Genomic DNA, 54,818 nt, shown 5'->3' with positions numbered 1-54,818 from the left:
AAACCAGCAGCTAAAACCGCTGCCGCTAAGCCAGCCGCCAAACCAGCAGCTAAAACCGCTGCCGCTAAGCCAGCCGCCAAGCCAGCAGCTAAAACCGCTGCCGCTAAGCCAGCAGCCAAACCAGCAGCTAAGCCCGCCGCCGCTAAGCCAGTAGCCAAACCTGCTGCCGCCAAGCCGGCCGCTGCGAAGCCTACGCCGGCCACTTCGGCAGCGACCCCGGCAGCCGCCACCGCTCCAACCGCACCGGCAAGCAGCACCCCTGCACCGGCAGCGCCAAGCACTACCCCAACCAGCGCTTCCTAAGCGCCGGTGGCCGCGACGCGCAGCTGCTGCAGCGCGTCGTGGTCAAGGTTGGCGGCATCCTCGGCCGCCAGTCTTTCCAACCATCTTTGTTGATCTGCCCGCTTGCCCGATGGCCATGTCTCGGCCAGCCCTTCAAGACGCATCAACAAGTGCCGTTCGGCTTCCAGCTCCATCGACTTGATCCGTTCCCTTAAGGCCGCCAGCGGCTGGTCGTGCTGCGCGCTCGCTCGCCATTGCACGCGCAATTGGCGCAACGGCTCGATCACCTGCGTCTGCCAAGGCCCGGCGATGTGCTTGAGTGCCTGCACTCGCTCGTCGGTCAGAATAACGCCGCGCTGTTCCAGCCAGACGCCGCACAGCATCAGGCACACATCGGCCCCTTGCGCCTGCAACCGCAGGCAGGCGGCTTCCATACCCGGACGGGCGTAAATCGAGAGAGCAAAGCTCCACAGGTCAGCGCACATAGTCACACCCAAGCCAGCGGCCAACGAAGCTGGTAGACTCCGCCGCCATTATGATCCGACTTCAAAGCCTAACATTACAGCGTGGCCCGCAACGTCTTCTCGAAGACGCCGAGCTGACCCTGCACGCCGGTCACAAAGCCGGCCTGATTGGTGCCAACGGCGCCGGCAAATCCACGCTGTTCGCCCTGTTGCTGGGTGAACTGACCCCGGACTCCGGCGACTGCCTGCTGCCGGCCGACTGGCGCATCGCTCATATGCGCCAGGAGATCGACACCCTGGACCGCATCGCGATCGACTACGTGCTCGATGGCGACCTGCGCTTGCGCCAGGTGCAACACGACCTGGCCGAAGCCGAGAAGGCCCAGGATGGCGCAGCTCTGGCGCGCCTGCACTCGGAGCTCGACAGCGCCGACGGCTACACCGCCGACGCCCGCGCTCGCAAGATGCTCGCCGGCCTTGGGTTTACCAACGAACAGATGGACCGCCCGGTCGCCGACTTCTCCGGCGGCTGGCGGATGCGCCTGAACTTGGCCCAGGCGCTGATGTGCCCCTCGGACCTGTTGCTGCTCGACGAACCGACCAACCACTTGGACCTCGATGCGATCCTGTGGCTGGAAGACTTCCTCAAGAGCTATCAGGGCACTTTGCTGCTGATCTCTCACGACCGGGATTTCCTCGACGCCGTGGTCGATAACATCGCCCATGTCGAGCAGAAAAAAATCACCCTCTACCGCGGCGGCTACACCGCGTTCGAGCGTGCGCGTGCCGAACGCCTGGCCCAGCAACAACAAGCTTACGAGAAGCAGCAGGCGCAACGTGCGCACATGGAAAGTTACATTGCCCGGTTCAAGGCTCAGGCCACCAAGGCCCGCCAAGCACAGAGCCGGATCAAGGCGCTGGAGCGCATGGAAGAATTGTCGGCAGCTCACGTCGATTCGCCGTTCGACTTCGTGTTCCGCGAGTCGGTGAAGATTTCGAGCCCACTGCTGGATCTTTCGGATGCGCGCCTGGGTTATGGCGACAAAACCATCCTGGAGAAGGTCAAGCTGCAACTCACGCCGGGGGCGCGTATCGGTTTGCTGGGGCCTAACGGCGCGGGTAAATCGACCCTGATCAAGAACCTCTCGGGTGAGCTGGAACCTCTGGCCGGTCGCTTGACCCGTGGCGAGAACACCGTGGTGGGTTACTTCGCCCAGCATCAGTTGGATTCCCTCGACGCCAAGGCCAGCCCGTTGCTGCACCTGCAACGCCTGGCGCCGACCGAGCGCGAGCAGACCCTGCGTGACTTCCTCGGTGGCTTCGACTTCCGTGGCGCGCGCATCGATGAGCCGGTGCTGAATTTTTCCGGCGGCGAGAAAGCCCGTCTGGCCTTGGCCCTGATCGCCTGGGATCGTCCGAACCTGTTGCTGCTCGACGAACCGACCAACCACCTGGATCTGGAAATGCGCCTGGCGCTGACCATGGCGTTGCAAGAGTTCAGTGGTGCGGTATTGGTGGTGTCCCACGATCGGCACTTGCTCAAGAGCACCACGGATAACTTCCTGCTGGTGGCCGATGGCAAAGTCGAAGAATTCGATGGCGACCTCGACGACTACGCCCGTTGGCTGACCGATTACCGCCTGCGCAATGCGCCGGTGAGCAACACCCCGGTGAATCCGGACAAAACCGATAAGAAGGCCCAGCGCCAGGCCGCCGCTGCATTGCGTCAGCAGCTGGCGCCGCACAAGCGCGAAGCCGACAAGCTGGAAGCTGAGCTGGGCAAGGTGCATGAGCGCTTGGCCAAGATCGAAGCCAGCCTCGGCGACAGCGCCGTGTACGAAGCCGCGCGCAAGGACGAACTGCGTGACCTGCTCGCCGAACAGGCCAAGCTCAAGGTGCGCGAAGGGCAATTGGAGGAAGCCTGGATGGAAGCCCTCGAACTGCTCGAAACCCTGCAAGCGGAGCTGGAGGCGCTGTCCTGATGGAAGCGTTGCAGTTGCCGGCACAGTGGATCGAGCCCGTGTGGATTGGCGTGCAGATCCTGTTGATCCTGCTGGCCGGTTACCTGGCGCAGCGCTTTGTGAGCAAAGTCCTTACGCGCCTGGGCGAGCGCTACCCATTCCCACCGCAGCTGCTGATGCCACTACGCGGCGGCCTGCGCTGGCTGATCATGGGGAGTGCGCTGATTTTTGTTCTGGAGCGCCTGGGTGTATCCGCCACCGTGTTGTGGACGGCACTGTCGGGCTTCGTGGCGGTCGCCGCCGTGGCGTTCTTCGCCATGTGGTCGGTATTGTCCAACCTGCTTTGCGCGGTTCTGATCTTTACCGTCGGCCCATTTCGTCTCGGCGACATTGTCGAGTTGGTGGATACCGTCGACAAACCGGGCGTCAAGGGGCGGGTGGTGGCAATCAATTTGCTCTACACCACACTGGTTGAAGTGGAGGCCGCCGGTACCGACAGCGCGATCGTGCAGGTGCCTAACAGTCTGTTTTTCCAGCGTTCGGTACGGCGTTGGCCAGGTACCCACGTGTTTCCGGGCGATCGCTAGCCTGCACGGTGATAAAAACCGATAGCCAGCCTCTGGTCGGCGGAGTTAGCTTAAGGCTCCACCGCTTATTCTCACGCGAGGTATGTCATGGCTCTCGATACATGGCTGGCCTTTTTCCTGGCCAGTTGGATCATCTCCCTTTCCCCGGGCGCCGGCGCCATTGCGTCGATGTCCAGCGGCCTGCAATACGGTTTTTTACGCGGTTACTGGAACGCCATCGGCCTGCAACTGGGCCTGGCGATGCAGATTGCCGTGGTGGCGGGTGGCCTGGGTGCCATCCTGGCTGCGTCGTCCACCGCGTTCTATGCGATCAAATGGTTTGGTGTGGCGTACCTCGTGTACCTGGCCATTAAGCAATGGCGTGCCTTGCCGCTGGACATGACCGATGACGCGGCCGTACGCCCCATCGGCAAGCCGATGGCGATGATGTTCCGTGGCTTCCTGGTCAACGCCAGCAACCCCAAGGCCTTGGTGTTCATGCTCGCGGTGTTGCCGCAATTCGTGAACCCGCAGGCGCCGTTGCTGGCTCAGTATTTGATCATCGGCGCGACGATGATCAGCGTCGATATGATCGTGATGGCGGGCTATACGGGGTTGGCGTCCAAAGTCCTACGCCTGTTGCGCACGCCCACGCAGCAAAAGCGGGTAAACCGAACGTTTGCCGGATTGTTCGTGGGGGCAGCGGGTTTCCTGGCCAGCTTGCATCGCGCAACGGCGTAAAGCTCGGTCGCTAAACGTGTGAGAGGGGGCTTGCCCCCGATAGCAGCGTGTCAGTCAGCTTAGCTGTAGCTGAGGCACCGCCATCGGGGGCAAGCCCCCTCCCACATTGGTTTTGTGTTGCCTGGGGGATTACCGCTCAGCGCAGAATCTTCGGCGCTTCATCCCTTGGCAGGTTGTTACGCGGTGCCGGCTGGCCAGGTTCCTGGTAGCCACCGCCCAACTGTTCTGCCAACTGCCTGGCCACATCCTCACCCAGCGCTTTCGACACTTCCTTCACCACCCGTGGCCGGTTCAAGCTCACGCGGATGTCACGGCTGTTGACCAGTTTGGTGTCCTGGCCTTCGCCCATGGCGGTAAACGCCGAGGTGATCTCGTAGGTACGGGTGTTGATCAGGCTGAAGTCCGCCACCAATGTCAGGCCCAGCACCGCGGAGTAACTGTTGGTGTTGTCCAGGGCGTTGATGTCCTGGGTGAAGTCGATGTCCGACAACGTGCCGAACAGCACATAATCGGCACCCTTGAAGTGGCCGGCCTTGATGCGTTTGATCACGTCGTAGACGTCACCCTTAGCATCGGCGGTGTAGGGCGTGCCCTGCACCAGCTGGAACTGCCGTGACTTGAGGATCTCGCCCTTGATATCACCGCTGAATTTACGCAGCTCGGTCTGCTCGATATAGCTGGTACGGCTTTCGTACTCGCTGTAATTGGAGGCGCCACTGGCGTGATAAGCGCTGGCCTGGAAGGTGTCGCTGGCCGAGACCTGGTGGATGTATTCCTCGACCCGTGCCTCGTAGGCCAGGTCGGTCACCGCGATCTTAGGCGCGGCCGAGGCGCCAAAGGCGCACAGCAGGCCGATCATGCCGGTCCATACACGCATTGCTTAGCGCTCCGTGGTTTTGCGGATTTCTTTTTCGTCCATCCATTCGGCCACGCCGCTTTCGACGTCGATCAGTTGCAGGCTGAACTTGTAAAACACGTCCTTGTAGTCCGCGCTGCGTTTGACAATGGAGCTGATGGAGCCTTCCAGACGGTACTGCGCGGCGATCATGTTGCCGGTCTTGCTGACCGTGGACTTCTTGTACAGGCCGCTCTGGTTTTGCAGCTTGAGCTGGTCGACCTGGCTCTGCATGTCGGTGTTGTCGCTGGCGAAGCGCGCGGTGCCAGTCTTCATCAACTGAGTCTTGATCGACGTGGTGATCTCGCGGGTATCGATGTACTCGCTGGTCTTGTTCTTCACGTCATACACCTGCACCACCGGGCGGCCTCGCAGCACGCCGGACTGGGCCAGGGAGCGGGTCATGCTTTCGGCGATCATCTGCAAGTCGGTGGAGCCGAACTCGTTGGTGACTGTTTCCACGGCCTTGGTATCGCCGTAGTTGATGTTCTTGCTGCCGAGTACTGGCGAGGTATTGGCGCAACCGCTGGCCAGAACGGCGACCACGGCGAGCATCGAGAAGCGTGCAAACATGGGGAAATCTCTCAGAAAGGATGAGCGGCTCAAGGGGTTTTCACTTCAAGACGGAAATCCGCCGCCTGGGGCAGGTTGGCGATGGCCGGCAGGAAAGTGGCCTGGTTGGCATACAGGGTGAGCACTTTCCAGGTCTCTTCGTCGCCTACCGGGAAGCCGTCGGCGCCCAGCCAGGCGAAGCGGTAATACATCGTCTGGTTGCTGCTGGTGATGTTGCTCAGTTGCACTTTGGCGGTCAGGAAGCCGTTCTCCCGCGCGACGCGGATAGCGCCGACGGCGATGCCCTTGAATTTACCCATCACGACGATTTTGCTGGCGGCGCTGCCGGGTGCCGGTGGCGGCGGGGTGGCGCAGCCGGCGAGCAGGACCAGCGCCAAAGCGCCGAGGATGAAATGACGCATAGCGTGCTCCTTAAGGTTGTTTGAGGGTGGCGATCGCCTGGGGCGTGCTGCTCGGCACCACATGGGTCGCGAGGCCGCCGGCGAACACCTGATTGCCCACCACGCGCAGGGTGATCACCTGGTAGCGCTGATCGGCCTTGACCGTCACCAGCGTGCCGCCCAATGCGTTGGGCAGGCTGACCTGGTGCTCGCCGTGCTTGAGGCGCAGGCGCGTCACTTGGGTCATGTCCGGCAAGGTGCGCCAAGTGCGGGTGTCGGCGCCTTCGGTCACGGCCGAGGCGATGCCCAGCACCAGGCCGGCCATAGGGTTGGTCTTGTTCAGGTTGTTCTGCGCCACACCACGGCTGACTGCGCGTACGGTAGTGCGCAGGATGATCCCCGGCATGTCGTCACGCAGGGCGCGGCGGGACATGGCAGTGGTGCTGTTGAGCGCGGTGAGGTTCTGTTGCTGGCCGTCCACCCCGATCTGGGCGAAGGTGGCGGTGGAGGTGTCGGCTTTGATTACCGGGAACGACAGCGGGGTAATCACCAGGTTGCCGTTGATGGGGATCGGCAACGGCAGGCGGATCGAGTCGCGGGCCGGCGCAAGGCCGCTCTGCACCACAATCAGCACGTCGGTTTCATTGGCGCCGACCTTGGACTTGTCCAGGTCCCGCAAGGCCTGTTCCAGCAGCGGAGTGTTAGGGCGCAATTCGGCTGCCTTGCGATAGCCAGGGGCGGCCAGGTCTTTTTCGCCCAGGGCTTCATAGACGAAGCCGGCAAGATAATGGCTGAGCGCGCTCTGGTAACTGTTTTTCAGGCCGACCACCTCTGGGGCGTTCAGGGCTTCCACCGGGTAACCGTTCAGGTCTTTCAACTGGGTGGTCACGCCTTCTCGCTCGGCTTCGCCCTCGCGCTTGAGGTATTCCTTATCGCGCAGCTCGGCGATCACCGCTTCGCGTTCGTGGGTTTTCTTGATCTCGGTGCGGGCGCCGTCGAAGTCGTTCACGGCCAGCAGGTTCAGGGCCATCTGGGTGGTCAGCATGACTTTTTCGTAGTCGTAGCCTTCGTAGCGCCGAACCTTGTCGTTGGCCACGAAGCTGCCGAACTGGGCGAGGTACTTCGCGCTATCGAACTTGACCGATTCTTCCCACTTGAAGACTTGCAGGTCCGCGCTGCGCCAGGCGGTCTGGCTGCCGGTGAGGTCGCCTTTGGCGCGCAGCAATTCACCTTTTTCGAAGAAATAGAGCAGGTCTTTGTCTTCGCCGGTGTTGTTCTTTTCCAGCAGGGTCAGGGCGGCATCGACGTTGCCGGTGGCCAGTTGCTGGTTAGTGGCTTGCAGCTCGGTGTCGTAGCTGCGGAACATCGAACAACCGGACAGCAAGGTTACCGCCGCGAGCGTGAGCGGGGTTAAAGCGCGAAATGCCATGCAGATTTCTTCCCTGAAAGTTGTCAGCCAATGTGGTCATTTCGCATAAAAATCCGGAATGACATTCCCTTTCGCACTAACAGGGCGCGGCATTATAGGCGCCATAACTGGCAAAACAATGGCTTTTTGCTGTGATGCGATTAACAAAAATGCCACTACTGACGGATTAAACGGTTGCGCTCAGGTGTGCTAAATCACGAACGGCTTGAGTCAAAGCCCTTAACGTTAAACAATGTGTTACTTCGTATTTCCCTTTGAGATTCATTCATGACTGCCCCCCACCGTTTTCTCGCCTGGCTGGTGTTGCCGGCGTTGATGTCGTGCAGCTTCAACCTGTTGGCCGCAACGGCCGAGGGCGCGCCCCAAGCCCTGCATTTGCTGGACTACATCGGTGCGGATTACCCGCCGACGGTCGACGCAGGCAAGGTGGTGGACCCTTCGGAATACCGTGAACAAGTTGAGTTCCTTGGGGTGTTGCAGGGTTTGGTGGCGGACTTGCCGGCCAAGCCGGAACGCGCCGAACTGGTAACGGGCGTCGAAGAACTGCGCGTGGCGGTGACCGCTCGTCAGGACGGTGCCACCGTTGCCCGCCAAGCTCGGCAGTTGGGCGCCAAGTTGGCGGTGGCTTATGAAGTGAGCCAGGCCCCGGCCATCACGCCCGACCCAACGCGCGGCGCACCCCTCTACGCCCAGCATTGCTCGGTGTGCCACGGCAATTCTGGCGCTGGCGATGGGCCGGCAGGTGTGGGCCTTACGCCGCCGCCGGCGAATCTGCGGGACGCCGCGCGGCTGGATCGCCTGAGTCTCTACGCGATCTACAACACCTTGGGCCTGGGCGTCGAAGGCACCGACATGCCGGCGTTCGCCGATCAATTGGATGACCGCCAGCGTTGGGACCTGGCCACCTACATCGCCGAATTTACCGCCGACCCGGCGGCCGCCAAGAGCGAGCAGCCGTTCAACCTCGCCGACCTGGCCCGTCGTACCCCCAATGAAGTGCTGGCCGCTGACGGCGCCGCAGCTGCCGCGGCCTTCCGCGCCCAGCGTGCGCAGCCGCCGCAGGTCAAGCGCGGCCCGGCACAGTTGCTCGACTACACCGCGAGCACCTTGGACAAGAGCCTGGCTGCGTACCGCAATGGCGATCACGAACAAGCCTATGACCTGTCGGTAGCGGCGTACCTGGAAGGCTTCGAGCTGGTGGAAAGCTCCCTGGACAACGTCGACGCCAACGTGCGCAAAGACACCGAAAAGGCCCTGATGGCCTATCGGCAGTCGTTGCAGGACGGGTTGCCGATCGAGCAGGTGCAACAACGCCTGGACGTGGCCAAAGCCAAGCTCGCCGCATCGGCCGGTTTGCTCGGTGGCGATGGCCTGAGCTGGTCATTGAGTTACATCTCCGGTTTGCTGATCCTGCTGCGTGAGGGCCTGGAAGCGATCCTGGTGCTGGCGGCGATCCTGGCGTTCCTGCGTAATACCGGCCAGCAATCGGCGGTGCGTAGCGTCAACGCCGGCTGGGGTTTGGCGCTGTTGGCCGGCCTGGCTACCTGGGCGTTGGCGGCGTATGTGATTGATGTCAGCGGTGCCCAGCGTGAATTGCTGGAAGGGTGCACGGCGTTGTTCGCCAGCGTGATGGTGCTGTGGCTGGGAGTGTGGATGCACGACCGGCGCCACGCGGCGGCCTGGCAGGACTACATCAAGAGCAGCCTGGTGGGCGGCGGTGGACGCTTCGGTTTTGCGGTGCTGGCGTTTTTCTCGGTATACCGCGAGCTGTTCGAAGTGATCCTGTTCTACGAAACCTTGTGGCTGCAAGCCGGCCCGGCTGGGCATAACGCAGTGTTGGCGGGGGGCGCCACCGCGCTGGTGCTGCTGGTGGGGCTGGCCTGGGTGATCCTGCGCGGCTCGGCGAAGCTGCCGCTGGCGCTGTTCTTCGGTATTAACGCGGCGCTGCTGTGCGCGCTGTCGGTGGTGTTCGCTGGGCATGGTGTCAAGGCATTGCAGGAGGCGGGTGTATTCGGTACACGGCCGGTGGCGTTCTTTGACTTCGACTGGCTGGGCATCCACGCCGACGCTTACTCGCTGAGTGCGCAGGTGGTGGCGATCCTGGCGATTGTGGTGCTGTACGGCCGCAGTCGTTTGGCCGAGAAGCGCCGAGTGGCGGTATAACCGTGCGCGTCTGGATCGATGCCGACGCCTGCCCGCGCGCGGCCAAGGACCTGGTGGTGAAGTTCGCCCTCAAGCGCCAGTTCGAGGTGGTGCTGGTGGCCGGGCAGAGCCAGATCAAACCGGCTTTTGCCTGCGTGAAGCTGATCGTGGTACCCAGCGGCCCGGACGCCGCCGATGACTACCTGGTTGAGCACGCGGTGCCCGGCGAGTTGGTGATCTGCAGCGACGTGCCACTGGCCGATCGCTTGGTGAAAAAGGGTGTCACCGCGCTGGACCCGCGAGGCAAGGAGTTCAGCCCGGCGAACATGAGCGAGCGGTTGGCGGTGCGCAACCTGTTCACCGACTTGCGTGAACAGGGCCAGATGGGCGGCGGACCACCGCCCCATGGGGAGAAGGATAAGCAGGCGTTTGCCAATGCGCTGGACCGAATCCTTACGCAACTGATGCGCCAGGGTTGAGGGTGGAGCGGCTTACCGCATAGTGCCGGTCAGGCGATCACTCGTCGTTCTCGTGGGTCAGCTCCAGCACGCGATCCACCAACTTATTGATGCCTGACGCCACCTCGCCGATGTTCTTGCCCAGCATATAGGCCGGCGTGCTTACCAGTTTGCGCGCTTTGTCCTCGACGATGTCTTCAACCGTGCACTCCTGGTGAGTGGCGCCCATCTTGCCCAGGGCGGCTGCGGTGTCGGCATCGTTGCCGATGGTGCAGGTTACGCCCGGGCCGTAGATCTTCGCGGCCAGGGCCGGCGAGATGCAGATCAGCCCTACGGGTTTGCTCGCCTCGGCGAAGGCCTCCGCAAACGCCAGCACCTGCGGGTTGACGCTGCATGCGGTGCCTTCGCTGGCAAAATTCGACAGGTTCTTCGCCGCGCCAAACCCGCCGGGTACGATCAGAGCATCGAAGTCGTCGACATTGGCCAGGCTGATGTCCTTCACCTCGCCACGGGCGATGCGCGCCGACTCCACCAGCACGTTGCGCGTTTCTGGCATTTCTTCGCCGGTCAGGTGATTGATGACGTGGTGTTGCTCGATATCGGGTGCGAAACATTGGACCTGAGCGCCGCGCTGATCCAGGCGCAGCAAAGTGATCACGCTTTCGTGGATCTCTGCGCCGTCGTACACGCCGCAGCCGGAAAGGATCACTGCAATCTTTTTGCTCATGGGCATTTCTCCTGGGTTCTTGGCGTTAAATGTCTACTAATTTGTAACCTGTTGCCAATGGGATCTCACAGCGCTGCACCTAATCTTGATGTAACAAAAATAGACCGGACTTGCCCATGGACTTCGTGCCTTACGCGGTACCGTTTTTCATTGCCTTGATCGTGGTGGAGCTGCTTGCCGACCGTTGGCGCGGACAGCGCAATTACCGGGTGGCGGATGCCATCAACAGCCTGAGCACCGGTGTGCTGTCTACCACCACGGGGCTGTTGACCAAGGGCGTGGGCGTGTTGACCTACGCGTTCGCTCTCAAGCATCTGGCGCTGTTCGATTTGCCGGCGCAGAGCCCTTGGACGTGGCTGTTCGCCTTTGTGTTCTATGACTTCTGCTACTACTGGCTGCATCGCATGGGGCATGAGCGCAATATTCTGTGGGCCGCGCACTCGGTGCACCATCAGAGCGAGGACTACAACCTCACCACGGCCCTGCGCCAGACCAGCACGGGGTTTCTGCTGAGCTGGATTTTCTACCTGCCCCTGGCGGTGGTCGGCGTGCCATTGGTGGTGTTTATCAGCGTGGCGTCGCTCAATTTGCTGTATCAATTCTGGGTCCATACACGGCATGTGCCCAAGCTCGGCTGGTTCGAGTGGTTCTTCGTTACTCCGTCCAATCATCGGGCCCACCATGCACAGAACGCTCTCTACATGGATCGCAACTACGGTGGGGTGTTCATTATTTGGGACCGCCTGTTCGGCAGTTTCCAAGAAGAAGACGAAAACGAACCGGTGATTTTCGGCGTGAGCACGCCCCTGGCCAGTTGGAACCCGTTGTGGGCCAATCTGCAGTTCTATGCGCAACTGTGTAGCGATGCGCGGCGAACGCAGAGCCTGTGGGACAAGCTGCGTATCTGGTTTATGCGTACCGGCTGGCGCCCGGCGGATGTGAAGGCCAAATACCCATTGGTTAAGCCCGACTTGAGCCAGTTCCGCAAATACGAAGTGCCGCTGGATGTGCGTCAGCAGGTTTACGTGGCCGTGCAATTTGCGGCGTATGTGGGGTTTGGCAGTTACTTGATGAACGTCGGCGAAGGTCTGCCCACGGCGGCGCTGGTCCTGGGTTGGGGGGCGATGGCGTTGGGGCTGTTTACCTTAGGCGTGGCCCTGGAAAATCGCCCGTGGGCGTTGAAGGCTGAGCTGCTGCGCCTGGCGCTGAATGCGCCGCTGGTATGGCTGGCGCCGTTGGTCGGGCTATGGCCGGCAAGCAGCCTGGGCTGGCTGGGCCTGGCCAGTTACAGCTTGCTCAGCGTGATCGCCCTCTACTGCTGCAGAAGCCGGCTTACTCGACTGGCGTCTTAGGTTTCTCCACCGGCACCGGCTCGGCAGCGCTCTGGGCTTGTGCGTCGGCGCATGCCTGCCGGGCGATACGCGCGTTTTTGAAGCGGCGGCGCACCCACAGGCCAAAACCCAGTACCAGCAATGCGCCCAACACCCACAGCTCGTACTTCTTGACGCTGCCGAGCATGCCTTCGAGCACGGCGCCAAAGTGGTAAGCCGCTGCGCCCAGCGCGGCGGCCCAGATCGCGGCACCGATGCCATTAAGGATCAAGTAGCGTAACGGCGGGTAGCCGGACAGCCCGATTGCCACCGGCATCACGGTGCGCAAGCCGTAGACGAAGCGAAAGCTCAGCACCCAGATGTCCGGATGCTTGCGGATATGCTCCAGGGCCTTGTCACCCATCAGTTGCCAGCGCGGCTTGCGCGCCAGCAGCTTGCGGCCATGCTTGCGTCCCATGTAGTACCAGAGCTGGTCGCCGGCGTAGCTGCCGAAGAAGGCAACGACCACCACCAGGTTGATATCCATGTAACCACGGAACGCCAGAAAGCCTGCGAGCACCAGGATGGTTTCGCCTTCGAAGAAGGTGCCGAGGAAGAGGGCAAAGTAGCCGAAGTCATGCAGAAATTGTTGAAGCATGGTCTGGGTGCTGGCGAAATGAACGCGCAGCCTACGCCTTCGCGAACATTCATGAAAGTATCGAGATGTGTCACGAAGTGAACAATTCCTACATAAACGACGAATGCGACGACAGGTCGCATCGATAAGCACAACTGTCATTCCTTCGTCATAATGGCCGCTTATAACTGCAACGCTCGCCCGTGAACCCGGGCTCAGGAGTCTGTCGTGAGCTTTACCCCTGCCAATCGCCTGTTCCCCGCTACCCGCCTGCGTCGCAATCGCCGTGATGATTTTTCTCGCCGCCTGGTGCGTGAAAACGTGCTGACGACCGATGATCTGATCCTGCCGGTGTTTGTGCTGGACGGTGAGAACCGCCGCGAAGCCGTGACGTCGATGCCTGGGGTGGAGCGTTTGACCATCGACCTGCTGCTTGAGGAGGCGGCTGGCTGGGTTGAACTGGGTATTCCGGCGCTGGCGTTGTTTCCCGTCACGCCCACTGAACTCAAGTCCCTGGATGCTGCCGAAGCCTGGAACCCGCAAGGTATTGCTCAGCGCGCCACCCGCGCATTGCGCGAACGCTTCCCGGAGTTGGGGGTGATCACCGACGTGGCGCTGGACCCGTTCACCACCCATGGTCAGGATGGCATTCTGGACGCCGACGGCTATGTTGAGAACGACATCACCGTCGATGCGCTGGTCAAGCAGGCGTTGTCCCACGCTGCGGCCGGGGCGCAGGTGGTGGCGCCATCGGACATGATGGACGGACGCATCCAGGCGATTCGCGAAGCCCTGGAGCTGGCCGGTCACGTCAATGTGCGGATCATGGCCTACTCGGCCAAGTACGCCAGCGCCTACTACGGCCCGTTCCGCGACGCGGTGGGCTCGGCGCTGAACCTGGGCAAAGCCAATAAGGCTTCGTACCAGATGGACCCGGCCAACAGCCATGAGGCCTTGCACGAAGTGGCCGCCGATCTGGCCGAAGGGGCTGACATGGTGATGGTCAAGCCCGGAATGCCGTACCTGGACATCCTTTATCGGGTCAAAGAGGAGTTCAAGGTGCCGACCTTCGTTTATCAGGTCAGCGGCGAATACGCGATGCACATGGCCGCAATACAGAATGGATGGTTGAGTGAGGGAGTGATCCTTGAATCCCTGACTGCCTTTAAACGTGCCGGAGCTGATGGCATTCTGACCTACTTTGCCGCCCGCGCCGCCCAATTGCTTAGAGCGCAACCGTAGCTCTCACAGGACACTCGATGAATACCGAAGGACTCTCCGAAGTTGCCGTAAAAGACGCCCACCCGGTGGTGGAGCAAGTCTCCGAGACACCCCCGGAACATGAGCCGCTCGCGCCCGTCGTCGCTGAAGTGCCGGTGCCAGCCCCGGCGCCGCCGGTGGTCAATCTGGATGACAGCAGCCTGTACATTCATCGCGAGCTGTCGCAACTGCAATTCAACATTCGCGTGTTGGAGCAGGCGCTGGATGAGTCTTATCCCTTGCTGGAGCGGCTGAAGTTCCTGCTGATCTTCTCCAGCAACCTGGATGAGTTCTTCGAAATCCGCGTGGCGGGCCTTAAAAAGCAAATCACTTTTGCCCGCGAACAGGCCGGCGCCGACGGCCTGCAGCCGCACCAGGCCCTGGCGCGCATCAGCGAGCTGGTCCACGGCCATGTGGATCGCCAATACGCGATCCTCAACGACATTCTCCTGCCGGAACTGGAAAAGCATCAGGTCCGCTTTATCCGTCGCCGTCACTGGACCACCAAGATCAAGACCTGGGTGCGTCGCTACTTCCGCGACGAGATCGCGCCGATCATCACCCCCATCGGCCTTGACCCGACTCACCCGTTCCCGCTGCTGGTGAACAAGAGCTTGAACTTCATCGTCGAACTGGAAGGCATCGACGCCTTCGGGCGCGACTCCGGCCTGGCGATTATCCCGGCGCCGCGCTTGTTGCCACGGATCATCAAGGTACCGGAAGAGGTGGGGGGCGCAGGCGACAACTATGTATTCCTGTCGTCGATGATCCACGCCCACGCCGACGACCTGTTCCAAGGCATGAAGGTCAAGGGCTGCTACCAGTTCCGCCTGACCCGTAACGCCGACCTGGCGCTGGATTCCGAAGACGTCGAAGACTTGGCCCGTGCCCTGCGCGGCGAGCTGTTCTCGCGGCGCTACGGCGATGCGGTGCGTCTAGAGGTGGCCGATACCTGCCCCAAACACCTGTCGGACTACCTGCTCAAGCAGTTCAACCTGGGCGAGAGCGAGCTGTATCAGGTCAATGGCCCGGTCAACCTCACGCGTCTGTTCAGCATCACCGGTCTGGACAGCCACCCGGAGCTGCAATACACGCCGTTCACCCCGCAGATCCCCAAGCTGCTGCAAAACAGCGAGAACATCTTCAGCGTCGTGAGCAAGCAGGACATTCTGCTACTGCACCCCTTCGAGTCGTTCACGCCTGTGGTGGACCTGCTGCGTCAGGCCGCCAAGGACCCCCATGTATTGGCGGTGCGCCAGACCCTGTACCGCTCCGGCGCCAACTCGGAAATCGTCGATGCGCTGGTGGACGCCGCGCGTAACGGTAAGGAAGTCACCGCGGTTATCGAACTGCGCGCGCGGTTCGACGAAGAGTCCAACCTGCAACTGGCTAGCCGTCTGCAAGCGGCCGGTGCGGTGGTGATCTACGGCGTGGTGGGCTTCAAGACCCACGCCAAGATGATGCTGATCCTACGCCGCGAGGCCGGCGAGATCGTGCGTTATGCCCACCTGGGCACCGGCAACTACCACGCCGGTAACGCCAAGCTTTACACCGACTACAGCCTGCTGACCTCCGACGACGCCTTGTGCGAAGACGTCGGTAAGTTGTTCAGCCAGTTGATCGGCATGGGCAAGACTTTGCGCATGAAGAAGCTGCTGCACGCGCCGTTCACCCTGAAGAAGGGCATGCTCGACATGATTGCCCGCGAAACCCAGTTCGCCCTCGACGGCAAGCCGGCGCACATCATTGCCAAGTTCAACTCGTTGACCGACCCGAAAATCATCCGTGCGCTGTACAAGGCCAGCCAGTCCGGTGTGCGTATCGACCTGGTGGTGCGTGGCATGTGCTGCCTGCGTCCGGGAATCGTCGGGGTTTCGCACAACATCCATGTGCGTTCGATCATTGGTCGCTTCCTGGAGCACACCCGCGTGTTCTACTTCCTCAACGGCGGCGAAGAGCAGATGTTCCTCTCCAGCGCCGACTGGATGGAACGTAACCTCGATAAGCGCGTCGAGACCTGTTTCCCGGTGGAAGGCAAGAAGCTGATCATGCGGGTCAAGAAAGAGCTGGAGAGTTATCTGACCGATAACACCCACAGCTGGAGCCTGCAGTCCGACGGGCGCTACGTGCGCAACACCCCGACCGGCAACCAGAACCCGCGCAGCGCGCAGGCAACGTTGTTGGAAAAGTTGGGTAGCCCGATCCTGGCGGTGAACTAAAAACCGACGATGTCTGAAAGGTGGGAGGGGGCTTGCCCCCGATGACGGTGGAGCAGTCACTGAATCTGTTGACTGCCACTCCCTCATCGGGGGCAAGCCCCCTCCCATATTTGTTTTCGGTGTTCTCTAGCGCAGGTTCAGACTGATCCCCACCCGCGTCAACCATTCCGCTTCCTGGGCAAAATCCGCCTGGGTCAGCTGGTTTTCTTCCAGCCAGCCTTTGGGGAACATCACTTCCAGGCTGTCGCCATCGGCCCGCAGTTTGACCTGGGGCATCTCCTGCGTGCCACGGATGTGGTGGAACAGGATCGCAAAACGCAGCAGCACACACAGGCGAATCAGTTTGATGCCGTCGTCACCAAATTCCGCGAATTTGTCCTTGGGGATATTACGGCGATGGCCGCGCACCAGCAGCGCGAGCATCTGTTGGTCTTCCCGGGAGAAACCGGCCAGGTCCGAATGCTCGATCAGGTAAGCGCCATGCTTGTGGTAGTGGTAGTGAGCGATGTCCAGGCCCACTTCATGCACCTTGGCCGCCCAGCCCAGCAGTTCGCGCCAGACGCCGTCTTCCAGGCCCCAGTCCTCGGCCACTTGGTCGAAGGCATGCAGCGCCTTGCGTTCAACGCGGGCCGCTTGCTCCAGGTCGACGTGATAACGCTCCATCAATGAGCTGAGCGTGCGCTCACGCACGTCTTCATGGTGGTGACGGCCCAGCAGGTCATACAGCACGCCTTCACGCAGGGCGCCATCGCAGTGGTCCATGCGTTGCAGTTCGAGGGCGTCAAAAATCGCTTCGAGAATCGCCAGGCCGGCGGGGAAGATCGTGCGTCGATCAGGTTTGATGCCGTCGAAGTCGATTTTTTCGGCATCCCCCAGCTTGAACAGTTTGCGCTTGAGCCACGCCAGACCTTCGGCGTTGACCTCACCGGTGCCGTGCCCGCCCGCTTTGAGGGCCAGGCCGATGGCGCGGATGGTGCCGGACGAACCGATGGCTTCATCCCAAGTCAAGCGGTGCAGGGCGTGTTCGATGCTCATGATCTCCAGCCGCGCGGCCGTATAGGCCTGGGCGTAGCGCGCCGGGGTGATCTTGCCGTCCTTGAAATAACGCTGGGTGTAGCTGACGCAGCCCATCTGCAGGCTTTCGCGCAGCAGCGGCTCGAAACGCTGGCCAATGATGAACTCGGTACTGCCGCCACCGATGTCCGCCACCAGGCGTTTGCCGGGGGTATCGGCCAGCGTATGTGACACGCCGAGGTAGATCAGGCGTGCTTCCTCACGGCCTGAGATGACTTCCACGGGGTGGCCGAGGATTTCTTCGGCGCGGCGGATGAATTCGCCACGGTTGCGCGCTTCGCGCAGGGCGTTGGTACCGACGATTCGAACGGCGCCCAGGGGCATACCGTTGATCAATTGAGCGAAACGCTTGAGGCAATCGAGCCCGCGCTGCATGGATTCTTCATTGAGCTGACGCTCGTCGTCGATTCCGGCGGCCAGTTGCACCTTTTCGCCGAGCCGCTCAAGGATGCGGATCTCACCGTTCTGGGCCTTGGCCACGACCATGTGAAAGCTGTTGGAGCCCAGGTCGATGGCGGCGATCAGGGACAGATTCTTGGCTTGGGATTGCGGCATGGTTTGGGGGTCTCGGTCGATAACCTCGCCATCGTGCCACGATCGACCGCTGACGCCAACGCGTAGTGCTTCGGGAATTGCGCCGAGGTTGCCCATAAGAATTGGCTGTAGGAAAGGTAGGTTGTCGTTCTCGACCTCTGTAGCGCCCTCGTGTGTTCTTGTAGGAAGTTATAACTTTTATCTGTGGTAGTACGAATTATGATTCTGCCTACACCTTTCATGTCGATATTTCATTCCTTTTTTTGTTGAGGCCTACTCTAGGTTCACGCTTGGCTGACAATATATTTTTATCGCTCCCACACTAACTGATGTGTTGTCTCATTTTTTAGTTAGGTACTAAGGAGACAGACTGTCACTCGGCAATAGTGCCGTGGTGTTATTTATTTATGGTTGCCGTAAGGAACAATAAATAAATGCGCCTGATAACTTTCAGTGACAGGACCCTTATGAAAAAGATTGTTGGATTGACTTTCGGTATCGCTTGCCTGGCTGCGGCCATCAACGCCCACGCTTCCAGCAGCGCCGAGCTGATCGTCAGGGGCACGATCAAACCTGCCGCCTGCAACCTCAGCATGACCGGTGGTGGCATCGTCGACTACGGCACAATCCCTTCCGGCCAATTGCTGCCAACTGCGTTCAACCCATTGCTGCCCAAGACCGCTCCTCTGAGCATCAACTGCGGCACTACCCCAGCCAAGTTCGGATTGAAGTTCGTCGACCTGCAGGGCGCCAGCAAGGTGCCTGGCATCCTCAATGCGTTGGGGGCCGGCTATACCGAAGCCCACAACTATGGCCTGGGTTCCGTTGGCGGCCGCAGAACCGGTGGTTTCGCCATCACCCTCAAAGACCTGCGTTCGTCCACCACCACGCTGTTTCCTATCGTGCGTGTCGGCACCGGCGCCTGGCAAAACTCGGATGGCAAAGTGGCCCAGGCGCCTAGTCAGTATTCCTGGCGCAACACCACGGCTGTCACCCCAGCCGCGATCAGTCAACTGACCGGCACCCTCGAAGTGCGCGCCGTTATTAATCGGGGCCAGGACCTGGACCTGTCGCGCGATACGGTTCTGGATGGGCGTGCGACGCTTGAGTTGAGCTACATCTAAGCGACTTATTTACGGCCGATCAGAACTCCCTTGTTTCCGATCGGCTGTTTTAATAGGAGCGCTTAGCTATCAAGGGTCAACTTAAAGGCGTGGGGAACACTGAATGCTTAGTCTTTCAGTAATAAATAGTGCACGTGTGTTATGTGCCAGTTTTTGTGTGTGGTTTGCCGGTGCTGTAATGGCGGATGGAATGTTGCCGGAAACAACCGTGGTTGTGTTTTATGAAGACCAGGGCGAAGCGACGATATCTATCAAAAATACTGACGCGACGCCGGCGTTGCTTCACTCGGTTATCGAAAACGTACCGGAAGATGTGGAGCCGCTTTTAATCGTGACGCCGCCCATTACGCGAGTGGAGGCGGGCGAAACCCAGTTGGTGCGCTTCATCGGCACCTTGAAGGAGCCGCTGAAAACCCAGCGATTGAAACGCGTGTCCTTCGAGGGCATCCCCCAGGCCCGTGCGCCAGGCCGTGCGACCATCGGTATCACCTTGCGGCAGAACTTGCCGCTGATCCTGCATCCGCGGGGCCTTCCTCTGCATCACAGCCCCTGGGAGCTGTTGAAGTGGAAGCACGTGGGCGAGGGCCTCAGCGTTCATAACGACAGCGCCTATGTCGTGCGTCTGGCGCCGGAGGTACTGCTGCTACCACAGAAGGCCCTGGCAACATTGCCCCGAACCTACATTTTGCCGGGGGAGGCGCTGACATTGAGCGTCGAAGGCGCTCTGGAGGGGGTGGCTGCTGTAGAGATTCAGCCCGCCACTGTCTACGGTTTCTCCGCAGACAACTACCGAGCTTCGATCAATGCCGGCGAGGGTTGATCGACTCATGATAAATCTGTCGAGTAACCGAGTTCTGGCGTCGCTCTGGCCCTGTCGGCCCACGCTGCTCATGGGGGTTGCAACGTTGTGGAGCTTGCCTGGTGTGCTGCCCGCCCTGGAGTTGGGAGAGGGGTTTGACCTGGCGGCGCTGACTGCCCACGGTATTGATCCGAAGGTCTCCGACTATTTCCGCACGGCCCCGCGTTTTCGTGAGGGTGTGCATGTGGTCGGGTTGCGGCTCAATGGCAACCCGCTCGGGTTGGTGGAGGCGCGGTTCGATGCGCATGGGCAACTGTGTTTTACCGCCGGGCTGCTCGATAAGGCCGGGTTGGTCAAACCGAGTGGCATTATCCAAGAGACGGCTGATGCGACTCAGGCCTGTCATGACTTCCTGGGGGCTTTCCCTAATACGATGGTGCGGCTGCGGCCCGGTAACGATGAGGTTGCGCTGGTGGTGCCGACGCAGGCACTGCGCGAGCCGCAATGGGAGGCTGGGCACTTTGCCCGGGGCGGGGCGGCGGCGTTGTTCAACTATGACGTGCAGGGGTTCGATAGCCATTCGCGCAGCGGTGCGAGCCGGTTCGTATCGGCTTATACCGAGGCGGGGTTCAATCTCGGAGATTGGATCGTTCGCAGCCGCCAATATTATGTGTCCGACAATGGCGAGGCCCGCGCCGAACATTTGAATGCCTATGCCCAGCGGGATATCGGCGCGTTGCAATCGACCTTCCAGGTCGGCCAGTTGTCCAGCAATAACCCGCAGTTCGGTGGCCTCCAACTGTCCGGTGTGCAGTTTTTCCCCGATGGTCAATCCCGCGTGCCGGCGGGCAGCAACAATGCCGTGGTTGAGGGGCTGGCCCAGAGCCAGTCGAGGATCGAAGTGCGTCAGTCGGGTGCCTTGATCCATAGCACGCTGGTGCCCGAAGGGCCTTTTCGGTTGACCGGTTTGCCGCTGCTCAATGGCACCAGCGACCTGGAAGTCAGCGTGATCGATGTGCGAGGAGGCACGCGCAGTTTTGTGGTGCCGGCGGCTTCGTTTGCCGGTGCTGCTCCCGCGGCACCCGGCTATTACTTCGCCTTGGGCAAGGTGCGTGAGAACACCCATGAAGACGCGCCGTCACCCATCGTCGCCATGGGCAGTGGCACCTGGGGCCTGGGGCGCGACTCATCCGCCGGCTTTGGCCTGTTGAGTACCGATGATTACTGGGCGGCCGGAGGCACGCTGAGCAGCGTGTTTTTCCAACGCGTGAACGTGGGTGCTCGCCATAACCTTTCCCGAGACAGTCTTAATGCGGTGTCCGGTTCACGCAGCAGCCTAAGCGTGAGCAGCCCGGTGTCCGCCGATATGGACCTGAGCCTCAGCGCTACCACCCAGACGCGCGGTTATCGCGAAGTGCTTGAGGCGGGTCGCTCGTCCAAGACCGATGAACTGGACTCTCGTTTCAAGCATCAATACACCGCCGGAGTGAGCTGGATCGACCCCGCGCTGGGGGCATTCTCTTTGGGCTATACGCGCAGCAACTCATTCGACGGGCACACGACCGAGCATCTGTTCGCCTCATGGAACCGCTCATTCAGCCATGCCGACGTCACCTTGATCGCCGATTCGCAGGTGGGTGGCACCCGCAAACGGCATGACGTTACCCAGGGCGGTAGCCGGCGTGATTCGGCGTTCGACGATGATCTGTCGGTGCGCTTGCAGGTGACCGTGCCCCTGGGCGGTGATCGTCGAGTCAACAGCTATATTAGTCGGCGTGGGGACCGCGCGCGGGCTGGCGCCGCCCTTACGGAGCGGGTCAATGACTACGTGAACTACGAAGTGGGCGTCGAGCGTGACCTCAGTGCGCGGGAGCAAACGTTGCGCGGTCAGTTGGACCTGATGCCACGCTACACCCGAGTGGGCATGGGGGTCAGTCGCAACCCCCAGGGCACCGATTATTCCGGGCAGTTGCGCGGCGGCGTCGTGGCCCACGGAGGCGGTTTGACGTTCTCGCCGTATGCCGTGCAGGACACCTTTGGCATTGTCTCGGTGGGTGATATCGGCGCCGCCAAAATCAGTACCCCGCACGGCCTGGTATGGACCGATTTCAGCGGGCAGGCAGTGATCCCCGGTTTGCCGGCCTATACCGACAGTCGTATCGAAGTACAGACCCAGTCCTTGCCCAAACGCGTGGACCTGAAGAACGGCACGCACACCCTCGCTGCCGCTCGCGGGTCGGTGAACAACGTGACGTTCGATGTGGTGAAAGTGCGCCGAGTGCTGGTCACCGGCACCGATGAACAGGGCCGACCATTGCCTCAGGGTGCTTCGGTGTTCGATAAGAACAACCGTTTCCTGACCAGCGTGGTGGGTGACGGCATGATTTTCCTGAACGACATGAACGACTCCCAGGCGTTGCGGGTTTCTTTGTCGGATTCTTCTACTTGCCAGCTCAGGCTTACTCCCGGGACCCAGCCCGACAATGACACGTTCTATGAGACAACATCGGCGGTGTGCCATGGCCGTTAAGCTGAAGAAACTGGGCCTCGTACTGTTGTGCACGATGGCGATGAGCGAGGCTGTACAGGCGCAGAACTGCCGGTTGTCCGTGAGCCAGCCGACAGTCGACTATGGGGTGATTCGCAATGACCCGCTGACACACAACCCCACCATCGCACTGGGGACGCGCATGCTGCACTTGAGCGTGCTGTGTATGGAGCCTGCGACCATCGCGCTGCGATTTGCCGGAGCTGCCGATGGGCAAAGTTTCCGGTTTGGCCGTCAGGGGCACTTCCGTCTGACACTCAAGCAGGCCCAGATGGATGGGCATGCTGTCGAGTGGGCGCCGGTACAGCTTGCCGGTGAACCCGTTGGCGGGCAGCTATTGCCAGGGCAGGTACTGTCCACCCGGGCGGTTGGCAAGCGCTTGACCGCCCAGGTGCAAATCGACACCGAACTGCCCTCCGACGCCTTGCAGGTGCGCGATCACGCGGTGCTAGAGGGGAGGGGTCGTTTCGAGCTGGTCAGCCCGACTGCTCCACTGAGCCGATAAAGTTCGCGAACTCGGGGGTACGTGGGTTGGCGAATAACACCTTGGGATCGCCCACTTCATGCACCTTGCCCTGGTGCATGAAGACCAATTTATCACCGACCTCCCGGGCGAAGCGCATTTCGTGGGTCACCATGATCAGCGTCATTCCGTCCTTGGCCAACTGGCGCACCACGCTGAGTACCTCGTTGACCAGTTCCGGATCCAGGGCCGAGGTGATTTCGTCACACAACAGCACCTTGGGCGACATGGCCAGGGCGCGAGCAATGGCGACCCGTTGTTGCTGGCCGCCGGACAGACGATCAGGGAAGGCGTCGAATTTTTCACCCAGCCCAACGCGCTCCAACATTTGCCGAGCCAGTTGGGCGGCCTTGGCCTTGGGCACTTTCTGCACCACTTGGGGCGCGAGCATGACGTTTTCGCCCACGGTCAGGTGCGGGAACAGGTTGAACTGTTGGAACACCATCCCGACTTTCTGCCGCAAGCTGCGCAGGTCGGCGCGTGCGGCGTCGAGGTACTCTCCGTCGACCTCGATCACCCCATCGTTGATCGACTCCAGGCCATTGAGGGTGCGCAGCAAGGTGGATTTGCCCGAGCCGCTGCGACCGATGATCGCCACCACCTGGCCTTCTTCAACCGTGAGGTCGATGCCTTTGAGGACATGATGGTCGCCGTAATACTTATGCAGGGCCGAAATTCTAAGCAGAGGCATGCAGTCTCCTTTCCAGGTAGCGCGCACTGAGGGACAAGGGGTAGCAGAGTAAAAAGTAACCAAGGGCCACCAGGCCGTAGACCATAAAGGGCTCGAACGTGGCATTGGCGAGCATGCCGCCGGTCTTGGTCAGTTCGGTGAAGCCGATAATCGAGGCGACGGCGGTGCCTTTTACGACCTGTACCGAGAACCCCACGGTCGGCGCCACGGCAATGCGCAGGGCCTGAGGCAGGATCACATAACGCAGTTGCTCAAGCGGGTTGAGTGCCAGGCTGGCGGAGGCTTCCCACTGCCCATGAGCGATTGACTCGACGCAGCCGCGCCAGATCTCGGCGAGGTAGGCACTGGTAAACAAAGTCAGGGCGATCGCCGCCGCCAGCCAGGACGAAATATCCACGCCGAGCAGCGCGATGCCGAAAAACACCAAGAACAACTGCATCAACAGCGGTGTGCCCTGGAACAGCTCTATATAGCTGCGCGCAACATTGCGTGGAAATGCCTTGCTGCTGATGCGCAGAGTCATCACCAGCAAACCGATCAGGCCGCCGCCGATAAATGCCACCAGCGACAGCAGCAACGTCCACTGCAGGCCCGTAAGCAGGTTGCGCACAATGTCCCAGAATGAAAAATCACTCATCGGCTATTCCTCATCACAAAGCGACGGCCGATCCAATTGAGCAACTGGCGAATCATCAGCGCCATGCACAAGTACACCAGCGTGGTGAGGGCATACGTTTCAAAGGCGCGGAAATTGCGGGATTGGATGAAGTTGGCGGCAAAACTCAATTCTTCGGTGGCGATCTGCGAACACACTGCCGACCCCAGCATCACGATGATGATCTGGCTGCTCAGGGCTGGCCACACCTTGCCCAGCGCTGGCAGCAGCACTACATGACGGAAGGCTTCGAAGCGGGTCATCGCCAGTGCGGCGGCGGCTTCCAGTTGCCCGCGAGGAACGGCCTGGATGCCCGCGCGGATGATCTCCGTGGAATAAGCCCCCAGGTTGATCACCATCGCCAGTACGGCGGCTTGCCATTCGGTGATTTTCAATCCCAACGACGGCAGGCCGAAGAAGATGAAGAACAGCTGCACCAGGAATGGCGTGTTGCGGATCAACTCGACATAGACCCCAAAGCACCAGGCCAGAGGCTGGATTTTCCAGGCACGCACTACTGCACCGACGGTGCCCAGGGCGACGCCGAGGATCGCGCCGATAGCCGTCAATTCCAGGGTAAATAGCGCACCCCGCAACAACAGGTCGGTGTTGGCCAGCACCGGAACAAAGTCAAATTGATACGCCATCAGTCAGCTCCGTGGCTTCACAGATCGGCGGGCAGCGGCTCTTTCAGCCATTGCATCGCGTTCTTTTCCAGGCTGCCGTCAGCCTTGGCCGCGACCAGGATCTGATTGACCTTCTCCAGCAGCGCCGGCTCGTTTTTATTCACGCCCACGTACACCGGCGAATCCTTGAGCTTCACTTTCAGTGCCGGTACGCGTTTGGGGTTGCGCTCGCTGATCGCCACCATCACTACGTTGCCGCTGGCGATCAGGTCGACTTGGCCGGCCAGGTAGGCGGCGATCGTCGAGTTGTTGTCTTCGAAGCGCTTGATCGTGGCTTCTTTGGGCGCCACGGCGGTCAGCTCGATGTCTTCGATGGCGCCACGGGTCACGCTGATGGTTTTGCCCTTGAGGTCGTCGGTGCTGGCGATGGCGGCCTCGGGCGGGCCGAACACGGCGAGGTAAAAGGGCGCGTAGGCCTTGGAAAAGTCGATGACCTTCTCGCGCTCGGGATTTTTACCCAGGCTAGAGATCACCAGATCGACTTTGCCGGTGGTGAGGAAGGGGATACGGTTGGTGCTGTTGACGGGGGTCAGCTCCAGCTTGACCTTGAGCTGGTCGGCCAGCAGCTTGGCGGTGTCGATGTCCAGGCCACGGGGCTTCATGTCCGGGCCGACCGAGCCGAACGGCGGGAAATCCTGCGGCACGGCAACCTTTAAGGTGCCACGGGCCACGATATCGTCCAGCCCGTTGGCCTGTACGGGTGTGTGACTCAGCATCAGACTGGCAAACAGGGCAGTCAGCAGGGCGCCGTAGCGCTTAGTCATGGCAACTCTCCGAGAAAGGCGAAGGAATGTTCTGTCAATGGTCAGTGCACAGCCCATGCCAGTCGTGGCCGATTGCGCTGCAAGGCTGGGTTTTACTGGCGTGTATTGGTCTTACTGGTCTGAACAGTAAGTAAGTTTTTTGCACCCTTTTCGAGCGCCGCTAAAACCTCGCGAGCGCCTTTAGGGCGTGACTTGCCGCCGACTGCGAATAGCTTTACAACTAGCCGCTCAGTTGACTGAAACCTTGAGTTTTTTATGAATTCCATCGCCCAAGCGGTACCGGAGGCGGCGTTGCAGGCCATCCGCAAACTGATCAAGGAGCAGGGCTTCGGCCCAGGCGATGCCCTGCCGTCTCAGCGTGAGTTGGCCGTGCAACTGGGCGTGAGTCGGGCGTCATTGCGCGAAGCGTTGTCGTCCCTGAGCGCTCTGGGTGTGGTCAGTGTGCAACCGGGTAAAGGTGTGTTCGTGCAAACCGCGCAGGAGCCGCCGGCGGGTTTTGCCTGGCCTTTCGCGGCGCAGGCCACGCCGTTGGAGATTTTTCAGTTGCGCTATGCCTTGGAGGGCTTTGCCGCGGGGTTGGCGGCGGTCACGCTGACCATCGAGGCGTTAGACAGCCTGGAAGACAACGTCGAGGCAATGCGTCAGGTGCTCAAGGCCGGTGATTTCGAAGCGGCTGCGCGGCTGGACTTTGAATTTCACCAGCGCATTCTCCTCGCCAGCGGTAACCGAGCGATGGTCAGCATCCTCAGTGCCAGCGCCGAGGTGTTTCTGGAGAGTCAGAAACTACCGTTCATCCGGCCGGAGCGGGCCATGGAAACCTGGCAAGAGCATCGCAAGATCCTCCGCGCCCTGGCTCAACGCAACAATGCAGCGGCGCAGAAAACCATGCAGCAGCACGTACGCAACGCGGCGTTACGTACCGGCATCGCGTTCCTGACCCCTGCCACCCCCTGAATAAGGCAATATCCAAACTCATTGATCGCCATAGCGAGACTCAATCAGAGGCGGCTTCCTGAACGGGGGAAGGGCGGCTATGATGGGCAACGTTTTTTTTGCTTACAATCCGGAGACATCCATGAGCAACGATCTTATCAAGCACGTCACGGACGCGACCTTTGAGGCCGAAGTACTCAAGGCTCAAGGCCCGGTGCTGGTTGACTACTGGGCTGAGTGGTGCGGCCCTTGCAAAATGATCGCTCCGGTTCTGGACGACATTGCAACCACCTACGAAGGCAAGCTGACCGTTGCCAAGCTCAACATCGACGACAACCAGGAAACGCCTGCCAAACACGGCGTACGTGGTATTCCTACGCTGATGCTGTTCAAGAACGGCAACGTTGAAGCGACCAAAGTGGGCGCATTGTCGAAGTCGCAGTTGGCTGCATTCATCGACGCGAACATCTAAGCGTCGTCAAAAAAGCCCCGCAAATCGCGGGGCTTTTTCGTAAAACAGGGCTAGACGCTCCGAAATTCAGGTGTTACATTCGGCCCCGCACTGGTTTCTCCACTGCCCCCTGCAAGCCGTCGCCGACGCACTCCTTTTCGATTAGTACGCGATCCTGTCGCCTTCTCCGCGGCGCGGCCTCATTAAGCCAAAAGCTTAATTTCCCCCTCCATAAATGATTACGTCATTCCTATATGAATCTGACTGAACTCAAGCAAAAGCCGATTACCGACCTGCTCCAATTGGCCGAAGAAATGGGCATAGAAAATATGGCCCGTTCGCGCAAGCAGGACGTGATTTTCTCCCTGCTGAAAAAGCACGCGAAAAGCGGCGAGGAAATCTCCGGTGATGGCGTGCTGGAGATTCTCCAGGACGGCTTCGGCTTCCTCCGCTCTGCAGACGCTTCCTACCTCGCCGGCCCAGACGATATTTATGTCTCGCCGAGCCAGATCCGCCGCTTCAACTTGCGCACCGGTGACACCATCGTGGGCAAGATCCGTCCTCCGAAGGAAGGCGAGCGGTATTTCGCCCTGCTCAAGGTCGACACGATCAACTTCGATCGTCCTGAGAACGCGAAAAACAAGATTCTCTTCGAGAACCTGACGCCGCTGTTCCCGACCGTGCGCATGAAGATGGAGGCCGGTAACGGTTCCACCGAAGACTTGACCGGCCGCGTGATCGACCTGTGCGCACCGATCGGTAAGGGCCAGCGTGGCTTGATCGTTGCGCCGCCGAAAGCCGGTAAGACCATCATGCTGCAGAACATTGCAGCGAACATCGCACGTAACAATCCTGAAGTTCATCTGATCGTATTGCTGATCGATGAGCGTCCGGAAGAAGTGACCGAGATGCAGCGCACCGTGCGCGGTGAAGTGGTTGCCTCCACGTTCGATGAGCCGCCAACCCGCCACGTGCAGGTTGCCGAGATGGTGATCGAGAAGGCCAAGCGCCTGGTCGAACACAAGAAAGACGTGGTGATCCTGCTCGACTCCATCACCCGTCTGGCCCGTGCCTACAACACCGTCATCCCTAGCTCCGGCAAGGTATTGACCGGTGGTGTCGATGCTCACGCCCTGGAGAAACCCAAGCGTTTCTTCGGCGCCGCGCGGAACATCGAAGAAGGCGGCTCGCTGACCATTATCGCCACCGCGCTGGTTGAGACCGGCTCAAAGATGGACGAAGTGATCTACGAAGAGTTCAAGGGTACCGGCAACATGGAACTGCCTCTGGACCGTCGTATCGCGGAAAAACGCGTCTTCCCGGCCATCAACATCAACCGTTCCGGCACCCGCCGCGAAGAGTTGCTGACCGCCGACGACGAGCTGCAGCGTATGTGGATCCTGCGCAAGCTGCTGCATCCGATGGACGAAGTTGCGGCCATCGAGTTCCTGGTGGATAAACTGAAAACCACCAAGACCAACGATGAGTTCTTCTTGTCGATGAAGCGCAAGTAATACGACGCTTCCGCTTCGAAAAATGGCGCCCGACTAGGGCGCCATTTTTTTTGCGTCGTGATGCAGCAATTTTTATGGCATAAGTGTCCGTTAAGTAACAAAAATTGTACGCGCGACTACGCTTACCCTTTTCGTCACAGACTGACCAGATTTCTTATGACCATTCTTGCTTACCGCAGAGACATCGATGGCCTGCGTGCTATCGCTGTCCTTGCTGTTGTGTTGTTTCACTTCGGAGTTCCTGGCATTACCGGCGGTTTTGTTGGCGTTGACGTGTTTTTCGTCATCTCCGGCTTCCTGATCACTTCGATTATCTGGCGTGAACGCCAGGCCGGCCGCTTCAGTTTTATCGATTTCTGGGCTCGGCGCGCGCGGCGCATCCTGCCGGCGTTGTTTGTGATGATTGCGGTCACACTGGTAGTGGGATGGTTTCTGTTGGCGCCCAAGGATTACAAGGATCTTGGGCGGTCTGCGCATTATCAAGTGACGTTTACGTCCAACCTGTTGTTTTCGCGTCAGCATGGTTATTTCGACTCCGCCTCTGACATCAAGCCCTTGCTGCACACCTGGTCGTTGGCGGTAGAAGAACAGTTCTACATTGTCTTCCCGCTGCTGCTGATATTGCTCTCCAGCCGTTTGAAGCACTGGCGCCTGGCGTTGTTTGCGGTGTTGCTGGCATCGTTTGGCATGAGTGTCTGGGCGGTCGAACATCAACCACAAAAGGCATTCTTCCTGTTGCACCTGCGCGCTTGGGAGTTGCTGGCCGGCGCCATGTTGGCCGTGATGCCCAAGCGTGACTGGCGTGCGCCTGCTGCCCTGGCGCAGGGCGTCAGTCTGGGGTCTATGGCGCTGATACTGATCGCGGTGCTGGGGTACGACGCGACCACTCCATTCCCTGGCCCCACGGCATTGCTGCCGGTGTTGGGGGTTGTCGGTTTGATCTGGGCCAATGGGCAGCAACACACCTGGGTTTCCCGTCTGTTGAGTTCTCGGGTGATGGTGGGCATCGGGCTGATCTCCTATTCCTGGTACCTATGGCATTGGCCGGTCTTCGTGTATGCCAATTACGCAGCGGTAGATGGTTTGAGTGCGCTGGAATTGGCCGGGTTGATGCTGCTCTCGCTGATCCTGGGCTACCTTTCCTGGCGCTTCATTGAAACGCCATTCCGTGAGAAGCGCTTGCTGGCCGGACGCCAGGCGATTCTGGCGAGTGCGCTGATCGGCATCTTATGTCTCGGTTTTACCGGCCTGGCCATCCGCAAAGCCGACGGCGTGCCCTCGCGGTTATCCGAACAGGCGCTGCGTTACGCCCAGGCCAAGAAGTGGAGCCCGGATTTATTGGCGTGCATGGCCGATAAAGACACGCCCGATGAGCGGCTTTTATGCCATTTCGGTCCGACCGGTCGCTCCATGTCAGCGCTGGTGTGGGGCGACAGCCATGCGACTGCATTGATTCCTGCACTCAAGGACGGTGCTGATCGGCACGACATCAGCCTGGTAGGGGCCAGTTTTGCTGGCTGCATACCGTTGGATGGTCTGGAGAATATTGCCCGTTGTGCGCATTTCAACCACCGGGTCGAGAAGGCCATGGCTGAGCAGACCTTCAGCGATGTGGTGCTGGCGGCTCGCTGGAGTCTATATGTCTACGGACAAATGTCCGGTGACAAAGAGCATGCGCTCAAGGACCCAAGCACAGGCAAGTATGTGCGTGCCGTGGCCGAACAACGGTTCGCTGAGGGCCTGCGCCAGCGTGTAAAGCAATTGCGCGCTGCCGGACATCGCGTGTGGCTGGTCAAGGAGGTTCCTTTGCAGGAAATCATCGTGCCTTATCGCCTCAGTCGACTGGCGATGATGAACCGGCCGGTGGACGGCGAGGGGCTTCCCGTAGCCGAGCATGTGAAGCGCCAGGCCTTCATTACCCAGGTGTTCGACGAATTGGCGGCGGCCGATAGCGGCGTAACGGTCTTGGATCCGGCGCCTTTGCTATGCGGTGCCGACGGTTTGTGCCGGGTCGAACTCAATGGGCAAGCGCTGTATACCGACGATAACCATCTTTCTGAGGTTGGGGCGCGGCACATCGAAGCCTTTCTGGAGCCGCTGTTCCGTTCACTCAAGTCACGGGGGCTGACGGCCAATTAAGCTGCCAGCCGCCTTCAGAGCAGGTAGGATGTACGCCTATTTTACGGGTGGCATGGTTAATGAAATTCAAGGATCTTCGGGATTTCGTGCAGCAACTTGAGCAGCGCGGAGAGTTGAAACGTATCCAGATGCCGATTTCCCCGGTGCTGGAAATGACTGAGATTTGCGACCGCACCCTGCGTAACAAGGGCCCGGCGCTGCTGTTCGAAAAGCCGACCGGCTTCGATATCCCGGTGCTTGGCAACCTGTTCGGCACGCCCGAGCGCGTCGCGTTTGGCATGGGTGCCGAGTCGGTCAGCGAGTTGCGTGAAATCGGCAAGCTGCTGGCATTCCTCAAGGAGCCCGAGCCGCCCAAGGGCTTGAAGGATGCCTGGTCCAAGCTGCCGATTTTCCGCAAGATCATTGCGATGGCGCCCAAAGTGGTCAAAGACGCTGTGTGCCAGGAAGTGGTCATCGAAGGCGATGATGTCGACCTGGGCATGCTCCCGGTGCAGACCTGCTGGCCAGGCGACGTCGGCCCGTTGATCACCTGGGGCCTGACCGTCACCAAAGGCCCGAACAAGGATCGCCAGAACCTGGGCATCTATCGCCAGCAAGTGATCGGCCGCAACAAAGTGATCATGCGTTGGCTGAGCCATCGTGGTGGCGCTCTGGACTTCCGTGAGTGGTGTGAAAAACACCCCGGCCAGCCGTTCCCGGTCTCCGTGGCCTTGGGCGCCGACCCGGCCACCATCCTCGGTGCCGTAACGCCGGTGCCGGATAGCCTTTCCGAATACGCCTTCGCCGGCCTGTTGCGTGGCAACCGCACCGAACTGGTCAAGTGCCGCGGCAACGACCTGCAAGTGCCGGCCACCGCGGAAATCATCCTGGAAGGTGTGATTCATCCCGGCGAGATGGCCGATGAAGGCCCCTATGGCGACCACACCGGTTATTACAACGAAGTCGACAGCTTCCCGGTGTTCACGGTCGAACGCATCACTCATCGGATCAAGCCGATCTACCACAGCACCTACACCGGCCGGCCGCCGGATGAGCCGGCCATCCTCGGCGTGGCGCTCAACGAAGTGTTCGTGCCGATCCTGCAGAAGCAATTTCCTGAAATCACCGATTTCTACCTGCCGCCGGAAGGCTGCTCGTACCGCATGGCCGTGGTCACTATGAAGAAGTCGTACCCAGGCCATGCCAAGCGGGTCATGCTGGGTGTGTGGTCGTTTTTGCGACAGTTCATGTACACCAAGTTCGTTATTGTCACCGACGACGACATCAACGCTCGGGACTGGAACGACGTGATCTGGGCCATCACCACGCGCATGGACCCCAAGCGCGATACGGTGATGATCGATAACACGCCAATCGACTACCTCGACTTTGCGTCGCCGGTGTCGGGCCTGGGCTCGAAGATGGGCCTGGATGCCACCCATAAGTGGCCGGGTGAAACCACCCGCGAATGGGGCCGGGTGATCGTCAAGGATGCAGCCGTGACCGCGCGTGTCGATGCGATCTGGAAAGAATTGGGAATAGATTGATGCGTGTAACCCTGCAACCTTCCGGTGCTGTACTGGAGCTGGTCCCTGGCGAGCGGATTCTCGAAGGCGCCCGTCGCCTGGGTTATGAATGCCCCCAGGCCTGCCGCAACGGTGTATGCCATGTGTGCGCCGCCTTGCTGGTGGAAGGCCGCGTGCAGCAAGCCGGTGAAGTGCGTGACCACGGTGAATTCTTCACCTGCATCGCCGAGCCGCTGGAAGACTGCGTTGTGTTGTGGGATGGCGTGCTGGCCCCCGGCGAGCTGCCGCTGCGCAAGTTGGCGTGCCAATTGAGCGAGTGCGTCGACGTGGGTGGCGATGTGTGGCGTGTGCGCCTGCGCGCGCCCGCCGGCAAGGCGGTGCGTTACCACGCCGGGCAATACCTGATGATCGAACGGGATAACGGCGAAAAGTCGGCGTTTTCCCTGGCCTCGGCACCCCATTCTGGGCGTGAGCTGGAACTGCATGTACTGGCCCGTGAAGACAGCGCACGCAACCTGCTGGCCCAACTGCAGCGTGATCAGATAGCGCGTGTGGAACTGCCGTTTGGCGACACTCACCTGGCCGAGCTGCCCGACGGCCCGCTGGTGCTGATCGCCGCAGGCACCGGTATGGCGCAAATGCACAGCCTGATCGAGCATTGCCGCGCTTCCGGTTTCAAGCACCCGGTGCATCTGTACTGGGGCGTGCGCCGTCCGGAGGACTTCTACGAAATCGAGCATTGGACGCAATGGCAGCAACTGCCCAACCTGTTTCTGCACAAGGTCGTCAGCGACCTGTGCGGTTGGGAAGGGCGCTGTGGGCTATTGCATGAAGCGGTGTGCGAAGACATCCGCGACCTGAAGGCCGTGCACGTCTATGCCAGCGGTTCACCGGCGATGATCTATGGCACGTTGGATGCGCTGGTCGAAGCCGGCATGGACGCGCATCAGATGCGCGCTGACGTATTTGCCTACGCCCCCCGACCCTAGAAGCGCACGCCCGCGGTGAGCATTGCCGCGTTGAAGCCCAACAGCACCAGCTCCGCCGCCATCGGCCCGTGATGGGTGCCCACCGACGGAATGATCACCGGCGCCACGCCGAGTCCGTTCAATGGGATCTTGTCGCGGTACTTGCCGCGATAGCCCTGAAGCGCGCCCCCGGTCAGCTTTACGTACACCGGGTAATCCGCCATGTCATAGCGTTTGCCCCCATAGACGTAGTACGAACGCTGGCTGAACGAGTTGCGGAAGGTCGCCCCGCCATACAACCATCCTGAGGCTTCATTGCGTTCCAGGCCGATCAGGTCCTGATGGTTATTGTGGTCTGGGTCGGGGGAGAAATGCCGGGTGTAGACGCTGGTCTGCGCATACCAGAAACCTTTGTCGTCTTCGCCAGGCGGCGCTTCGGCGGCCAGTGCGGTAGTGGCCTGGGCCAGAAACAACAGTCCTGGCAGTCGAAATTTTTTCATGGGGCGACCTCGGTAGTCGGTGGGGGCGGCGGCTAGTGGGTCGTGATCGGCACATCATTTTGACGGCAGGAACGTGCCCCAGGCTGAACCGGGGCTGAAAGTAGCGGGATTATGGGTTTCAATCCTGACGAATGGCCGTTGGCCTTATATCTCTGCTTATTCACTTCCGGTATTTATTGTCCCCGGTGGATATCCCTAAGCTATATCCCCAAGGTCGCAGGTTCAGCACACCCCATACTTTTGGCCTAAACGGTTCCTGCGGCGCGTTTTATTGCGCTAAAGTCGCTTACAGCTGGTTACACAGGAGGCGCACCGCTTTTCGCCATGACCGCCATTGAAACCGATCTTCTGCAGTTGGCTTACCCTCCGCGGCTCGATCTGGGACCGCAACTTACCCACGAACAGTTAATGAGCTCCATGCAGGCCACCATGGCCCGGCATAAGGGTGGGCCGGTCTGGCTATTTGCTTATGGTTCATTGATTTGGCGGCCGGAATGCTCGTCGACCGAGCGGGTGCGGGCCCGGGTCCACGGATATCACCGTGGCCTGTATTTGTGGTCTCACGAGCACCGTGGTACGCCGGAATTGCCGGGGTTGGTATTCGGTTTGGATCGCGGCGGATCATGCAGCGGGTTTGCTTATCGCTTGCCGGAAGATCAGCTGGAAGCCTCGCTGTATGCCTTGTGGCAGCGGGAGATGCCCTATCCCTCGTACCGGCCGCACTGGCTCAGTTGTCGGTTGGAGGATGGCACGCAGGTGCAAGCGCTGGGGTTTGTGTTGGAGCGGCATTTGCCCAGCTACGCCGGCAACTTGCCTGATATCGTGCTTAACCATGTGCTGCAAAGCGCGAGTGGGCGTTACGGTACGACCCGCGATTATGTCGAGCAGACCGTCAACGCCCTGCGCAGCCACGCCATGCCAGATAAAAACCTGGAGGCGCGGCTCAAGCGGTGTGCAAAAGGATGCTCAGGCGCTTAACGGGCCGAGCTGACACTGTTGGTGTGCCACAGGGTCGGGATCAGGAATGCGATGGCCAGCAGGCACGCGCCGATCAGCAGCACAAAGCCACCGTCCCAGCCGAAATGGTCAACGGTGTAGCCCATCGCCGCACTTGCCGCCACCGAGCCGCCCAGGTAACCGAACAGACCCGTGAAACCCGCAGCGGTGCCGGCGGCTTTCTTCGGTGCCAGCTCCAGCGCCTGCAGGCCGATCAGCATTACCGGGCCATAGATCAGGAAGCCGATCGAGACCAGCGCAATCATGTCCACCGTCGGATTGCCCGGCGGGTTGAGCCAGTACACCAGCGTCGCCACGGTCACCAGGCCCATGAACACAATGCCGGTCAGGCCACGGTTGCCACGGAAGATTTTGTCCGACATCCAGCCGCACAGCAGCGTGCCCGGAATACCCGCCCACTCATAGAAGAAGTACGCCCACGAGGATTTATCCACCGTGAAGTGTTTGGCTTCCTTGAGGTAAGTCGGTGCCCAGTCGAGTACGCCGTAGCGCAGCAGGTAGACGAATACGTTGGCGAAGGCGATGTACCAGAGCATTTTGTTGCGCAGCACATATTTGACGAAGATTTCCTTGGCGCTGAATTCGTCTTCGTGGCTGGCGTTGTAGCCTTCGGGATAGTCGTTCTTGTATTGCTCGATAGGCGGCAGGCCCACCGATTGTGGGGTGTCACGCATCGTGATGAACGCAAACGCCGCCACTGCCAAGGCCACCGTGGCAGGCACGTAGAATGCCGCGTGCCAATCGTTGAACCAGGCCATGCCCAGCAAGAACAGCGGGCCGATCAGGCCGCCGCCGACGTTGTGCGCCACGTTCCACACCGACACCACGCCGCCGCGTTCTTTCTGCGACCACCAATGCACCATGGTGCGCCCGCTCGGCGGCCAACCCATGCCCTGGGCCCAGCCATTGATGAACAGCAATATGAACATCATGGTCACGCTGGACGTCGCCCAAGGCGCGAAACCGAAGATGAACATCACGCCCGCCGAGACCAACAGGCCAAAGGGCAGAAAGTAGCGCGGGTTGGAACGGTCGGACACCAGGCCCATCAGGAACTTGGACAGGCCGTAGGCAATCGCGATAGCCGACATCGCCAGGCCCAGTTCGCCGCGGCTGTAACCGTCTTCGATCAGGTAGGGCATGGCCAGGGAGAAGTTTTTGCGCAGCAGGTAGTACCCGGCATAACCGAAGAAAATGCCGGCGAAGATCTGCCAGCGTAGACGTCGGTAGGTACTGTCGATTTTTTCTTCAGGCAGGGGCGCCTGGTGCACGGCAGGGCGAAAGAAAGCAAACATTCAAGAGCTCCAGATTTCTTGTTTTGACTGCGGATGCGAATGTTACAGTTTCGTTACCGAAAATAGCATCGCCTCTTGAGGTCAAACACAGGAAAACGGCGTAACTGCATGTTCTTTTATGAACATGCCGCAAATAGGCAGGTTTATGTCGTTTTAGGCTTTTCTAGGAAATGTGGGGGGATTGCCCCTCCCACATTACTCCCATTCAGACGGCGATCAGCGGGTCTGGACGACGACCTTCCCGACAGCCTTGCGCTGCCCAAGATCATTGATAGCCTGGGCCGCCTGTTCCAGCGGGTACACCTGCGACACCAGCGGCTTGAGCTTGCCCTCGGCATACCAGCCAAACAATTGCTGGAAATTCGCCGCGTTATCCTGCGGCTGGCGCTGGGCGAAGGAGCCCCAGAACACGCCGACCACCGCCGCGCCCTTGAGCAGCGCCAGGTTCACCGGCAACTCGGGAATGCGTCCGCTGGCAAACCCCACCACCAGCAGGCGGCCGTTCCAGGCAATCGCGCGAATAGCCTGGTCAAACAGGTCGCCGCCCACTGGGTCGTAGATCACATCCGCGCCATTGCCGTCGGTGAGGCGCTTGATCTCATCCTTCAGGCTGGCTTCGCTGTAATTGATCAATTCGTCGGCGCCCGCAGCCTTGGCGATTGCGAGCTTGTCGGCGCTGCTGGCGGCAGCAATCACCCGGGCGCCCATGGCTTTGCCGATTTCCACCGCGGCCAGGCCCACGCCACCGGAGGCGCCGAGCACCAGCAGGGTTTCGCCGGGTTGCAGGTGGGCCCGTTGTTTGAGCGCGTGCATTGAGGTGCCGTAGGTCATGCTGAACGCGGCGGCGGTGTTGAAATCCATGCTGGGTGGGATCGGCAGCACGTTATAGCCCGGCACTGCGACCTGTTCGGCAAAGCTGCCCCAGCCGGTCAAGGCCATTACCCGATCGCCGACCTTCAGGTGGCTGACTTTCTCCCCCACTTCGCTGACCACCCCTGCGGCTTCACCCCCCGGTGAGAACGGAAAGGGCGGTTTGAACTGATATTTGCCCTCGATAATCAGCGTATCCGGGAAGTTGACCCCGGCAGCATGCACGTCCAGCAGGATTTCGTTTTTCTTGATCGCCGGGCTGGCGACATCTTCCAGCACCAGGGTTTCGGCGGGGCCGAAGGCTTTGCACAGCACAGCTTTCATCGGACTATTCCTTTTGGCGTCGTGGCCGATAAGTGTAGGAGGGCAGGCCACAGGGTCAACAAGCATGCCCCGGCCTGATAAGTCGCCATAAGCTTGTGCTCAGCCTTGCTAGCGTTATGCTACCGGGCACCGAATGTGAGGAATGAATTGTGAAAGCGCGGATTCTGTTGATGCTGGCCCTGATCCTGCCGATGGCGGTACAGGCCGAAGAAGCCAAGGAAGGCAAAGAGGGCGAGGCGCCGAAAGTCAGCTATATCAGCTTGAGCCCGCCGTTCGTGGGTAATTACGGCCTGGATGGCACGGCGAAACTCAAGGTGTTCAAGGCCGACATCGCCCTGCGCGTGACCGGCACCGAAGCCGCCGCCGCCGTTAAAGCCAACGACGCGTTGATCCGCAATCAACTGGTGGCGTTGTTCACCCAGCAGACCAACGAGGCGATGAGCACCGTGGAGGGCAAGGAAAAACTGCGCCAGGAAGCCCTGAAGCAAACCCAGCAAGTGATGAACGACGAGACCGGCAAGCCCATGGTCGAAGACCTGTTGTTCAACAACTTGATCATCCAGTAAGCGCGTCAGGTGTGCGGTTTCAGGACGCCAGGCTCTTCCTGAACCGCGCCAGCGCCACGGCGAAAAACAGCAGGCCGATCCCTGCCAGCGCCAGCAAATCCGGCCATACCACGCTTACCCCCGCATCGCGGAATAGAATCGCCGCGCTCAAACTCACAAAATGCGTCGACGGCGAGCCCTGCATCACCCATTGCAGCCACTCCGGCATGCTGTCCAGAGGCGTGCTGCCGCCGGATAGCAACAGCATCGGGATGATCACCGGAATTGCCAGCAGCCCGAATTGCGGGGTCGAGCGGGCGAGGGTGGCGAGGAAAATCCCCAGCGCCGTACTAGCGAACAAGTACAACGCCGTCACAAACAGAAACAACCCCAATGAGCCTGCCAGCGGCACACCCAGCAAGCCTTTGACCACCACTTCCAACGACACCCACGTGCACAGCACCACTACCAGCATGTTGCTCCAGATTTTTGCCAGCATGATTTCCAGCGCCGTCAGGGGCAGCACCAGCAAATGGTCGAGCGTGCCGTGTTCGCGTTCGCGCAGCAGGGCGGTGCCGGTCAGCACGATGGCCAGGATGGTGATGTTGTTGACGATCTGGATCACCGCCAAAAACCAGCCGCCTTCCAGGTTGGTGTTGAACAGCGAGCGGGTGGTCAGCAGCGCCGGTGTCTGTGCGGCGGCATCGGCCTGGCCGCTGTAGCTCAACAATTCGCGCTGGAAAATCCTGCCAATGTAACCGGCACCCATGAATGCCTGGCTCATGGCCGTTGCATCCACGTTGACCTGCACGCTGGGTTGGCGCCCGGCCAGCAAGTCGGCCTGGAAATTGGCCGGCACATTGATCACGAACGTGTACTCGCCGCTGTCCATGGCCTTGTCCAACAGGTTGTAAGGCAACGGCGCTGGCGTCTGGAACTCCGGCGGTTGCAGTGCTTCGCCCAGTTGTCGGGACAGGGCGCTGTGGTCTTCATCCACCAGCGCCACGCTGGCGTTATGCACACCGATCACTGAGCCGGCGGCGGGCATATAGATGGCCACGGTGAACGCGTAGAACAGAAACAGCAGCAATACGCTGTCGTGGCGCAGGCTGGTGAGTTCTTTCAGGCCCAAGCGCAGGATGTGCGCGAACTTATGCATCAGACCTCCTGCTTCTTGAGCATGACCAAGCTCAACCCGGTGAACCCGACAAAGAACCCGAACAGCGCCAGGCATTGCGGCCACAGCTGGCGCAGATCCAGAGCCTTGGTAAAGGTGCCCACCGCGATATCCAAAAAGTGCCCGGCCGGAAACAGCATGCCCATCAGCGCTGCGGCGCCTTCCAGGGATGAGCGCGGCACGATCAGCCCGGAGAACTGGATGGTCGGCAGGCTAGTGATGATCATCGTGCCGAGGATCGCCGCGATCTGGGTGCGCGTGAATGCAGAAATCAGCAGGCCCATGCTGGTGGTGGCCAGCACATACAGCAGCCCACCGAACGCCAGCGTCAGGCCGCTGCCCTTGAACGGCACGCCAAACAGCCAGCGGTTCATGGCCACCAGCACGGCCAGGTTGACCAGACTCACCACCAGGTATGGCGCCTGCTTGCCCAGCAGAAACTCTAGGCGCGTCAGGGGTGTTGCGTAAAAATTGGTGATCGAGCCCAGCTCTTTTTCCCGCACGATGCCCAACGCGGTAAGCATGGCCGGGATAAACGCCAGGATCAGTGCCATCACCCCAGGGCCGATGGCGTTCACGCTGACGACGTCCTGGTTGTAGCGAAAGCGGGTTTCGAGTTTGGCGGCGCCCTGGCTGCCGCGCGGCAGGCTGCTCAGCTCGGCCAATTGCTGGAGGTTGCCCAAGTGTACGGCTTCGACATAGTTACGGCTGGTTTCCGCGCGGAACGGCATGCCGCCGTCGAGCCATGCGGCCACCGTGGGTTGGCGCCCGGCGTACAGGTCGCGGCCAAAGCCCGGTGGGATTTCCAATGCCAGTTTGATTTCCGAGCGTTGCAGGCGCCGGTGCAGTTCGTTCGCATCTTGAATGGGCGGTCGTTCGGCGAAATAGCGCGAGCTGCGAAACGCTTCCAAGTAGGCGCGACTTTGCGGGGTCTGGTCCTGGTCATAAACGGCGAACGCCAGGTTTTCCACATCCAGGGAAATGCCGTAGCCAAAGATCACCATCATGAACATCGCCCCGAGCAGCGCGAAGGCCATGCGCACTTTGTCGCGCAACAGCTCTTTGCCTTCACGGCTGGCCACCGCCAACAGGCGCGCCAGGCTGAAGCCGCGCTTGCTCTGCGGCGGTGCGCTGGCTTCGCTGACGGTTTGGCTCGGCGCGGCGGGTTCGGCTTCGCCTTGAGCCTGCTCCAAGCAGGTGACGAACGCGGCTTCCAGGGTCTCGCCCTTGAATTGTTGCTGCAGCGCGTGCGGCGTGTCGCAGGCCAGCACTTTGCCTGCGTGCATCAACGAGATGCGGTCACAGCGCTGGGCTTCGTTCATGAAGTGGGTGGACAGAAATATCGTCACCCCTTGCTCGCGGGACAGCTCGATCAGCAACCGCCAGAAATCATCCCGGGCGGCCGGGTCGACGCCGGAGGTCGGCTCATCGAGGATCAGCACTTCCGGGCGATGCAGCACCGCGACCGCCAGGGACAGGCGCTGACGCAGACCCAGGGGTAACTCCCCCGACGGTTGCCCGGCCACGTCGCCCAACTCGAAGCGTTGGATCAGTTCGTCGATGCGCGGGCCGCTGTCGGCCTTGGGCAAGTCGAACAGTTGGGCGTGCAGCGCCAGGTTCTGGCGCACGCTGAGTTCGCCATACAGGGAAAAACTCTGGGACATGAACCCCACGCGCTTGCGGGTGGCCAGGTCTTTGGCGTCCACCGTCTTGCCCAACAGTTTCGCGCTGCCTTCAGTGGCGGGCATCAGCCCGGTGAGGACCTTCATGGTGGTGGTCTTGCCGCAGCCGTTGGAACCGAGGAAACCGAAGATTTCCCCTCGGCCAATCGCGAAACTGACCTTGTTGACCGCAGTGAAGTCGCCAAAGCGCAGGGTCAAGTCGTGGGCCTCGATGGCGATGTCGGCGCTGGTGCTTTCCCTCGGTGGAATCACCAGCGGCGGTTTGTCGTGAGCGCCGTCGCCTTGAAAGTGGGTGAACGCTTCATCCAATTTTCCGCTGGGAGTGGCGGCGGCCAGTTCACGGCTCAAGCCATTGGCGATCAGCGTGCCGCGATCAAGCATCAGGCAGTGTTCGAACTGCTCGGCTTCCTCCATGTAGGCGGTGGCGACCAGTAGCGTCAGTTGCGGGCGTTCGCCGCGCACCGTTTCGACCAGTTCCCAGAAACGTCGGCGCGACAGCGGGTCGACACCGGTGGTGGGCTCGTCGAGGATCAGCAGGTCAGGTTCATGGATCAACGCGCAGCACAGGCCGAGCTTTTGTTTCATCCCGCCGGACAGCTTGCCGGCAGGGCGCTCGGCGAAGCGTTCAAGGTCGGTGGCCAGCAGCAGGCTGTGCATGCGCTGGTCACACTCGGCCTTCGACAACCCGAACAGAGTGGCGAAGAAGCGAATGTTTTCGCGGATGGACAGCTCGGGGTACAGGTTGCCGCCCAGTCCCTGGGGCATGAAGGCGATGCGCGGGTACAAGCTGTTGCGGTGGCGGCGGTCGGTGATGGCGCCGCCGAGTACGTCGAGCTGGCCGTCCTGCAGCTTTTTAACCCCGGCGATCAAGCCCAGCAGGCTGGATTTGCCCGCGCCGTCCGGGCCAATCAGCCCGCAACGCGTGCCGGCGGGCAGGCTGAAGGCTATATCGACCAGCGCCTGTTGCTGGCCATAGCGGTGGTTGATCCCCGTGGCGTGCAGCGCCAGGCCGGTCATTGCAGGTTGGCCGGCCAGTCTATGTCGGCCGTGCGCACGTAACCTGCGCCCGGCATGCCGGGTTTGGCTTGAGGCACGGCGCTGGGTTGGGTCAGGCGCAGCTTGACGCGGAACACCAGTTTTTGCCGCTCATCGCGGGTTTCCACTTCTTTGGGGGTGAACTGGGACTTGGCCGCGACAAAGGTGATTTTCGCCGGCAGCGCTTGCTGGGGCAGGGCATCGAGCAGGATGCGGGCGTCGCTGCCCACCGTCAGGCGACCGGTCACCGACGCGGGCAAATACAGGTTCATGTATTGATCTTCGGGATCGATCAGCAGCAACACGCGGCCACCGGCACCCAGCACTTCACCGGGCTCGGCCAGGCGCAGTTGAATGATGCCGTCGATGGGGGCGCGCAGGCTGCTGTCATCGATTTCGCTGCTGAGTTGGGCCACCTGCGCCTGGGCGGCGCCGATGGCGGCCTTGGCCGAATTGACCTGGGCCTGTGCGGCGACTACGGCCGCATTGCCGGTGTTGTGCCGCGCCTGTTGCTGATCGATCAGTTGGCTGCTGGCGAAGCCGCGCTTGTACAGCTCTTGGGTGCGCTTGAGTTCCTGGTTGGCCAGCAACTGTTCGCTCTGGCGCAATTGCACATTGGCTTCGGCGGCGGCGAGATTTTCCTTGGCGCGCAACACTTCGGCTTCGGCCTGGGCGCGCTGGGCCTCTAGCGTGCGGGTGTCCATGCGCGCCAGCAATTGGCCCTTGAGCACCTTGTCGCCTTCGTCCACCCGCACTTCGGCCAGGCGACCGGGAATTTTGGCGGCGATCTGCACTTCGGTGGATTCCAGGCGACCATTGCCCATGCTCAGGCCTTCGGGCAGGCGGTCTTGAGTGGATTTCCAGTAACCGAACCCGCCGGCGGCGAGCAACAATGCGATCAGGAGCGTGGCAAACAGCTGAGAGGTGCGATGGTTCGTCGACATGGAAGCATCCTGCGGCGTTAGCGTCCTAGTTTGACGGTATTGCCGCTGTGGGCGTTGATACCGGTCAAATGAAGCGCAAGCCTAGCGCGATTGCGGCCCAAGCGCATGCGTCGCGAGCGTGACTGTAGGGTTCTGCCGCCTAGCGCAGTGCCAGTACGGCGGCCCATTGCTCGGCGGTCACCGGCATGACCGAGAGGCGGCTGCCTTTTTGCACCAGGGGCAGTTCGGCGAGTGCCGCCTGCTGTTTCAGGTAACCCAGGCCCAGCACCTTGGGGAAGGTCTGGACATGGGCGACCGTGATCGCGCTCCACGGGTTTTTCTCCGGGCTGGCCTTGGCGTCGAAGTAATGGCTGTCGGGCTCCAGTGCGGTTGGGTCCGGGTAGGCCGCCTCAATGATTTTGCCGATGCCGGCGATGCCCGGTTCGGGGCAGCTGGAATGGTAAAAGAAGAATTCGTCACCCACCGCCATGGCGCGCAGAAAGTTACGTGCCTGGTAGTTACGCACGCCATCCCAGCGGGCTTTTCCGAGTTTTTCCAGGCCCTTGATGGACAGTTCGTCGGGCTCGGATTTCATCAGCCAATAGGCCATTTTTAGGCTCCTCAAACAGGCATTGGGCAAGTTGTCGGGCAATTGCCGCACAAACCGACAGTCGGTTGGCGTCAAGGTTTGCGTGTTGGTTCACGTTAACGCAAAATGCCGGGATTTTAAGCTTGACTCAGCTGCAACGGGCTACTTTGGAACGTTGTTGTCATCGTGTACGAGGTGCCTGAAGGGGGGCAATCGATGCAACGTAAACCGGATTTACTATGGATATTGGTTATTTTGTTTGGTCTGGGCGTCGTGACCACCGGGTATGCGCAAAGTCTTTGGTCGAACAAGGCCGATGCCCCAGTTGAATTGTCACCAGTGCAGCAACAGTACAAGCGTTAATACGGCTTCAAGGCGTCGCTGATTCCAGCGACGCTTCTGCGATATACCATTGCTTATTCGTCACCGTGCCAGCCATCGGCACATCCCAACTTGCCTGTGCCAATCGATCGACTTTCTGACATTCATGGGCCAGGCCCAGCAACGTCGGCTTGCGCCAGCGCTGGCGGCGTGCGAGGTACGCCAGGCTGCGGTCATAGAAGCCCCCGCCCATGCCCAGGCGGCCACCTTCATCGTCGAATCCCACCAGCGGCATCAGCACCAGGTCCAGCGCCCACACCTTGCGTTGCCGGCGGATATTCACCCGTGGCTCCAGGATGCGAAAGCGATTGGGCAGCAGCTTTTCCCCGGGGCGCACACGCTGGAATACCATCTTCGTGCGTGGCCAAGCGCTAAGCACCGGCAGATACGTGGCTTTGCCCCGGCGCTGGGCAGCGCGCAGCAGCAGGCTCGGATCGATTTCACCGTCGGTGGGCAGGTAAAGGGAGATATGTTTGGCTCGGCGAAACAGCGGGTGCTGTGCCAGCTGCCGGTACAGGCCCTGAGCGGCCTGGCGTTGCTCGCTCGGCGTGAGGGCGCGGCGGGCCTTGCGCAACAGGCGTCGAAGTTGCGGACGGGAAAGCGGCGCAGTTTCGGTCATGGCTTTTCGGCTCATAAAACAATGCCAGTCCTGGGACTGGCATTGAGTTTGGGAATTCAGGCTCCCCGACAGAGCCGCTGTCGACTTAGCCCTTGAACCCGAAAGTTCAAGGTGGAAGAAGCAGTAGGCTTTAAGGCTTTCCGTCTAGCGGACATGCACACCAGCCCAACGTGCAACTTCCAGGGTAGTGCGAATCGGCTCAGGGACATCGCCGACTGGCAAACACGCCAGGGAGTGAGGGCGAGTATACCTTAAACAGACGCGGCAATCAGCCCTTGGGTGCATCCGAGTCGCTGGCAAGCGCCAGATCCACGCGTTCCAGCAGGTCACGCACTTGCTCGCGCGTCGAGCCGCTGGCCTGTACGTCCGGGCGTTCCTGCTTGTGCAACAAGTCATGGGTAATGTTCAGCGCAGCCATCACAGCGATGCGGTCGGCGCCGATGACTTTGCCGCTGCTGCGGATTTCACGCATCTTGCCATCCAGGTAGCGGGCGGCGCTCACCAGGTTGTTGCGCTCTTCCTGGGGGCAGATGATCGAATACTCTTTATCCAGGATCTGCACGGTGACGCTATTGCTTGAACTCATGAGTCTTGCTCCAAGGCCTTCAGGCGCGAAATCATCGATTCGACCTTACGCCGGGCGATTTCGTTTTTTTCAATGAGGTGAGCGCGTTCCTCGCGCCAGGTCTTTTCCTGAGCTAATAGGAGTCTGTTTTGACTCTTAAGTTGCTCGACCCGAGTAATTAGCAGCTCGAGTCTGGCCATCAGCGCTTGCAGGTCGGTGTCTTCCATTGGGTTCCACTGGATTTGTCTGATGAATGGCAACTGCAGGATAAACGATCTGACGCCCTTGATAGTCGGGTGCGTCTGCCGGTGCTAGGATACAGCGCTTCATTCTAGACATCGCGCCGCCTGGCGCCTAGCTCATCATGCCCATTAAGAATTCCCCATACGACGCTTTCTCCGCTCTGCTGAACGCCAGCGGCCACCCTTGCTCCCCGGCCGAACTGCACGGCGTGCTGTTGGGCCGCAGCTGCACCGGTGTCGGCTTCGACCCCGACAACTGGTTGGCCGATGTGGCCGAACTGTTGGAAAAGGAGCCCGAAGATAACGTGCGCAATGCGCTGGTCGGCCTGCAGGAAATGGTCAAGGGCGAACTGACCGGTGATGACATCACCGTGGTCCTGCTGCTGCCGACTGACGACGCACCGCTGGCCGACCGCGCCGCAGCGCTGGGCCAATGGTGCCAGGGCTTCCTCCACGGTTTCGGCGTGAACGCCGGCGGCCTGGAGCTGAGTACCGATGCCAAGGAAGTGTTGCAGGACCTGGCCGCCATCTCTCAGGTGCAAGACGCCCTGGAAGAGTCCGAGGACGGCGAAAGCGATTACATGGAAGTCATGGAATACTTGCGCGTCGCGCCGCTGCTGCTGTTCACCGAGACCAAGAAATCCGCTGAACCTGCCGCGCCCAAGCCGTCGCTGCACTGAGAAAGGAAGCCCATCTGCCCATGATCCATATCCCCAAAGCGGAATACACCCGACGCCGCAAGGCGCTCATGGCGCAGATGGAACCCAACAGCATCGCGATCCTGCCAGCCGCCGCTGTAGCTATCCGCAATCGCGATGTGGAGCATGTTTACCGCCAGGACAGCGACTTCCAATACCTGAGCGGTTTCCCCGAACCTGAAGCAGTCATTGTGCTGATGCCCGGTCGTCAACATGGCGAGTACGTGCTGTTCTGCCGCGAGCGCAATGCCGAACGCGAACTGTGGGACGGCCTGCGCGCCGGTACTGAAGGCGCGGTCCGTGACTTTGGCGCCGACGACGCCTTCCCCATCACCGATATCGACGACATCCTGCCGGGCCTCATTGAGGGCCGCGACCGCGTGTACTCGGCCATGGGCAGCAATGCCGAATTCGACCGGCATTTGATGGAGTGGATCAACGTGATCCGCTCCAAGGCCCACCTGGGTGCCCAGCCCCCGAACGAATTTGTTGCCCTGGATCATTTGCTCCACGACATGCGCCTGTATAAATCGGCGGCGGAACTGAAGGTGATGCGCGAAGCTGCACGGATTTCCTGCGCCGCCCATGTGCGAGCGATGCAGGCCAGCCGCGCCGGTTTGTACGAGTTCAGCCTGGAAGCCGAGCTGGACTACGAGTTCCGCAAGGGCGGTGCAAAGATGCCGGCCTATGGGTCTATCGTCGCCGCTGGTCGCAACAGCTGCATCCTGCACTACCAGCAGAATGACGCACTGCTCAAGGACGGCGATCTGGTGTTGATCGACGCCGGTTGTGAAATCGACTGCTACGCCAGCGATATCACCCGCACCTGGCCGGTCAATGGCCGGTTTTCGCCGGAGCAGAAGGCGATCTATGAAATCGTGCTGGCCTCCCAGGAGGCCGCGTTTGCGCAGATCGCCCCCAACAAGCATTGGAACCAGGCCCATGAGGCCACCGTGCAGGTGATCACCGCCGGGCTGGTGAAACTGGGGTTGTTGCAAGGCGATGTCGACGAATTGATCGCCAGCGAAGCGTACAAAGCTTTCTATATGCACCGCGCCGGCCATTGGCTGGGCATGGATGTGCACGATGTGGGCGAGTACAAAGTGGGCGGTGAGTGGCGCGTGCTGGAAGTCGGCATGGCGCTGACGGTGGAACCGGGGATTTATATTTCGCCGGACAACCAGAACGTGGCAAAGAAATGGCGTGGCATTGGCGTGCGCATTGAGGACGACGTGGTGGTGACCAAGCAAGGCTGTGAAATCCTGACCGGCGGCGTGCCCAAGACCGTCGACGATATCGAAGCATTGATGGCGGCCGCCCGATGAGCCGGGTCAACCTGGCGATTATCGGCGGCGGCCTGGTGGGCGCCAGCCTGGCGCTGGCGTTGCAGGCCGGGGCCAAGGCGCGCGGTTGGAAGATCGTGCTGATCGAACCGTTCGCCCCCGGCGACAGTTACCAGCCCAGCTACGACGCGCGCTCCTCGGCGCTGTCGTTTGGCGCTCGGCAGATCTACCAGCGCCTGGGCCTGTGGCAGGCCATCGCCCGCCGCGCCGAGCCGATCAAGCAGATTCATGTGTCGGACCGTGGGCGTTTTTCCACCGCGCGCCTGTCCGCCATGGAAGAGGGCGTGCCGGCCTTGGGCTATGTGGTGGAAAACGCCTGGCTGGGCCAGTGCCTGTGGCAAGGCCTGGACAGCGACGTGGTGAGCTGGCGCTGCCCCGCGCAAGTCACCCGCATGGTGCCGCTGCCCGATGGCTATCGCCTGACCCTCGACGATGAAACCGAGCTGGAGTGCGACTTGGCCGTGTTGGCCGATGGCGGCCGTTCCGGTTTGCGCGAGCAACTGGGCGTCGGCGTGAAAACCCGGCCCTACAACCAAAGTGCGCTGATCGCCAATATCACCCCTAGCGAAGCCCATAACGGCGAAGCCTTCGAGCGCTTCACCGATGATGGTCCGATGGCTTTGCTGCCGTTGCCCGACAACCGCTGCGCGCTGGTGTGGACGCGTGTCGGCATGGACGCCCAGCGCCTGGCCGACCTTGACGAGCGCAGTTTCCTCAGCGAGTTGCAGGGCGTGTTCGGTTATCGCCTGGGCACACTCAAGCAGGTTGGCGCGCGTCATCTGTATCCGCTGACGTTGGTGGAAGCCGAAGAACAAGTGCGCTCGCACCTGGCCATCATCGGCAACGCCGCCCACAGCCTGCACCCGATTGCCGGGCAGGGTTTCAACCTGTCCCTGCGTGACGCCCATGCTTTAGCCGAAGCGCTGCTGGCTGGGCCGGCCGTGCCAGGCGATCTGGCGACCCTGCAAGCCTATCGTGACCGCCAACGTATGGACCAGAAGCTTACCGTGGGCTTCTCCGACCAGGTCACGCGCTTGTTCGGCAGCGCGCAACCCTTGGTGGCGCTGGGTCGCAATGTGGGCCTGCTGGGCCTGGATCTTCTACCGCCGGCCAAGCGCTGGTTCGCCCGTCAGGCCATGGGCCTGGGTACGCGCCCCGATGCGTAAATGGCTGATCGAGCGCCTGGGCAAGGCGCGCCTGTTGCGCTGGGTCATGACCCTGTACCCGCCGTACCTGGGCGCGGGCATCAGCGTGCAGCACATGAGCGCCGACTTTCGGCACGTCAAAGTGCGCATGGGCCTGGGGTGGTACAACCGCAATTATGTGGGAACGCAATTCGGCGGCAGCCTGTATTCGATGGTCGACCCGTTCTACATGCTGATGCTCATGGAGAACCTGGGGCGCGATTACATCGTCTGGGACAAAGCGGCCAGCATCGATTTCATCTCGCCGGGTAAAGGCCCGGTGTATGCCGAGTTTTTTATCGACGACACCTTGCTCGACGAGGTGCGTCGCCAGACCGAAGGCGGCGAGAAATACTTGCCCCACCTCAAGGTCCAGATTCATGACGGCTCCGGCACCCTGGTGGCGCGAGTCGACAAAACCCTTTACGTGCGGCGCAAGCCGCCAGCGAGACAGGCTTAAAGCATGGACATGCGCGCAGATGTGCTGATTGTCGGGGCCGGAATGGTCGGAAGCGCCCTGGCGCTGGCGTTGCAAGGCAGCGGGCTACAGGTGCTGCTGCTTGATGGCAGCCCGCTGAGTGTCAAGCCATTCGACCGCGACGCGGCCTTCGAACCCCGTGTGAGCGCGTTGTCGGCCGCCAGCCAGCGCATCCTCGAACGCCTGGGCGCGTGGGACGGCATCGCCTCGCGCCGCGCCAGCCCCTATGGCCAGATGCAGGTGTGGGACGGCAGCGGCACGGGGCAGATCCACTTTTCGGCGGCCAGCGTGCACGCCGAGGTGCTCGGGCATATCGTCGAGAACCGCGTGGTTCAGGACGCCTTGCTCGACCGCCTGCACGACTGCGACCTCGGGCTTTTGGCCAATGCACGACTTGAGCAGATGCGGCGTTCCGGCGATGAATGGCTGCTGACCCTGGCCGATGGCCGCACGCTGCGGGCGCCGCTGGTGGTGGCTGCCGACGGAGCAAACTCCGCCGTGCGCCGCCTCACCGGCACCGCGACCCGTGAGTGGGATTACCTGCATCACGCCATCGTCACCAGCGTGCGCAGCAGTCAGCCGCACCAGCGCACGGCCTGGCAGCGCTTTACCGATACCGGCCCCCTGGCGTTTTTGCCGCTGGAGCGTGACGGCCAGCAGGATTGGTGCTCGATTGTCTGGTCGACCACGCCGACTGAGGCCGAACGCTTGATGGCATTGGATGAAGACAGCTTCTGCCGTGAACTGGAGCGCGCCTTCGAAGGCCGCCTGGGCAGCGTGGTGAGCGCCGACCCGCGGGTGTGCGTGCCATTGCGCCAGCGCCATGCCAAACGCTACGTGGCTGAAGGCCTGGCGCTGATTGGCGATGCCGCCCACGTCATCCATCCGCTGGCAGGGCAGGGCGTGAACCTGGGGTTTCTCGACGCGGCGGTGCTGGCCGAAGTGCTGCTGGCGGCCACTGAGCGTGGTGAGCGCTTGGCGGATGTGAAAGTGCTGAGCCGCTACGAGCGGCGCCGCATGCCGCATAACCTGGCGCTGATGGCCTCGATGGAGGGGTTCGAGCGGTTGTTCCAGGCCGACCAACTGCCGCTGCGCTGGTTGCGCAATGCGGGCTTGAAAATGGTCGACCAGATGCCGGAAGCCAAAGCGCTGTTCGTGCGTCAGGCCCTGGGCTTGAGCGGGGACTTGCCGGAGTTGGCCAGGCCCTGAACGGGTCGTGCAACATCTGGTAACGCCTCCGCCGAGCGATTGATTGAGGTACCAAATGTGAGTCCTTATCATTTGCCCTCTATTTGCAAATGAGAGACCGCCCCCATGCTGGTACCCAAGCGCCTCCTGACTGCCCTGGCACTTACGCTCATCGGCACCTGCGCCGCGCAGGCCGCTGATGAGGTGGTGGTCTACTCCTCGCGCATCGACGAACTGATCAAGCCGGTGTTCGACGCCTATACCCAAAAGACCGGCGTGAAAGTGAAGTTCATCACCGACAAGGAAGCCCCGCTGATGCAGCGCATCAAGGCCGAGGGTGAAAACGCCACCGCTGACCTGTTGCTCACCGTCGACGCCGGCAACCTCTGGCAAGCCGAGCAAATGGGCATCCTGCAACCGTTCACCTCCCCGGTGATCGACAAGAACATTCCCCTTCAATACCGCTCATCGGCCCATGCCTGGACCGGCTTGAGCCTGCGCGCGCGGACCATCGCGTATTCCACCGACCGTGTTAAACCCAGCGATCTGACCACCTACGAAGCCCTGGCAGACAAGCAGTGGGAAGGCCGCCTGTGCCTGCGCACGGCGAAAAAGGTCTACAACCAGTCCCTGACCGCGACCCTGATCGAAACCCATGGCGCGGCCAAGACCGAAGAAATCATCAAGGGCTGGGTCAATAACCTGTCCACCGACGTGTTCTCCGATGACATCGCCGTGTTGGAGGCCATCAATGCGGGCCAGTGCGATGTAGGCATCGTCAACACCTACTACTACGGCCGTCTGCACAAACAGAAGCCTGACCTGCCGGTAAAACTGTTCTGGCCCAACCAGGGCGACCGAGGCGTGCATGTGAACCTGTCTGGCATCGGCTTGACCAAATACGCGCCACATCCGGAGGCCGCCAAGGCCCTGGTGGAATGGATGACCACTCCTGAAGCACAGAAGATCTTCGCCGACGTGAACCAGGAGTTTCCGGCCAACCCGGCAGTGCCGCCGTCGGCCGAAGTGGCGACCTGGGGTAAGTTCGTTGCGGATACCCTGCCGGTGGAAGTCGCCGGTAAACGTCAGGCAGAAGCCATTCGGTTGATGGATCGCGCCGGCTGGAACTAAGTACTATTTGTAGGACGCCGCAGATCCAAATGTGGGAGGGGGCTTGCCCCCGATGTCAGAGTGTCAGTCTACTGATCAGTGACTGATCCGCTGCCATCGGGGGCAAGCCCCCCTCCCACATTGGGTTGCGGTGATTTCAAGATATTCATTACCGAGAGCCCCCCTTTGGCCCACCCCGCCCAACGCCGCTGGTACCTGCCGGTCTTCACCGTCGCCGCCCTGGTGCTGCTGCCGCTGAGCGTGCTGGTGTTGTCCTGGCAAAGCATCGATGCGCAAATCTGGTCTCACCTCTGGGATACCCAGATGCCACGCCTGCTGGGCAATACCCTCACGCTGGTGCTGGGTGTGGGCGTGGGCGTGACGCTGCTGGGGGTCAGCCTGGCCTGGCTGACCAGTCTCTGCGAATTTCCCGGACGGCGCTGGCTCGACTGGGCATTGATGTTGCCTTTCGCCATTCCGGCTTATGTGCTGGCTTTTGTCTTTGTCGGCTTGCTGGACTTTTCGGGTCCGGTGCAGACGCTGCTGCGTGAGTGGTTCGGTACGGGCCTGCGCCTGCCCCGGGTGCGTTCCACCAGTGGCGTAATCATCGTGTTGGTGCTGGTGTTCTATCCCTATGTCTACCTATTGGCACGCACCGCGTTCCTGGCCCAGGGCAAGGGCTTGATGGAAGCCGCGCGGGTGCTGGGGCAATCGCCCTGGCAGGCGTTCTGGCGTGTGGCGCTGCCCATGGCGCGACCGGCAATCGGGGCGGGTGTGGCCCTGGCGCTGATGGAGACCCTGGCGGATTTTGGCGCCGTCTCGGTGTTCAACTTCGATACGTTCACCACCGCCATCTACAAGACGTGGTACGGATTTTTCAGCCTGTCCAGCGCAGCCCAGCTGGCTAGCTTGTTGCTGCTGGTGGTTATGCTGGTGCTCTACGGCGAGCGCCGCGCGCGAGGCGCCAGCCGCCCCAGCAATGAACGGCCGCGGAGCAAGGCGCTGTATCACCTGCGAGGGTTCAAAGCGGCGGCGGCGAGTACCTGGTGCGGGCTGGTCTTTGCGTGCGCCTTCGTGATTCCGTTGCTGCAGCTTGTGGCTTGGTTCTGGCAACGCGGCCGATTCGACCTGGATGAGCGCTACGCCGGCTTGATCGTCCACACCCTGTATCTCGGCGGTATCGCGGCGCTGATTACTGTGAGCGTGGCCTTGGTGCTGGCCTTCGCCAATCGTCTGTCGCCGACTCGGGCGATTCGTTCCGGGATCAGCCTGGCCAATGTGGGCTATGCCTTGCCGGGGTCGGTGCTGGCGGTGTCGATCATGTTGGCCTTCAGCTATCTGGACCGCGAACTGGTGGTGCCGCTGTCTGGCTGGCTGGGCGGTGCGGGCAGACCGTTGCTGCTCGGTAGCCTCGCTGCGTTGGTGCTGGCGTATCTGGTGCGCTTCCTGGCGGTTGCGTTCGGGCCACTGGAAAACAGCCTGGCGCGAATCCGTCCGTCATTGCCGGAGGCTGCGCGCAGCCTGGGTGTGAGTGGTCCGCGACTGTTTTGCAAAGTGTATCTGCCGCTGTTGCTTCCCGGCGCCTTGAGCGCGGCGTTGTTGGTGTTTGTCGATGTGCTCAAGGAAATGCCCGCCACCCTGCTGATGCGCCCGTTCGGCTGGGACACGCTGGCGGTACGCGTGTTTGAAATGACCAGCGAGGGCGAGTGGGCGCGGGCCTCTCTGCCGGCATTGACGCTGGTGTTGGTGGGGTTGCTGCCGGTCATCGGGCTGATCCGTCGTTCAGCTCGGCAAATCGGTTAGGTGCCAGTCCTACGGCTTGCGGCTACAATGCGCGGCATTCGGTGCGGTCCATCCTTCGGATCGGCGCGCTTAGCGTGACTGCAGACCTTGTCGTTCGAGGCTTCCAGCGCGTTTGGCAACGCTGCGCACCTTCGCCAAGCCCGGAAGGAGAAACCCATGGGACAGCGTACGCCTCTGTATGACCTGCATCTCGCCCTCGGCGCGAAAATGGTCGATTTTGGCGGTTGGGATATGCCTTTGCACTACGGCTCGCAAGTTGAAGAGCACCATCAGGTGCGACGCGACTGCGGGGTGTTCGATGTATCTCATATGACCGTGATCGATGTCACAGGCCCCCAGGCCAAGGAATGGCTCCAGCACCTGCTGGCCAATGATGTCGGTCGTTTGCATGGCTGCGGCCATGCGTTGTACAGCGCCATGCTCAACGAGCGGGGCGGTGTGGTGGACGACATGATCGTGTACCGCACCGAAACCGGTTACCGGCTGGTGGTCAACGCCGCCACCCGTGACCAGGACATGGCCTGGATGCAGGCGCAACTGGGCGAGTACCAAGCGCAACTGCGTGAACGGCCGGAACTGGCGATGCTCGCCATCCAAGGCCCCCAAGCCCGGCATAAAATTGCCGAGCTGGTCACTCAGTCGCGTGGCGCCTTGATTCATCAACTCAAGCCTTTCGAAGGCCAGGCCGATGGCGATTGGTTTATCGCCCGCACGGGTTACACCGGCGAAGACGGCCTGGAAATTGTGCTGCCTGCCGATCAGGCACCGGGTTTTTTCAACGATCTGGTTGGGGCCGGCATCTCGCCCATCGGCCTGGGCGCTCGTGACACGTTGCGCCTTGAGGCCGGTATGAACCTCTATGGCCAGGACATCCACCAAGACGTTTCGCCGCTGGCAGCCAATATGGCTTGGAGCATCGCCTGGGAGCCGGCCGAGCGCAACTTCATCGGTCGCGCCGCGCTGGAAGCAGAGCAGGCGGCGGGTGTGCAGTTCAAATTGGTGGGGCTGGTGCTGGAAGAACGTGGGGTTTTACGCGCTCATCAGGTGGTTCGTATCGCCAATGTTGGCGAAGGGGAGATCACCAGTGGTAGTTTCTCTCCTACGCTGAGCAAATCCATTGCCCTGGCGCGTGTACCGAAGGCAACCGCCGACCGGGCCGAAGTGGAAATCCGCGGCAAGTGGTACCCGGTTCGAGTGGTCAAACCGACCTTTGTACGTCATGGCAAAACCTTGATCTAACTATTCCGGCGGGCCAATGGCCGCTGACATTTCTTCTTGAGGACACAGACAATGAGCAATATCCCAGCCGACCTGCGTTTTGCCGAGAGTCATGAATGGGCCCGTTTGGAAGCTGACGGCACGGTGACCGTCGGTATTTCCGATCACGCCCAGGAAGCGTTGGGGGATGTGGTGTTTGTTGAGTTGGCTGAGGTGGGCGCCACGTTCGCGGCCGGTGGCCAGGCTGGGGTGGTTGAGTCGGTGAAAGCGGCTTCGGATATCTACGCCCCGATCGCAGGTGAAGTGACTGCCGTCAATGAGGAATTGAGCGGTAGCCCTGAACTGCTGAACTCCGACCCGTACGCGGCATGGATCTTCAAGCTCAAGCCAAGCAATCCGGCTGAGTTGGACAAGCTGCTGGATGCCGCCGGCTACAAAGCTTCCATCGGCGAATAACGCACGTCTCATGTGGGAGGGCGCCAGTTCCTTCCCACATTGAGTCGTGAGTGTTCAGCTCGCCGTCAAGACGGCCTTTACCGCCGCCACCGAGCGCTCCACATCCGCCTCCGTCATCGCCGTGAACATCGGCAACGACACGATCAAACGCCCGACCTTTTCCGCCACCGGGAACATGCCTTCCTTGAAACCCTGCGCCCGATACAGGCTCAGCAGGTGGATCGGCGGGTAGTGATAGCCAATGCCAACACCGTGGGCCTGCATCCGCTCCATAAATGTAGCGCGGGCGGGCAAACCGTCCTGGCGTTCCGGCAGCACGAGTTGGAACAGGTGCCAGTTGCTGTTTTCGAAGTCGGCCGGCGGCAGTTGCGCCCCGTACTTTTCTTCGAAGTCACTGCCAAAACAGTTGAAGTAGTGACGCGCAAGATTCTGGCGATGGGCAGTGATCTGCTCGATATGAGCGAATTGTCCCTGCCCAATGGCGGCGGCAATGTCAGTCATATTGAACTTGCCGCCCAGCACATCCACATCCAGACCGTCGAAGCCGGTACGGGTCACGCCCTGCAGGCGGTACTTTTCGGCCAGCCGCGCCTCATCGGCATTGTTCAGCACCAGGCAGCCGCC

General features: G+C 60.9%; 54 protein-coding genes and 1 other RNA gene (1 of these 55 running past the window's edge). 31 read left to right on the top strand and 24 right to left on the bottom strand.

What is annotated here, in order from left to right; genetic code table 11:
• The coding region (locus tag YA0848_RS35990) for a hypothetical protein (protein WP_232925098.1) at positions 1-303 on the top strand (303 nt) is incomplete at its 5' end.
• Here the strand turns inward: YA0848_RS35990 and YA0848_RS12075 are convergent.
• On the bottom strand, positions 300-767 hold the full coding sequence (locus tag YA0848_RS12075; protein WP_034101424.1) for a TIGR02444 family protein: 468 nt from the start codon (positions 765-767) through the stop codon (positions 300-302). The genes YA0848_RS35990 and YA0848_RS12075 overlap by 4 nt on opposite strands.
• Positions 768-817: 50 nt before the next feature.
• Between YA0848_RS12075 and YA0848_RS12070 the strand changes: the two genes are divergently transcribed.
• From YA0848_RS12070 to YA0848_RS12060, 3 genes are all read left to right on the top strand, one after another.
• Positions 818-2,728 carry an ATP-binding cassette domain-containing protein gene (locus tag YA0848_RS12070; RefSeq protein ID WP_034101423.1) on the top strand — a complete coding sequence of 637 codons (1,911 nt, stop codon included), beginning with the start codon at positions 818-820 and terminating at the stop codon, positions 2,726-2,728.
• The gene (locus YA0848_RS12065) at positions 2,728-3,294 is read left to right on the top strand and encodes a mechanosensitive ion channel family protein (protein WP_034101422.1); all 567 of its coding nucleotides are present in this window, start codon (positions 2,728-2,730) and stop codon (positions 3,292-3,294) included. Before YA0848_RS12070 ends, YA0848_RS12065 begins: the two co-directional genes overlap by 1 nt.
• Positions 3,295-3,381: 87 nt before the next feature.
• Positions 3,382-4,014, top strand: coding sequence for a LysE family transporter (locus YA0848_RS12060; protein WP_034101421.1), 633 nt, complete (start codon positions 3,382-3,384; stop codon positions 4,012-4,014).
• Positions 4,015-4,150: 136 nt separating this feature from the next.
• Here YA0848_RS12060 and YA0848_RS12055 read toward each other — a convergent pair whose 3' ends face one another.
• The 4 genes from YA0848_RS12055 to YA0848_RS12040 are packed head-to-tail and all read right to left on the bottom strand — an operon-like array spanning position 4,151 to position 7,291.
• The gene (locus tag YA0848_RS12055; protein ID WP_047881759.1) at positions 4,151-4,891 is read right to left on the bottom strand and encodes a hypothetical protein; all 741 of its coding nucleotides are present in this window, start codon (positions 4,889-4,891) and stop codon (positions 4,151-4,153) included.
• Positions 4,892-4,894: 3 nt separating this feature from the next.
• Positions 4,895-5,482: a penicillin-binding protein activator LpoB gene (gene lpoB / locus YA0848_RS12050; RefSeq protein WP_034101419.1), complete on the bottom strand. Its 588-nt coding sequence runs from the start codon at positions 5,480-5,482 to the stop codon at positions 4,895-4,897.
• A 29-nt stretch (positions 5,483-5,511) separates the two neighbouring features.
• A complete protein-coding gene (locus tag YA0848_RS12045) occupies positions 5,512-5,883 on the bottom strand; it encodes a YcfL family protein (protein ID WP_169902326.1) in 372 nt (123 codons plus the stop codon).
• A 10-nt stretch (positions 5,884-5,893) separates the two neighbouring features.
• Complete coding sequence (locus YA0848_RS12040) at positions 5,894-7,291, bottom strand: COG3014 family protein (protein WP_169902327.1); 1,398 nt, start codon at positions 7,289-7,291, stop codon at positions 5,894-5,896.
• 267 nt (positions 7,292-7,558) lie between these two features.
• On the opposite strand from YA0848_RS12040, the gene YA0848_RS12035 reads away from it, so the two are divergent.
• Both YA0848_RS12035 and YA0848_RS12030 read left to right on the top strand, forming a co-directional pair.
• Entirely contained in the window at positions 7,559-9,454 is a 1,896-nt protein-coding gene (locus tag YA0848_RS12035; RefSeq protein WP_169902328.1) for an FTR1 family protein, read from the top strand.
• Between the two features lie 2 nt (positions 9,455-9,456).
• Complete coding sequence (locus YA0848_RS12030) at positions 9,457-9,912, top strand: YaiI/YqxD family protein (RefSeq protein WP_034101415.1); 456 nt, start codon at positions 9,457-9,459, stop codon at positions 9,910-9,912.
• A gap of 37 nt (positions 9,913-9,949) precedes the next feature.
• Here the strand turns inward: YA0848_RS12030 and elbB are convergent, their stop codons facing one another.
• Positions 9,950-10,618 (bottom strand): isoprenoid biosynthesis glyoxalase ElbB, encoded by a 669-nt coding sequence (gene elbB, locus YA0848_RS12025; RefSeq protein ID WP_034101414.1) that lies wholly within the window; start codon positions 10,616-10,618, stop codon positions 9,950-9,952.
• Positions 10,619-10,734: 116 nt separating this feature from the next.
• On the opposite strand from elbB, the gene YA0848_RS12020 reads away from it, so the two are divergent.
• The gene (locus YA0848_RS12020; protein ID WP_169902329.1) at positions 10,735-11,970 is read left to right on the top strand and encodes a sterol desaturase family protein; all 1,236 of its coding nucleotides are present in this window, start codon (positions 10,735-10,737) and stop codon (positions 11,968-11,970) included.
• Here the strand turns inward: YA0848_RS12020 and YA0848_RS12015 are convergent.
• Positions 11,951-12,586: a DedA family protein gene (locus tag YA0848_RS12015; protein WP_034115429.1), complete on the bottom strand. Its 636-nt coding sequence runs from the start codon at positions 12,584-12,586 to the stop codon at positions 11,951-11,953. The two genes, YA0848_RS12020 and YA0848_RS12015, sit on opposite strands and share 20 nt — an antisense overlap.
• Positions 12,587-12,793: 207 nt before the next feature.
• Here YA0848_RS12015 and hemB point away from each other — a divergent pair, with 207 nt between their 5' ends.
• Positions 12,794-13,807, top strand: coding sequence for a porphobilinogen synthase (gene hemB, locus YA0848_RS12010; protein ID WP_169902330.1), 1,014 nt, complete (start codon positions 12,794-12,796; stop codon positions 13,805-13,807).
• A 17-nt stretch (positions 13,808-13,824) separates the two neighbouring features.
• Positions 13,825-16,044: a polyphosphate kinase 1 gene (ppk1, locus tag YA0848_RS12005; protein WP_034101410.1), complete on the top strand. Its 2,220-nt coding sequence runs from the start codon at positions 13,825-13,827 to the stop codon at positions 16,042-16,044.
• Positions 16,045-16,170: 126 nt separating this feature from the next.
• Here ppk1 and ppx read toward each other — a convergent pair whose 3' ends face one another.
• Positions 16,171-17,673, bottom strand: coding sequence for an exopolyphosphatase (ppx, locus tag YA0848_RS12000; protein WP_034101409.1), 1,503 nt, complete (start codon positions 17,671-17,673; stop codon positions 16,171-16,173).
• 446 nt (positions 17,674-18,119) lie between these two features.
• Between ppx and YA0848_RS11995 the strand changes: the two genes are divergently transcribed.
• From YA0848_RS11995 to YA0848_RS11980, 4 genes are all read left to right on the top strand, one after another.
• A complete protein-coding gene (locus YA0848_RS11995; RefSeq protein WP_169902331.1) occupies positions 18,120-18,776 on the top strand; it encodes a DUF1120 domain-containing protein in 657 nt (218 codons plus the stop codon).
• A 103-nt stretch (positions 18,777-18,879) separates the two neighbouring features.
• Entirely contained in the window at positions 18,880-19,596 is a 717-nt protein-coding gene (locus YA0848_RS11990; protein WP_082136136.1) for a fimbria/pilus chaperone family protein, read from the top strand.
• A 7-nt stretch (positions 19,597-19,603) separates the two neighbouring features.
• Positions 19,604-22,105 carry a fimbria/pilus outer membrane usher protein gene (locus tag YA0848_RS11985; RefSeq protein WP_169902332.1) on the top strand — a complete coding sequence of 834 codons (2,502 nt, stop codon included), beginning with the start codon at positions 19,604-19,606 and terminating at the stop codon, positions 22,103-22,105.
• Positions 22,095-22,628 carry a hypothetical protein gene (locus YA0848_RS11980; protein WP_169902333.1) on the top strand — a complete coding sequence of 178 codons (534 nt, stop codon included), beginning with the start codon at positions 22,095-22,097 and terminating at the stop codon, positions 22,626-22,628. The genes YA0848_RS11985 and YA0848_RS11980 overlap by 11 nt, the downstream gene beginning before the upstream one ends.
• Here YA0848_RS11980 and YA0848_RS11975 read toward each other — a convergent pair.
• Genes YA0848_RS11975 through YA0848_RS11960 form a run of 4 tightly spaced genes read right to left on the bottom strand, consistent with a single transcriptional unit; the run spans position 22,600 to position 25,442 of the window.
• Positions 22,600-23,337, bottom strand: a complete 738-nt coding sequence (locus YA0848_RS11975) for an amino acid ABC transporter ATP-binding protein (RefSeq protein WP_034101404.1) — start codon at positions 23,335-23,337, stop codon at positions 22,600-22,602. The genes YA0848_RS11980 and YA0848_RS11975 overlap by 29 nt on opposite strands.
• A complete protein-coding gene (locus YA0848_RS11970; protein WP_169902334.1) occupies positions 23,324-23,974 on the bottom strand; it encodes an amino acid ABC transporter permease in 651 nt (216 codons plus the stop codon). The genes YA0848_RS11975 and YA0848_RS11970 overlap by 14 nt, the downstream gene beginning before the upstream one ends.
• Positions 23,971-24,639 (bottom strand): amino acid ABC transporter permease, encoded by a 669-nt coding sequence (locus tag YA0848_RS11965; protein ID WP_034139750.1) that lies wholly within the window; start codon positions 24,637-24,639, stop codon positions 23,971-23,973. The genes YA0848_RS11970 and YA0848_RS11965 overlap by 4 nt, the downstream gene beginning before the upstream one ends.
• Before the next feature lie 17 nt (positions 24,640-24,656).
• Entirely contained in the window at positions 24,657-25,442 is a 786-nt protein-coding gene (locus YA0848_RS11960) for a transporter substrate-binding domain-containing protein (RefSeq protein WP_184316005.1), read from the bottom strand.
• Between the two features lie 255 nt (positions 25,443-25,697).
• Here YA0848_RS11960 and YA0848_RS11955 point away from each other — a divergent pair, with 255 nt between their 5' ends.
• The 6 genes from YA0848_RS11955 (at position 25,698) to YA0848_RS11930 (ending at position 32,973) form a co-directional block, all read left to right on the top strand.
• On the top strand, positions 25,698-26,396 hold the full coding sequence (locus YA0848_RS11955; protein WP_169902336.1) for a FadR/GntR family transcriptional regulator: 699 nt from the start codon (positions 25,698-25,700) through the stop codon (positions 26,394-26,396).
• A gap of 121 nt (positions 26,397-26,517) precedes the next feature.
• Positions 26,518-26,847, top strand: a complete 330-nt coding sequence (gene trxA, locus YA0848_RS11950; protein ID WP_034101399.1) for a thioredoxin TrxA — start codon at positions 26,518-26,520, stop codon at positions 26,845-26,847.
• A gap of 233 nt (positions 26,848-27,080) precedes the next feature.
• Positions 27,081-28,340, top strand: coding sequence for a transcription termination factor Rho (gene rho / locus YA0848_RS11945; RefSeq protein ID WP_016973082.1), 1,260 nt, complete (start codon positions 27,081-27,083; stop codon positions 28,338-28,340).
• 156 nt (positions 28,341-28,496) lie between these two features.
• Positions 28,497-30,479: an acyltransferase family protein gene (locus YA0848_RS11940; protein WP_169902337.1), complete on the top strand. Its 1,983-nt coding sequence runs from the start codon at positions 28,497-28,499 to the stop codon at positions 30,477-30,479.
• Between the two features lie 59 nt (positions 30,480-30,538).
• Entirely contained in the window at positions 30,539-32,005 is a 1,467-nt protein-coding gene (gene ubiD / locus YA0848_RS11935; protein ID WP_034101397.1) for a 4-hydroxy-3-polyprenylbenzoate decarboxylase, read from the top strand.
• Positions 32,005-32,973 carry a CDP-6-deoxy-delta-3,4-glucoseen reductase gene (locus YA0848_RS11930; protein WP_034101396.1) on the top strand — a complete coding sequence of 323 codons (969 nt, stop codon included), beginning with the start codon at positions 32,005-32,007 and terminating at the stop codon, positions 32,971-32,973. Before ubiD ends, YA0848_RS11930 begins: the two co-directional genes overlap by 1 nt.
• Here YA0848_RS11930 and YA0848_RS11925 read toward each other — a convergent pair.
• On the bottom strand, positions 32,970-33,452 hold the full coding sequence (locus tag YA0848_RS11925; RefSeq protein ID WP_034101395.1) for a hypothetical protein: 483 nt from the start codon (positions 33,450-33,452) through the stop codon (positions 32,970-32,972). The genes YA0848_RS11930 and YA0848_RS11925 overlap by 4 nt on opposite strands.
• Positions 33,453-33,776: 324 nt before the next feature.
• Between YA0848_RS11925 and YA0848_RS11920 the strand changes: the two genes are divergently transcribed.
• The gene (locus YA0848_RS11920) at positions 33,777-34,430 is read left to right on the top strand and encodes a gamma-glutamylcyclotransferase (protein ID WP_034101394.1); all 654 of its coding nucleotides are present in this window, start codon (positions 33,777-33,779) and stop codon (positions 34,428-34,430) included.
• Here the strand turns inward: YA0848_RS11920 and glpT are convergent.
• Together glpT and YA0848_RS11910 are read right to left on the bottom strand one after the other, a co-directional pair.
• Positions 34,427-35,764, bottom strand: a complete 1,338-nt coding sequence (glpT, locus tag YA0848_RS11915; RefSeq protein WP_034101393.1) for a glycerol-3-phosphate transporter — start codon at positions 35,762-35,764, stop codon at positions 34,427-34,429. The genes YA0848_RS11920 and glpT overlap by 4 nt on opposite strands.
• Positions 35,765-35,980: 216 nt before the next feature.
• Positions 35,981-36,958, bottom strand: coding sequence for an NADPH:quinone oxidoreductase family protein (locus YA0848_RS11910; RefSeq protein ID WP_034101392.1), 978 nt, complete (start codon positions 36,956-36,958; stop codon positions 35,981-35,983).
• 149 nt (positions 36,959-37,107) lie between these two features.
• On the opposite strand from YA0848_RS11910, the gene YA0848_RS11905 reads away from it, so the two are divergent.
• Positions 37,108-37,524: a flagellar basal body-associated FliL family protein gene (locus YA0848_RS11905; RefSeq protein WP_034101391.1), complete on the top strand. Its 417-nt coding sequence runs from the start codon at positions 37,108-37,110 to the stop codon at positions 37,522-37,524.
• A 19-nt stretch (positions 37,525-37,543) separates the two neighbouring features.
• On the opposite strand, the gene YA0848_RS11900 is transcribed toward YA0848_RS11905, so the two are convergent.
• From YA0848_RS11900 to YA0848_RS11885, 4 genes are all read right to left on the bottom strand, one after another.
• Complete coding sequence (locus YA0848_RS11900; protein WP_034101390.1) at positions 37,544-38,662, bottom strand: ABC transporter permease; 1,119 nt, start codon at positions 38,660-38,662, stop codon at positions 37,544-37,546.
• Complete coding sequence (rbbA, locus tag YA0848_RS11895; protein ID WP_034115421.1) at positions 38,662-41,379, bottom strand: ribosome-associated ATPase/putative transporter RbbA; 2,718 nt, start codon at positions 41,377-41,379, stop codon at positions 38,662-38,664. The genes YA0848_RS11900 and rbbA overlap by 1 nt, the downstream gene beginning before the upstream one ends.
• Positions 41,376-42,341 carry an HlyD family secretion protein gene (locus YA0848_RS11890; protein ID WP_034101388.1) on the bottom strand — a complete coding sequence of 322 codons (966 nt, stop codon included), beginning with the start codon at positions 42,339-42,341 and terminating at the stop codon, positions 41,376-41,378. Before YA0848_RS11890 ends, rbbA begins: the two co-directional genes overlap by 4 nt.
• Before the next feature lie 139 nt (positions 42,342-42,480).
• Complete coding sequence (locus YA0848_RS11885) at positions 42,481-42,930, bottom strand: EVE domain-containing protein (protein ID WP_034101387.1); 450 nt, start codon at positions 42,928-42,930, stop codon at positions 42,481-42,483.
• Positions 42,931-43,125: 195 nt separating this feature from the next.
• Between YA0848_RS11885 and YA0848_RS11880 the strand changes: the two genes are divergently transcribed.
• Complete coding sequence (locus YA0848_RS11880) at positions 43,126-43,272, top strand: hypothetical protein (RefSeq protein WP_099312898.1); 147 nt, start codon at positions 43,126-43,128, stop codon at positions 43,270-43,272.
• 7 nt (positions 43,273-43,279) lie between these two features.
• On the opposite strand, the gene YA0848_RS11875 is transcribed toward YA0848_RS11880, so the two are convergent.
• The 4 genes from YA0848_RS11875 to YA0848_RS11860 all read right to left on the bottom strand — a co-directional run bounded on the left by YA0848_RS11875 (position 43,280) and on the right by YA0848_RS11860 (position 44,701).
• Positions 43,280-43,909 carry a 5-formyltetrahydrofolate cyclo-ligase gene (locus tag YA0848_RS11875; protein WP_034101386.1) on the bottom strand — a complete coding sequence of 210 codons (630 nt, stop codon included), beginning with the start codon at positions 43,907-43,909 and terminating at the stop codon, positions 43,280-43,282.
• A 58-nt stretch (positions 43,910-43,967) separates the two neighbouring features.
• Positions 43,968-44,146: non-coding RNA, 6S RNA (gene ssrS, locus YA0848_RS11870), on the bottom strand.
• A gap of 31 nt (positions 44,147-44,177) precedes the next feature.
• Positions 44,178-44,495: a cell division protein ZapA gene (locus YA0848_RS11865; protein WP_034101385.1), complete on the bottom strand. Its 318-nt coding sequence runs from the start codon at positions 44,493-44,495 to the stop codon at positions 44,178-44,180.
• On the bottom strand, positions 44,492-44,701 hold the full coding sequence (locus tag YA0848_RS11860; RefSeq protein WP_034101384.1) for a TIGR02449 family protein: 210 nt from the start codon (positions 44,699-44,701) through the stop codon (positions 44,492-44,494). Before YA0848_RS11860 ends, YA0848_RS11865 begins: the two co-directional genes overlap by 4 nt.
• Positions 44,702-44,838: 137 nt before the next feature.
• Between YA0848_RS11860 and YA0848_RS11855 the strand changes: the two genes are divergently transcribed.
• The 9 genes from YA0848_RS11855 (at position 44,839) to gcvH (ending at position 54,194) form a co-directional block, all read left to right on the top strand.
• Positions 44,839-45,396 (top strand): YecA/YgfB family protein, encoded by a 558-nt coding sequence (locus YA0848_RS11855; RefSeq protein WP_034101383.1) that lies wholly within the window; start codon positions 44,839-44,841, stop codon positions 45,394-45,396.
• A 20-nt stretch (positions 45,397-45,416) separates the two neighbouring features.
• Entirely contained in the window at positions 45,417-46,739 is a 1,323-nt protein-coding gene (pepP, locus tag YA0848_RS11850) for a Xaa-Pro aminopeptidase (RefSeq protein WP_047881751.1), read from the top strand.
• Positions 46,736-47,923, top strand: coding sequence for a 2-octaprenyl-6-methoxyphenyl hydroxylase (gene ubiH, locus YA0848_RS11845; protein ID WP_034139737.1), 1,188 nt, complete (start codon positions 46,736-46,738; stop codon positions 47,921-47,923). Before pepP ends, ubiH begins: the two co-directional genes overlap by 4 nt.
• Positions 47,916-48,401, top strand: a complete 486-nt coding sequence (locus YA0848_RS11840) for a DUF4442 domain-containing protein (RefSeq protein ID WP_034101380.1) — start codon at positions 47,916-47,918, stop codon at positions 48,399-48,401. The genes ubiH and YA0848_RS11840 overlap by 8 nt, the downstream gene beginning before the upstream one ends.
• A gap of 9 nt (positions 48,402-48,410) precedes the next feature.
• Positions 48,411-49,628: a 2-octaprenyl-3-methyl-6-methoxy-1,4-benzoquinol hydroxylase gene (locus YA0848_RS11835; RefSeq protein WP_167389870.1), complete on the top strand. Its 1,218-nt coding sequence runs from the start codon at positions 48,411-48,413 to the stop codon at positions 49,626-49,628.
• Positions 49,629-49,733: 105 nt separating this feature from the next.
• A complete protein-coding gene (locus YA0848_RS11830) occupies positions 49,734-50,738 on the top strand; it encodes an extracellular solute-binding protein (RefSeq protein ID WP_169902339.1) in 1,005 nt (334 codons plus the stop codon).
• A gap of 165 nt (positions 50,739-50,903) precedes the next feature.
• A complete protein-coding gene (locus YA0848_RS11825) occupies positions 50,904-52,520 on the top strand; it encodes an ABC transporter permease (protein ID WP_034101377.1) in 1,617 nt (538 codons plus the stop codon).
• 156 nt (positions 52,521-52,676) lie between these two features.
• On the top strand, positions 52,677-53,759 hold the full coding sequence (gene gcvT / locus YA0848_RS11820) for a glycine cleavage system aminomethyltransferase GcvT (protein ID WP_034101376.1): 1,083 nt from the start codon (positions 52,677-52,679) through the stop codon (positions 53,757-53,759).
• Between the two features lie 51 nt (positions 53,760-53,810).
• Positions 53,811-54,194 carry a glycine cleavage system protein GcvH gene (gcvH, locus tag YA0848_RS11815; RefSeq protein ID WP_034101375.1) on the top strand — a complete coding sequence of 128 codons (384 nt, stop codon included), beginning with the start codon at positions 53,811-53,813 and terminating at the stop codon, positions 54,192-54,194.
• A 54-nt stretch (positions 54,195-54,248) separates the two neighbouring features.
• Here gcvH and YA0848_RS11810 read toward each other — a convergent pair whose 3' ends face one another.
• Positions 54,249-54,818: the 3' portion of a DegT/DnrJ/EryC1/StrS family aminotransferase gene (locus YA0848_RS11810; protein WP_034115415.1), read on the bottom strand. Its footprint extends 573 nt past the window's final position; 570 of the gene's 1,143 nt are visible here — the last part of the coding sequence; its start codon lies off the right edge, out of view; the stop codon is at positions 54,249-54,251.

This window comes from Pseudomonas sp. S4_EA_1b (assembly GCF_016307435.1).
Lineage (GTDB): Bacteria > Pseudomonadota > Gammaproteobacteria > Pseudomonadales > Pseudomonadaceae > Aquipseudomonas > Aquipseudomonas rhodesiae.
This window is presented reverse-complemented; position numbering and strand designations above follow the sequence as displayed.

Coding starts and splice junctions, on each gene's coding strand:
- YA0848_RS11955 (WP_169902336.1), top strand. CDS start 25,698: ATGAATTCCATCGCCCAAGCGGTACCGGAGGCGGCGTTGCAGGCCATC.
- gcvT (WP_034101376.1), top strand. CDS start 52,677: ATGGGACAGCGTACGCCTCTGTATGACCTGCATCTCGCCCTCGGCGCG.
- YA0848_RS11885 (WP_034101387.1), bottom strand. CDS start 42,930: ATGGCCTATTGGCTGATGAAATCCGAGCCCGACGAACTGTCCATCAAG.
- YA0848_RS12055 (WP_047881759.1), bottom strand. CDS start 4,891: ATGCGTGTATGGACCGGCATGATCGGCCTGCTGTGCGCCTTTGGCGCC.
- YA0848_RS12015 (WP_034115429.1), bottom strand. CDS start 12,586: ATGCTTCAACAATTTCTGCATGACTTCGGCTACTTTGCCCTCTTCCTC.
- YA0848_RS11990 (WP_082136136.1), top strand. CDS start 18,880: ATGCTTAGTCTTTCAGTAATAAATAGTGCACGTGTGTTATGTGCCAGT.
- YA0848_RS12065 (WP_034101422.1), top strand. CDS start 2,728: ATGGAAGCGTTGCAGTTGCCGGCACAGTGGATCGAGCCCGTGTGGATT.
- YA0848_RS11900 (WP_034101390.1), bottom strand. CDS start 38,662: ATGCATAAGTTCGCGCACATCCTGCGCTTGGGCCTGAAAGAACTCACC.
- elbB (WP_034101414.1), bottom strand. CDS start 10,618: ATGAGCAAAAAGATTGCAGTGATCCTTTCCGGCTGCGGCGTGTACGAC.
- glpT (WP_034101393.1), bottom strand. CDS start 35,764: ATGTTTGCTTTCTTTCGCCCTGCCGTGCACCAGGCGCCCCTGCCTGAA.
- YA0848_RS11930 (WP_034101396.1), top strand. CDS start 32,005: ATGCGTGTAACCCTGCAACCTTCCGGTGCTGTACTGGAGCTGGTCCCT.
- YA0848_RS11965 (WP_034139750.1), bottom strand. CDS start 24,639: ATGGCGTATCAATTTGACTTTGTTCCGGTGCTGGCCAACACCGACCTG.
- YA0848_RS11865 (WP_034101385.1), bottom strand. CDS start 44,495: ATGAGTTCAAGCAATAGCGTCACCGTGCAGATCCTGGATAAAGAGTAT.
- YA0848_RS12035 (WP_169902328.1), top strand. CDS start 7,559: ATGACTGCCCCCCACCGTTTTCTCGCCTGGCTGGTGTTGCCGGCGTTG.
- trxA (WP_034101399.1), top strand. CDS start 26,518: ATGAGCAACGATCTTATCAAGCACGTCACGGACGCGACCTTTGAGGCC.
- YA0848_RS11985 (WP_169902332.1), top strand. CDS start 19,604: ATGATAAATCTGTCGAGTAACCGAGTTCTGGCGTCGCTCTGGCCCTGT.
- YA0848_RS11855 (WP_034101383.1), top strand. CDS start 44,839: ATGCCCATTAAGAATTCCCCATACGACGCTTTCTCCGCTCTGCTGAAC.
- YA0848_RS11975 (WP_034101404.1), bottom strand. CDS start 23,337: ATGCCTCTGCTTAGAATTTCGGCCCTGCATAAGTATTACGGCGACCAT.
- YA0848_RS12045 (WP_169902326.1), bottom strand. CDS start 5,883: ATGCGTCATTTCATCCTCGGCGCTTTGGCGCTGGTCCTGCTCGCCGGC.
- YA0848_RS11840 (WP_034101380.1), top strand. CDS start 47,916: ATGCGTAAATGGCTGATCGAGCGCCTGGGCAAGGCGCGCCTGTTGCGC.
- lpoB (WP_034101419.1), bottom strand. CDS start 5,482: ATGTTTGCACGCTTCTCGATGCTCGCCGTGGTCGCCGTTCTGGCCAGC.
- YA0848_RS11925 (WP_034101395.1), bottom strand. CDS start 33,452: ATGAAAAAATTTCGACTGCCAGGACTGTTGTTTCTGGCCCAGGCCACT.
- YA0848_RS11910 (WP_034101392.1), bottom strand. CDS start 36,958: ATGAAAGCTGTGCTGTGCAAAGCCTTCGGCCCCGCCGAAACCCTGGTG.
- YA0848_RS11835 (WP_167389870.1), top strand. CDS start 48,411: ATGCGCGCAGATGTGCTGATTGTCGGGGCCGGAATGGTCGGAAGCGCC.
- YA0848_RS11875 (WP_034101386.1), bottom strand. CDS start 43,909: ATGACCGAAACTGCGCCGCTTTCCCGTCCGCAACTTCGACGCCTGTTG.
- pepP (WP_047881751.1), top strand. CDS start 45,417: ATGATCCATATCCCCAAAGCGGAATACACCCGACGCCGCAAGGCGCTC.
- YA0848_RS11960 (WP_184316005.1), bottom strand. CDS start 25,442: ATGACTAAGCGCTACGGCGCCCTGCTGACTGCCCTGTTTGCCAGTCTG.
- ubiH (WP_034139737.1), top strand. CDS start 46,736: ATGAGCCGGGTCAACCTGGCGATTATCGGCGGCGGCCTGGTGGGCGCC.
- ubiD (WP_034101397.1), top strand. CDS start 30,539: ATGAAATTCAAGGATCTTCGGGATTTCGTGCAGCAACTTGAGCAGCGC.
- YA0848_RS11980 (WP_169902333.1), top strand. CDS start 22,095: ATGGCCGTTAAGCTGAAGAAACTGGGCCTCGTACTGTTGTGCACGATG.
- YA0848_RS12070 (WP_034101423.1), top strand. CDS start 818: ATGATCCGACTTCAAAGCCTAACATTACAGCGTGGCCCGCAACGTCTT.
- ppk1 (WP_034101410.1), top strand. CDS start 13,825: ATGAATACCGAAGGACTCTCCGAAGTTGCCGTAAAAGACGCCCACCCG.
- YA0848_RS11880 (WP_099312898.1), top strand. CDS start 43,126: ATGCAACGTAAACCGGATTTACTATGGATATTGGTTATTTTGTTTGGT.
- YA0848_RS11920 (WP_034101394.1), top strand. CDS start 33,777: ATGACCGCCATTGAAACCGATCTTCTGCAGTTGGCTTACCCTCCGCGG.
- YA0848_RS12060 (WP_034101421.1), top strand. CDS start 3,382: ATGGCTCTCGATACATGGCTGGCCTTTTTCCTGGCCAGTTGGATCATC.
- YA0848_RS12040 (WP_169902327.1), bottom strand. CDS start 7,291: ATGGCATTTCGCGCTTTAACCCCGCTCACGCTCGCGGCGGTAACCTTG.
- rbbA (WP_034115421.1), bottom strand. CDS start 41,379: ATGACCGGCCTGGCGCTGCACGCCACGGGGATCAACCACCGCTATGGC.
- YA0848_RS11890 (WP_034101388.1), bottom strand. CDS start 42,341: ATGTCGACGAACCATCGCACCTCTCAGCTGTTTGCCACGCTCCTGATC.
- YA0848_RS11860 (WP_034101384.1), bottom strand. CDS start 44,701: ATGGAAGACACCGACCTGCAAGCGCTGATGGCCAGACTCGAGCTGCTA.
- YA0848_RS11970 (WP_169902334.1), bottom strand. CDS start 23,974: ATGAGTGATTTTTCATTCTGGGACATTGTGCGCAACCTGCTTACGGGC.
- gcvH (WP_034101375.1), top strand. CDS start 53,811: ATGAGCAATATCCCAGCCGACCTGCGTTTTGCCGAGAGTCATGAATGG.
- ppx (WP_034101409.1), bottom strand. CDS start 17,673: ATGCCGCAATCCCAAGCCAAGAATCTGTCCCTGATCGCCGCCATCGAC.
- YA0848_RS11995 (WP_169902331.1), top strand. CDS start 18,120: ATGAAAAAGATTGTTGGATTGACTTTCGGTATCGCTTGCCTGGCTGCG.
- YA0848_RS12020 (WP_169902329.1), top strand. CDS start 10,735: ATGGACTTCGTGCCTTACGCGGTACCGTTTTTCATTGCCTTGATCGTG.
- YA0848_RS11830 (WP_169902339.1), top strand. CDS start 49,734: ATGCTGGTACCCAAGCGCCTCCTGACTGCCCTGGCACTTACGCTCATC.
- YA0848_RS11940 (WP_169902337.1), top strand. CDS start 28,497: ATGACCATTCTTGCTTACCGCAGAGACATCGATGGCCTGCGTGCTATC.
- YA0848_RS12075 (WP_034101424.1), bottom strand. CDS start 767: ATGTGCGCTGACCTGTGGAGCTTTGCTCTCTCGATTTACGCCCGTCCG.
- rho (WP_016973082.1), top strand. CDS start 27,081: ATGAATCTGACTGAACTCAAGCAAAAGCCGATTACCGACCTGCTCCAA.